Raw genomic sequence first — 57,671 nt, forward strand, 5'->3', positions numbered from 1 at the left:
GACATCACCAACATCAACGGCAAGCTCGCCGATGCGGTGGTCTACGACTCGTCGGCGCACGATACGCTGACGCTCGGCGGCGCAGGCGCCAGCGCACCGGTCGCACTGCATAACGTCGCCAACGGCGAGCTTTCTGCAGCCAGCACCGACGCCGTCAACGGTGCGCAGCTCTATGACGCCCTCCAGACGGTCGGCGGGTCGGCGCACTACGTCGGCATCAACAGCGCACCGGGCGATGCCAACTACAACGGCGAAGGCGCAACGGGCACTGCGGCGATCGCCGTCGGCGCCAAGGCACTCGCAAGCGGCGACAACGCACTCGCGATCGGCACCGGCGCCACGGCATCGCAAAGCGGCGCGGTCGCACTCGGCGCGGGTTCCACGACGGCTGCCGCGGTCGCTACGGCGGGCGCAACGATCGGTGGCGACAGCTACACGTTCGCGGGCAGCAATCCGACGAGCACGGTCAGCATCGGCAGCGCAGGCAATGAACGCACGCTCACGAACCTCGCCGCAGGCCGCCTGAGCGCGTCGTCGACGGATGCAGTCAACGGCTCGCAGCTCTATGCGACCAATACTGCGGTCTCCAACCTCGTACTGAAAACCGCCGACGCGGTGATGTACGACGACTCGGGCAAGAGCAGCATCACGTTTGGCGGTGCGAGGGGCACGAAGCTGACCAACGTGGCGCAGGGTGACGTGTCGCAGGCGAGCACGGACGCGGTCACCGGCTCGCAGCTGTACGGCGTGAGCCAGACGTTCAATACCGCCGTTACTCAGATCAACAACACGCTGACCACGGCCGGCTGGGGCGCGCAGGCTACGTCGACGGACCCGACGCACTACCAGTATGGCGGCTTCAACATGGACGCCAACGGCAAGGTAAGCAATCCTGCCGTCCTCTACGTCCCGAACACGATCGGAACCGCAAACGCGCAAATCGTCCTCGATCCGGGCCTGGGCAATAGCCAATATCCCTCGAGCCTCGACCGCAACCAATTCCTGCCCAAGGGCACCATCATCAGCAACGTGGCTGACGGTCTCCAGTTGACGGACGCCGCCAACCTCGGCCAGGTCTATGACATCGTCAGTGCGGCCACTGGTGGCGGAAACCAGGGCATCCGGGAGCAGGTAACGGCGGCAAACGGCACCTCTGGTGTCAACTCGAGCGGTCTCACGCGCAGCTATACGACAGCGTCGTATTACTCGCAAGTCGCTGGCCTCGCCAATAACTCCGGCTCCTTCGGCCCCAGCGACGCCGCGCGCGCGACCGGTGCCGGCGCCATCGCGATCGGCTCGAACGCCTATACGCCGGTCGCGAACGGCGTCGCGCTCGGCGTGCAGGCCTACGCGGGCGCACGGGACTCAGTGGCAATCGGCGCGGGCTCGGTGGCTAACCAGTCGAATACCGTCTCCGTGGGTAATGACGGCACGAGCTCGTACGTCGCCTATGACGCAAACGGACAGGCCTATACGGTTCAGAACGCCGTCAACACCCGCCGCATCGTCAACCTGGCCGCAGGCCAGGGCGACACCGACGCGGTCAACGTGGGCCAACTGCGCAGTGCGGCAGCTGCCCTGGGCGGCGGCGCCGGCATCAATTCGGTCGGTGCCTTCATCGCCCCCACCTACTCCGTGGGTGGCACGACCGTGAATACGGTTGGCGATGCAATCGCCAATCTCGACAACCGCGTGCAGAAGAACACGGCTGACATTGCCTCGCTGGCTGCGGACGCGAATGCGAACGCGAATACCAACGCATCGCAAGCTGTCGAAAGCGCATCGAGCCCGGCGTCGTCCACGACGCGCATGGTCGCGGCATCTCGTACGCTGCTCGGCGCCAACGCCGACACCGGCAGCACCAACGGTGCCGCAGTGGCAAACTACGCGGCAACGGCCGTTGGCGACGCCGCAACCGGCTCGACGGACACCGAAGCGGTGCATTACGATACTGCCGACCATTCGAGCGTGACGCTGAGCAGCACAAGCGGCGGCACTGTCAGCTTGAGCGGTCTGTCGAACGGCGCTCTCTCGCTGGACAGCACGGACGCGGTGACCGGCCAGCAGCTCTACGCCACGAACCAGCAAGTCGCGAGCATCAACCAGGCCCTGCAGAACATCAGCACGACGGGTTCGACGGCCACCTCGGTCAATTCGACGAGCGGTGTCGCGGCGGCTTCGGGCACGCAATCGCTTGCGGTCGGTGGCGGCGCAGTTGCAACGGGCGCGAATTCGACGGCGATCGGCGACAAGGCCAACGCGTCGGCGAGCAACTCGGTGGCGATCGGCGCCAACTCGATCGCGAATCGCGACAACGCCGTGTCGGTTGGTGCTGAAGGTTCCGAGCGCCAGATCGTCAACGTTGCTGCCGGTACTTCGGGCACGGATGCGGTCAACCTGAATCAGTTGAACAACGCGATGTCGCAGCAACAAAACGCGTTCGGTCAACAGATCGGCAATCTGCAAAACTCGATCAACACCGTTTCGAAGAACGCCTATGCCGGCGTGGCTGCAGCAATGGCCATGCCGAACCTTACGCCTTCGGGTCCGGGGCGCACGGTGGTCGCAGCAGGTGGCGGCTACTACATGGGCGGCAGTGCTGCGGCGATCGGCGTGACGTATCGTTCGCAGAACATGCACTGGCTCGTCAACGGTGGCGTTTCCGTCACGAGCACCGGTAACACGGCTGCTCGCGCTCAGGTCGGCTACGAGTTCTGATCGCCTTCAACCAGGCAAGATAGAGGCACTGCGCTCACGCGCGTGCCTCGTTACATGAAAAAAAGCCACGAACTTGCTCGTGGCTTTTTTCGTTCGCGTGCCTCGAGGCGTCAGCGCATCAGCGCGTCGCCGCCGCCATCGCCTCTTCGGTCAGCCAGAACGACTCCGGCAAATCCTGCTCGTTGAGGTTCAAGCCCTCGCCGCCCCGATCGACAACGATAAAGTCGCTCACGTCGCCCAGTGCGATCAACGGATGATGCCAGACGCCCTTGGCGTAGTTCACGCCTTGCCAGCCGTGCGAGACGAACGCGCGAATCTTCGTGACGTCCAGCTCGCCCACCGGCGCCACGACGACGAGATACGGCTTGTCGTTCAGCGGCACGAAAGCCTGGCTGCCCAGCGGATGCCGCTCGAGCATCTTGATCTCGAACGGCAGCACGCGCGGCTGCCCACGAAAGAGATTGACGAGCGTACGGCCGCTCTCGTCCGTGACGTCCACGTTCGCGAGATCGTGATAGCGGATCGTCGTGCCGAGGTTGATCGGAATTTGCTTCGCGCCCGCAAGCTCGATCACGTCGCCGAACGGCGCGAACGCTTCGCTGGTCAGCGGCTCGATGGTGAGTGTCGTGCCAAGGGCTTGTGTCGTATCGCTCATGCTTTCTCCTTCACCGCGCTCAGGCGAGCGTGCCCCACAGACGCACGCGCGAAACGCCGCCGTCCGGGATGATGTTCAAACGAACGTGCGTAACCGGGCCCAGCGCCGCGAGCTCGCTCTCGAAATAGTGTTGCTTGTCCATTTGCAGCTTCTGCTCGCCGAGCAGTTCCGGCCAGAACATCGCCTGTGTCACGAGCGAGCTGTCCGTGCCGCCCACCACGCGCGCCGCCTGAAACGAGCAGCGGTCGGGATAGTTGCCCTTGAAGTGCGCCGTGTCGACTTCGATCTTCTTGATGATGCCCGGCTGCGCGAGCGCGATGATCGCCCAGTCGTTGCCCGGCTCGCGGCGGCGGCGCGTTTCCCAGCCGTCGCCCATGTTCACGCCGCGACCCGGCATCAGGATGTTGGAGGCGAGTCCAAAGTGCTGGTTGTTGGCCGCCACCAGGTACGCGCCGTTTTCCATGGCCGCGAGGTCGAAGAGCTCCGTGCGGCTCGCGCCCTGCCAATCCATCTGCGGCTGGCCGTAGACGCGCAGACGCGCGATGCCGCCATCCGGATAGATGTTCACGCGCAGGTGCGTGTAAGGCTTGTCGTTCGACACTTCCACGTAGTGGTGGCTGTTGCCGTTCAGCGAGGTCGACGGGACGATCTCCGTCCACTCGGTCGTGGCTCCCGGAGCGCCTTCTGCGACGTACGCGCCTTCAATCGACGCCGCCGGCGGATAGTTGCCGGTGAAGTGGCTCGTGTCGATGTCGAAGCCCTTGATGACGCCAGGGCGTGCGAGCTTGACGATGCACCAGTCGTAGCCGGTCGTGCGCTTGCGGCGCGTTTCCCAGCCGTCCATCCACTTGCCGTGGTCGTCGTACTTGCCCGGGATGAAGACAGCCGGCTCCGGATTGAGCATGCGCTCCTTCGGGGCGAAGAAGTCGTCGCTCGTCTCGAGCGCCTGCGCGCCCAGGCGCGGGTCCGCGAGATTCACGAAGCGCCGCGTGAAATCCGGTGCGTTGGGGTCGAGAGTCGGGAGTGCCATCGTTGTCTTCCTTCGTGTCTTTTCTATAGATCGAAATGAGCGCCGCGCCACACGCAAAACGCGGGGCGCGGCGTCAAGCTCATGCGTCGATCAGCTCGTCGAGCCTGAAGCGCGCGATGCGATAGATCTGGTCGAGGCTCGCGCGCATTTCGTCGGCGCGGGTGTTGTTCACGCGCGACTCGAAATTCGCGATGATGCCGTGGCGGTCGTAGCCGCGCACCGCGAGAATGAACGGAAAGCCGAACTTCTCGCGGTACGCGCTGTTGAGCGCCTGCAGCTTGTCGAATTCTTCCTGCGTGCACAGGTTCAGACCTGCGCCGCTTTGCTCGCGTGTGGACTCGTCAGTCAGCTCGCCACGTACCGCGGCCTTGCCTGCGAGTTCCGGGTGAGCGTTGATGAGCGCAAGCTGCTTCGTTTCGCCTGCGGTTTCCACGGCGCCCGACATCGTGCTGTGCAGCGCGTCGATGCTCGTATAGGGACGCTGCAGCGCCGCCGCTTCCGCCACCCAGGGCGAGTGCTCGAAAATGCCCGAGAGCGCGGCCACGAAAGCATCGGTCGAGGCGTTGTTCAACTGGTCGAGGGTGTAGTGCATTGCCTTCATGCGGCGGCCCCGCGGTGGTCGTTTTGCTGCGGTTGATAGGGATGGTGCTCGCGCCAGTGGCGCGCGATGTCGACACGGCGCGTAACCCACACGCGGTCGTGCTTTTCGATGTGATCGAGAAAGCGCTGCAGTGCACGGATGCGCCCAGGGCGGCCGAGCAGGCGGCAGTGCATGCCGATCGAAAGCATTTTCGGCGCTTCGTCGCCTTCCGCGTAGAGCACGTCGAATGCGTCACGCAGATAGGTGAAGAAGTGATCCGCCGTGTTGAAGCCCTGCGGCGTCGCAAAGCGCATGTCGTTCGTGTCGAGCGTATAAGGCACGATCAGCTGCGGCGTGGTCTTGCCGCCGGACACCTCGACATCCATCCAGAACGGCAGGTCGTCGCCGTAATAGTCGGAGTCGTAGAGGAAACCGCCATGCTCCGCCACGAGGCGGTGCGTATTGGGGCTGTCGCGGCCCGTGTACCAGCCTAGCGGGCGCACGCCCGCCACACGCTCGATCGCTTCCATGCCGAGCTTCATGTGCTCGGCTTCGAGCTCCGGCGTTGCATCCTGATAGTGGATCCAGCGATAGCCGTGGCAAGCAATCTCGTGGCCGAGTTCGACGAACGCGCGCGCCACTTCGGGGCTGCGCTCGATTGCCATGCCAACACCGAACACGGTGAGCGGCAAGCCGCGCTTTTCGAATTCGCGCAAGATGCGCCACACGCCCACGCGCGAGCCGTATTCGTAGATCGACTCCATGCTCATGTGACGCGCCGGATAGGCGGCAGCGCCGACGATCTCGGAGAGGAACTGCTCGGAGGCCGGGTCGCCATGTAGCACGCAGTTCTCGCCGCCCTCTTCGTAATTGAGCACGAACTGCACCGCGATGCGCGCCTGACCGGGCCAGTTAGCCTGCACGGGGTGCCGGCCATAACCGATCAGATCGCGGGGATATTGGGGATCGAGTGGCATGCTAATCGAATCTTTCGAATGAATAACGAAATGTGAAAACCGCGCGGGTGGCCCGCACCTGCCGAAACCGGCTGCACCGGCCGAAATCCTTGCGCCACAAGGCTTTGCATTGCGCCGAAAATGCCGTTTTCAGGATCGGCCCAGTGTAGCTAAATCGTCTTGGCGCGCCCATACGCACCGACAGATAGTGCGGGTCAAGCGATGTGTATGTGCCGGGCGCGCCCCGCCTGGACGAGCGGAGCGCGCGCTGCGCGTTTACCCGTACCGCAACGGCCGCGCCGGCGGAGGCGTTTCGGTGGCGCCCGCCGCATCGGTCGGACTAAAGCGTGCGAAGTCGCCATCGTAGCGCTTCGTCAGGGGGCGCGCGAAGTCGCCCCGCTTGGCCGTCGCGAGGCGCAGCGCGACCAGCGCCTCCACCCATTTCACCGCCGCCGTCACGCCGTCCACCACCGGCACGCCGAGCGCGTCTTCCACCTGCGCGCACAGGCTCGTCATGCCCGCGCAGCCGAGCACGATCGCGTCTGCCCCGTCTTCGTCGAGGGCCCGGCGGCATTCCTCGACGATCGCCCGGCGCGCGGCCGAGCCCGGCTCGTCGAGCTCGAGCACCGCCACGTCGATCGCCCGCACGTTGCGGCAGAAGCGGCTCATGCCGTAACGCTCGGCGAGATGCCACGCCATCGCCTTGGTGCGCGAGAGCGTGGTCACGACCGAGAAGCCCGGCGCGAGCACGCTGGCCGCGTGCATGGCCGCTTCCGCGATGCCCACCACCGGCCCGCGCGCCAGCTCGCGCGCCGCGTACAGCCCCGGATCGCCGAAGCAGGCGATCACGTAGCCGTCGAAGCCCTCGCGCTCGCCCGCCTCCACTTCCGCGAGCAGGCCCGGCGTTGCGAGCGCCTCGTCGTAGTAGCCCTCGATCGAGGGCGGCCCCATCGTCGGGCTCACGGCGACGACTTCCGTGCCGGCCGCAACCACGGCGCGCGCGCACTGTCCCATCGCGGCCGTCATGCGCTGCGTGGTGTTCGGATTGATCAGCTTGATACGCATGTCAGTTCTCTGCTCGTTTCTTCGTCGTTTCGTGGTGGTTGCCGGTTACGCCCGTGCCCGCGCACGTTCGCCCATCGTCAAAGCGCGGTAGAACAGCGCGCCCAACCCCGCGCCGATGAACCACGAGAAGTTCGCCGCGCCGCCAAGCGAGGGCAGCATCACGCAGAGGACCGCAATGACCGCGGCCGGCAGCAGCGCCGACACTGCGCGCCAGTTCACGCCATTCGTGTACCAGTACGCACCCTTCGGCGAGACGGTGTAGAGGTCGTCGACGGCGAGACGCCCACGCTTGACGAGATAGAAGTCTATGATCAGGACACCATACAATGGACCGATGAAGGCACCGAGCACGTCGAGCGTGTAGTGAATCACGGCGGGATTGTTGAAGAGATTCCACGGCGTGATGAAGATCGACGCCACCGCCGCGAGCATGCCGCCCGCGCGCCAGCTGATGAGGCGCGGCGCAACGTTGGAGAAGTCGAACGCCGGGGAAACGAAGTTCGCGACGATATTGATGCCGATGGTCGCAATCGTGAACGTCAGCGCGCCGAGAATGACGGCCGTGGGATGATCGATGCGGCTCACCGTTTCCACGGGATCAGTAATCAGTTGTCCGAACACGGGCAGCGTGGCCGAGGTCGTGATCACCGTGACGATCGAGAACGCGAGGAAGTTGACGGGCAAGCCCCAGAAGTTGCCGCGATGCACGCTCCTGAGCGATTTTCCATAGCGCGAGAAGTCGCCGAAATTGAGCATCGGTCCCGAAAAATACGACACCACGAGCGAAACCGCGGTAATCATCACCGGTATCACCTCCGTGCCGTGATACTTCACGCCGCCGAGATTCAGGCCGATGTTGTGCCAGCCCGCGCGGTACACCATGTAGCCGGCCAGGATGAACATCACGGCATAAACGGCCGGACCCGCGAAGTCGATGAACTTCTTGATGGTCTCCATGCCGTTCCAGAACACCAGCGCCTGCAGCACCCACAGCGTCATGAAACCGGCCCAGCCCATGGTCGAGAGGCCCAGCATGCCGTGCTTGTGCACGTCGGCGTAAGGCATCAGTTGCGGCACGAACTTGAGCACGACGATCACGAGCGCGCTCGACGCGAGATAAGTTTGGATTCCATACCATGCCACTGCGATCAAGCCGCGAATGACGGCAGGAATGTTCGCACCGAGCACGCCGAAGGTGCCCCGGCACGCCACCGGATACGGCACGCCGTGGCGCTGGCTGGGCCGGGCAATGAGGTTGCAGAGCACGTTGACGAGCGAGATGCCGACGATCAGCACCAGCAGCACCTGCCAGCTTGTGAGGCCGAGCGCGAAGAGGCTGCCCGCGAACACATAGCCGCCGACGCTGTGCACGTCGGACATCCAGAACGCGAAGATGTTATAAGCACCCCACGTCTGCTCCTTGAGCGGGGCGAGGTCGTGGTTATAAAGGCGCTCGCTGTAGCCGGCCGGCAGCCGCATGCTGTCTGCCGTCTCGCTGCTTTCGGATGAATCGAAGGTGGGCACTGCCGGACTGCCTGGTGACGCGCTGAACTGAGCCATGATCCGCTCCTTGGGATGGATACGCCGACGGAAAAAAGACGCCTGAAACGCCTCGAAACTCGCGCTGCGCCGCATGCTGCGGCCGCCGCGATGTCTGCGGATGGCTCGGGCTCGAGGTGCGAGCGGCTTGCCCCCACCTGGCGTCCGGCTCGACGCCCCAGGCACCGCGCCGGTCGCGCCTCGCGCGCGCCCTGCTCGCCGTGCTGCCTGCCCTGCGCTCGCCGTCGCGGCGAGCGCTGCCAACATCATTTTTCCCTGCGCGCGGCGGCCTGCATTGCGCCCCGCCGCGCGTGTCTCCAGTTCCATTCAGCCCGACGCGTCCGCCCTTCGCGCAAACGCCGCCGTCATGCTTCAGTATTCGTTTCCGCCCGGCACCATGCCCCTCAGCGCTGGCGGAAAACTGCTTGCCCCTTCCTCAACGTCCTGCCGTGGCAGCGGCGCGCGTGCCAAACACGTCCTGCAAATCCACCGCTGCGCCCGCCGGACGGTCGAGCATCTTCAGCTCGACGCCCTGCAGGTGCCGCGTCATCAGCGCAGCGGCTTCCTGTGCCTGTCCGGCTTCCAGCGCCTCGATGATCGCCTCGTGGTCGTCGAACGAGCACGGGCTGCGCCCCGGCGACTCGTAAAGCGCGGAAATCAGCGTCGAGCGCGCCACGAGGCCATTCAGGCAATCGCACAGCACCGTATTGGCGGTCAGTGCGGCCAGCTCGGTATGGAACTCGCCCGACAGGCGGATCCAGGCCGGATAGTCGCGCCCCTCGAACGCCCTGCGCTCGCGCCGGATGGTCTCGCCAATGCTCTTCAGCCTTCGGTTGCCATGCTGCGCGCTACAAATGCGTTGCACCACTGCGAGCTCGATGATGCGCCGCATCTCGAACACCTCGTGCACCTCCTGGAGCGACGGGCTTGCGACGAACGCGCCACGGTTCGGCTCCAGATCGACAAGGTGGTCGCTCGCGAGCAGCGAAAGCGCCTGGCGGATCGGCCCGCGCTTGACAGTGAACACTTCGCACAACTGCGCTTCCGTGAGCTTCGCGCCAGGCGGCAAACGATGCTCGAGGATCGCGGCGCGGATGCGCGCGGCGATGGTCTCGGGTTTCGTGCCGGTCGCGTTGGCTTCGGTATCGGCGTTTCGCATGTCTCTCACCTTGATGTTGGGTATCCTAGTTTGGACATAAAGATTGTCAACAATTTTCTCGACAAACCTGGGGAAGATACTCAGGCTCGCGCCGTATTCGCGCGCCCAATTTCCGTGAAACCCTCGTCGTTACAGGATATTGCGCACCATTCCTGTGAAGAGATGACCAATTTTGGCTCATTTTTGTCAACAATTTTGGGCGGCATGGTATCCAGAGCATTCGACCAGGTCCCGTTTTGGTGGCTGTTAGTTGCATATTTAGCCCTGGAAAAAAGCGCCCGGAGGCGCTCGTGCAGAATCAGGATCTTCGCTGTCAGCCCAGATACGGGTAGTCGCTCATGGCGAGCTCGAAGCCGTGAGCGTCGGCGCTCAGCTGCGCCTGCGCGCCGAACGGCAACGTGACCATGTTCTCGATGTGGCCGAACGGCAGGCCCGTGATGACGGGAATCCCCACCACCGAGCGCACTTGCTCGACCATCGCGTTAAGGTCGTAGCCGTTGTCGTAATCGAACGGCTTGCCGCCGGAAAAGTCGCCGAGCACCAGCGCCTGCTGACGCGCGAGAATGCCCGACAGGTGGAGCTGATACAGCATCCGCTCCACCCGGAACGGCTGCTCGTTGACGTCCTCGACAAACAGGATCCCGCCCTCCACCGGCGGCATATAAGGCGTGCCGACGAGCGACGTGAGCACGGCAAGATTGCCGCCCCACAACATGCCAGAGACGTTCGCGTGCTGCGCCTGCGGCGCCTTCACCTTGACCGTGAATTCGGGCTTCGTGAGCGCATCCCAGAAGTGATGCATCGTGAAGCCGTTCAATTCGGGCGCACCGAAATCGCTCACGAGCATCGGGCCGCCGAATGTCTTGAGCCCCGCGCGCGCGTAGAGCGCCAGTTGAATCGCGGTGAAGTCGCTATGTCCGACGAATGCGATGGGCTCTCCGGCGAGGCGCTTTTGCAAGCCGTCGTAGTCGAGTCCGTGCAGGATGCGCACGGCGCCGTAGCCGCCGCGCACGGCGAGCACGATATCGGGCAAGTCGCGCCCGGGGTCGGCAAGGCGGTTCAGTTCGGCGGCGCGCTGGCCGTCGGTGCCGGCAAAGCGCTGAAAGCGCCGCTCGGTCGCCTCGACGCCCTCCACGCGGTGGCCCTCGGCGCGAAGCCGCGCAATCGCGCGGTGCACGGCGTCCGGGTCATGTGGATAGCCTGACGGCGCAATGAGTTCGATGGTGCGATGCAAGGTCATGGTCAACGAATTCTGTGGTCTGTGGCCGCGCCATGCGCCTGTCACGACGCGGGCTCGCGGCCGCCAGCAGCTATTATCCGTTGTTATCGATCGTTACCGCTCGTCATCGGCAACGCCCGGCCCCATCCCGGCGGCGCGGCGCGCTTCGCGGCTCGCACGGCGGCGCTCCGCGAAGAAAGAGCGCAGCGCGTCGCCGCACTCGGTCTCGAGCACGCCGCCCACCACGCTCGTGTGGTGGTTGAGCTGGCCATTCGAAAATGCATCGACGACACTGCCGCACGCCCCGGTCTTCGGGTCGCGCGCGCCGTACACGACGCGCGCGATACGCGCGTGCATGATTGCGCCGGCGCACATGAGGCAAGGCTCCAGGGTCACATAGAGCTCGCAGCCGGGCAAGCGGTAGTTGCTCAATGCCGTACCCGCGGCGCGCAATGCGGCCATTTCGGCGTGCGCCGATGGATCGTGCGCGCCAATCGGATGATTGAAGCCTGTCGCGATCACCTCGTCTGCGCGCACCAGCACGGCGCCGACGGGCACTTCGCCCGCCGCGCGCGCCGCTTCGGCGGCCGCCAGCGCGAGGTGCATGAAATGGCGGTCACGCTCGGTGACGGGCTCCGCCTGAGGTTCGGTGGATTCGGGTTGTGGCGCGGCATCGCCCCGCAATGGCTCAGGGCGCTCGTCGATGCTTTTGTCGACCTCGCCCGCAGGCGTGCCGGCCTGCACGCTCACGCGGCCCCCGCCGCGACGCCCTGCTCGAGCGTCGCACGTTCAGACAGGCGCTCGGCGATGCGGCGACGGTACTCGTGCGGCACCACCAGCGGGCCGCCGCGCAAGGACTCGAGCGCCATGTCGAGCGCCAGCATGCGGGCACGTAGCCGGCACTGCTCGGCCTTGTCGCTCACCTTGGCGAGTTCTTCCTCGAGATCGCGCAATGCGCGCAGCTGTTCGACCGCAGGCGGCACGAAGCCGGCATTCTTCAGAATGCGGTTCGCCACGCGCACCTCTTCGGGCACGAAGGGGTCGTCGTCGAGCGCCTGGGGCGCTCCAACGCCCGGCAAGTCGTCGAACTCGCCGCGCGCGGCGGCGGCGGCAATCCGTTGTTCGACGAGGGCATCAAGCAATTTCATCTGCAGTCCACTACGTTGCGGCTCACGCATTCTATCAGGGTAACACCTGGAAGACCCCCCGCGTCTGACATGGTCGACGTCAGACTCCGACAGATTGACAACGATGAAATTTGATGCGTAGCGCATGCCGCGACTCGGCGCTGGAAAGCCGGAATCGTCTGATTGGAGTGCGTGCCGCAGCTAGCTTATCGTGGAGCCCGCTCCGCTCTGGCCGCGTTCGAACGGCGACCCGGCAGATCCCATCCGCTTTCAGGCTCGACTCAAGCTCAAACCACGATGAAACATGTTTCGACTCTCGGCGCGTCGCCGGCTTTCGGTGCACATGCCGGCACGCTTCGCCGTCTTTCGCGCCGGTGTCTCGCCGCGCGGCGGTTGCGGCTTGGGGCCGCCTGTGTCCTGCTGGCCGCCAGCCTTTCCGGTTGCGGCGTGTTCTGCTCCGCAGGGGGCGGCAGCGGCGGCGGTTTCGCGGGCGCTTGCGGAGTGGGAACGGGAATGAGATTCTGAGGCGCCATTGATGGCAGCCGCGCCGGCACCGGGTGGTCCATCCGGTACCGGCCTGAAACGGCCAGCGCCGCTTATCCCTTGACTATCCGTCCCATCGCGTCGACCACGATGCTCACGTTCTTCTCGTTGAGCCCCGCGACGCACATGCGGCCCGAGCGCAGGATGTACACCCCGAACTCCTCCTTCAGACGCTCGACCTGATCCGCGCTCAAGCCCGTGTACGTGAACATGCCGCGTTGCTTCACATAGCGCGACAGCGCCTCGCCGCTGATGTGCGCGGCAAGCCCGTCGTGAATCGCCTGACGCATGCGCGCGATGCGCTCGCACATGGCCGCCAGCTCCGTCTCCCACGATGCCTTGAGTTCGGGGTTCGTGAGCACACGCGCGACGATCTTCGCGCCGTGCGTCGGCGGATTGCTGTAGTTCGAGCGTACTGAGCCCGTGAGCTGCCCGAGCACGCGCTCGGCGGCCGCGGCATCTTCGCAGATCACGTGCAGGCCGCCGCAGCGCTCGCCGTACAGCGAGAAGTTCTTCGAGAACGAGTTCGCCACCAGCGCCGGCACGCCGCGCCGGCCGAGCTCGCGCACCGCGAAGGCGTCGGCGTCGAGGCCCGCGCCGAAGCCCTGATACGCCATGTCGACGAACGGCAGCAGATCGCGCTTTTGCAGCACGTCGATCAGCTGGGTCCATTGCGCCTCGTCCAGATCCACGCCGGTCGGGTTATGGCAGCAGGCGTGCAGGAGCACCACACTCTTCGCCGGCAGCGCGTCGATGGCCGAGAGCATCGCCTCGAACTTCAGGCCGCCCGTGGCTTCGTCGTAGTACGGGTACGTGTTCACCACGAAGCCCGCACGCTCGAAGATGAAGCGATGGTTCTCCCACGTGGGGTCGCTCACCCAGACCTGGCTCTGCGGAAAATAGCGCTTGATGAAATCGGCGCCCACCTTGAGCGCGCCCGAACCGCCGAGCGTCTGCACCGTGGCGATCCGGTTCGCCGCGCGCGACGGACACTGCGCACCGAACACGAGTGCCTGCACGGCGTCGCGGTATTGGGCGAAACCGGCCATCGGCAGATACGGCTTCGGACCGGGCTCGGCCAGGATCGCCGCTTCGGCGGCATGGACCGCCTGCATCACCGGCAAACGGCCATCGTCGTCGAAATAGATGCCAATGCTCAGATTGACCTTGTTCTGCCGCGGATCTTTCTGGAAGTTCTCGTTGAGCGAGAGGATCGGGTCGCCGGGATAGGCATCGATATGTTCGAACATGGCGTTTGCTTGACGGTTGCTTGCGGGTTATGGGCGGTTACGAAGTGCTGGCCGGAACCATGGGATTCATCGTGCGGCGATGCTCAGCGCGTCTGGACGCTGCCCTGCAGCGCCGGCACCGCGCCGCGGCGCCAGAAACGATACGCGAGCGCGAGCACCACCAGCCAGACCGGAATCAGGTAGACGGAAATCCGCAGATCCGGAATCAGATACATTACAACGAGAATACCCGCGAGGAACACCAGGCACAGGTAATTCGTGAGCGGATAGCCGAGGCTCTGAAAACGCGTCGTCTGGCCCGCGCGAGCCTTCTCGCTGCGGAACTTCAGGTGAATCAGGCTGATCATCGCCCAGTTGATGATGAGCGCGGACACCACGAGCCCCATCAGCAGCTCGAACGCCTTGCCCGGCATGAAGTAGTTGATGATCACGCAAGCAGCCGTCGCAACCGCCGTCACGGCAAGCGCCGCCAGCGGAATGCCGCGCCGGTTCACCTTGAGCAGCGCGCGGGGCGCGTTACCCTGCTGCGCGAGGCCGTAGAGCATGCGGCTGTTGCAATAGACGCCGCTGTTGTAGACGGAGAGCGCCGCCGTGAGCACCACGACGTTGAGCACGTTCGCGACCAGATTGCTGTTCATCGCGTGGAAGATCAGCACGAAGGGGCTACCGCCCGAGACGACCTTTTCCCACGGATAGAGCGAGAGCAGCACGCCCAGCGCGCCCACGTAGAAAATCAGGATGCGATAGATCACCTGATTGGTTGCGCGCGGGATCGTGTGCGAGGGATCGTCGGCTTCCGCGGCGGTGATGCCGACGAGTTCGAGGCCGCCGAACGAGAACATGACGACGGCCATCGACATCACGAGACCCGACATGCCGTGGGGGAAGAAGCCGCCGTGGCGCCAGAGGTTCGAGACGCCCGCCTCCGGCCCGGCCGAGCCCGAGAGCAGCAGCCAGCCGCCGAACGCGATCATGCCGACGATCGCCAGCACCTTGACGATCGCGAACCAGAATTCGAGCTCGCCGTATGACTTGACGCTCGCGAGGTTGACGCCGTTGATCACGACGAAGAAGACGAGCGCCGAAATCCAGGTCGGCAGGGTCGGCCACCAGTAATGCATGTAGATGCCGACGGCCGAGAGCTCGGCCATGCTCACGAGCACGTAGAGCACCCAGTAGTTCCAGCCCGAAATGAAGCCGGCGAACGGACCGAAGTATTTGTCGGCGAAATGGCTGAACGAACCGGCGACGGGCTCGTCGACGACCATCTCGCCCAGTTGCCGCATGATGAAGAACGCGACGATGCCCGCGATGGCGTAGCCGAGCAGCACCGAGGGGCCGGCGGTCTGGATCGTCTGCGCGATGCCGAGAAACAGTCCGGTGCCGATCGCACCGCCCAGCGCGATCAGTTGGATATGGCGATTCTTGAGGCCGCGCTTCAGATGACCATTCTGGTCGCCGCTCAGGTCACCGCCCGGTGCACTTCGGCCATGTGTATTGTTTGAAACCATGTCTCTTCCTGTCTCTTCTTTATCGATGCGCCCGCTGGGAGTCCGGATGGAACTCCTGCGCGGCCACGCGAAATAAAATTGCGCGCGCAATCTTCTGCGCTGGCGCGCTCCCAAGGCCGTCAGCATTGACCGACAGCCCCGTCAGGTCCGGCAAGTGTATAGGCGGAGCGGAAAAATATGATTTCATCTGATACGCAGGCAAACCCTGATTGGTACAATTTCATTTCGCATTGGCCACATCCAGGGCAAGAAAAGTGCAAAACCTCACCCTAGACCCCATCGATCTGCGGCTCCTCGCCGCGCTTCAAGAGCACGGACGCGCCTCGAATCTCGAATTGGCCGCCGCCGTCAAGCTCTCGCCCGCGCAGACGCTCAGGCGCCATCGCCGGCTCGAGGAACTGGGCATCATCAAGCGCTACGAGACGCGGCTCGACGCCCAGGCGCTAGGCTTCGGCGTAGTCGCTTTCATTCAGGTGACGATGGAGCGCGGGCACATGCGCGAGCTCGTCAAGTTCAAGGAGCTCGTCGCGAAGCTGCCGCAGGTGCAGGAGTGCTATTCCGTGACCGGCGATATCGACTACGTACTGAAGGTGGTGGCGCGCGATCTCAAGGCGCTGTCCGAATTCCTGCTCGACACGCTCATGCGCGCACCCGGCGTGAGCAGCGTGCATTCGATCGTTTGCCTCGATGAGCTCAAGGGCACGAGCGCCATGCCGTTGCAGGAGTGAGCAGAGCGTGAGACGGACTCGCTGGGGATAAGTCCCGTGCGGACGTGCAATTTTATCTCATTTGCATGGCTCGTATGAGGGATGATTGTGCTTTCGGGGCTGAAAAGGGCCATGGAAGGTCTGTCTCCACCGGCGCGAGCCCATGGGGCATCGGCCGGCCGCCGACAAGATCCAGAGCCGCAAATTCGTGATTGTCTCGGCCGATACGCCAGGGGCGGTAGATGGCCGCGGCCCGCGCCCGTCGTCGACCCGCAATGAGCATTGTGGAGTAGCATACCCAGCTTTCGGGCACCGCCCTCCGACACGCTCGCGCCCTGCCGCCACGCCCTTTTCGTCGCACCATGTCCCTCGATTACGCCACGGTCGAAGCGTTGCGTTCGCGCCACCCCGCATGGCGCCTGTTGCGATCCGATCATGCGCCCCTCGCCATTAGTTTCCTCTATCGCGTTTTCGTCGCGCCGAACGTGCGCGTCATCCCTGCCCCGATGCTCGCCGAAGCGCTCGAGGACGAACTTTATGCAGTGCGCGAGCAGCTCGGCAGCGCAACCTACCCGAAGTCCGGGCTCGACTATCTGAACGACTGGGCCAGCTCGGAGAAAGGATGGTTACGCAAGTTCTACAGGCAGGGTTCGGACGAGCCGCAGTTCGACCTGACGCCTCCGGCGGAGAAAGCGATCGCCTGGCTCGGCACCTTGACCGAGCGCAACTTCGTCGGCACCGAATCTCGCCTGCTGACGCTCATGGAGCTGCTTCGCCAGATGAGCGAGGGCAGCGAGGTGGACCCAGCGAAACGCCTCGTCGAGCTGTACGCGCGGCGCAGCCAGCTCGATGGCGAAATCGCCCGCGTTGAAGCCGGAGAAGTGCGGCTGCTCGACGACGCCGCGCTCAAGGACCGCTTCCAGCAGTTCATGCAGATGGCACGCGACCTTCTGACCGACTTCCGCGAGGTCGAGCAGAACTTCCGCCAGCTCGACCGGCGCGTGCGCGAGCGCATTGCACTCTGGGACGGTTCGAAGGGCGCGCTCATCGACGAAATCATGGGCGAGCGCGACGCGATCGCGGATTCCGACCAGGGCAGCAGCTTCCGGGCGTTCTGGGAATTCCTGATGTCGAGCCGCCGTCAGGACGAGCTTTCCGAACAGCTCGAGCGCGTGCTTACGTTGCCGGCGCTGGCGGAAATGAAGCCCGATGCGCGCACGCGGCGCGTCCACTACGACTGGCTCGAAGCGGGTGAGCACACCCAACGCACCGTCGCGCAGCTTTCGCAGCAGCTTCGACGCTTTCTCGACGACCAGGCCTGGCTCGAAAATCGCCGCATCATGGATATCCTGCGCGGCATCGAAGCGAAAGCGCTCGCACTGCGTGAGACACCGCCTGCAGGCGAGATCATGCAGATCGAGACGGCGTCGTCCGCGATCGACCTGCCGTTGGAGCGGCCGCTCTTCACGCCGGCGTTTCATCCAGTGATCGCCAACGTCGCGCTCGAGGCAGGCGATGCAGATCTCGACGCTTCGGCGCTCTACGCGCAAATCGTCGTCGACCGCGCCCGGCTCGCGCAGAACATCCGCCGATGCCTGCAGGATCGGTCGCAAATCACGCTCGCCGAACTCGCCGCATTGCAGCCTTTCGAGCACGGACTGGCCGAGCTCGTTGCCTATCTGCAGCTCGGCACCGCCGGCGAATCGTTTCGCTCGAGCGTCGACGAGAGCGTTACAGACACGATCGAGTGGGACGCGAACGGCGAAGAAGGATCGGCGGTGCGCAAACGCGCAAGGATGCCACGCGTGATTTTCGTGAGGTAACGATGAAGGAAGAACGGCAAGAGGCCACACTCGGCGATGCGGGCTTGTCCATCCTGTCGATCACACTCCTCAAAGGGGTGATCTATCGCGAAGACGACGAGCGAACCTGGGCGGCGCTGCTCGAATTGCAGGCGCGCGTGCGCGACTACGTCACCATTCTCGGCCTCGAGCTCGTACTCGACGAAGCAGAAGGCTATGCGTTCGTCAAAAGCCGCCCCGAGGCCGACAAGAACGATTCGGATAACGATGCGCCAAGGCTGCCGCGCCTCGTCGCGCGGCGCCCGCTCTCGTTCCCCGTCAGCCTGCTGCTCGCACTCCTGCGAAAAAAGCTCGCCGAATCCGATGCCGGCGGCGGCGACACGCGGCTCGTCCTCACGCGCGAGGAAATTGTCGAGCTCGTTCGCGTATTTCTGCCAGATAGCAGCAACGAGGCACGGCTCGTCGACCAGATCGACACGCAGATCAACAAAATCGTCGAACTCGGATTCCTGCGCCGCATGAAGACGACGGGCGGGCCGCCCGCGTTCGAAGTACGCCGCATCCTGAAGGCGTTCGTCGACGCCCAATGGCTGCTCGACTTCGATGCGCGGCTTGTCGGCTACCGTACTCACATCGACGCCACGGCAACGCCGGCGGCCAACGCGGAGGCCCGCGATGAATGAGCCGCGCACGCTCGGCCTCGACTTCGCCACCGACGACACGCTCACGGGCTTTCGCCTGGAACGGCTAGAGGTCTTCAACTGGGGCACCTTCGATGAGCGCGTCTGGACGCTGCGGGTGGACGGTCGCAACGCGCTGCTCACGGGCGACATCGGCTCGGGCAAATCGACGCTCGTCGACGCGATCACGACGCTCATCGTGCCTGCGCAGCGCATTGCGTACAACAAGGCGGCTGGCGCCGACAGCAAAGAACGCACGCTGCGCTCCTACGTGCTCGGCTACTACAAGTCCGAGCGAAACGAAGTGACCGGCACAGCGAAACCTGTGAGCCTGCGCGACCAGAACAGCTACTCGGTAATCCTGGGCGTATTTCGCAACACTGGCTACGATGCGACCGTCACGCTCGCGCAGGTGTTCTGGATGAAGGACATGCAGAGCCAGCCCGCGCGTTATTTCGTCTGCGCCGAACGCGATCTGTCGATTGCTGCAGACTTCTCGCACTTCGGCAGCGACATCGCACAATTGCGCAAGAAGCTGCGCGGACTCGGCGCCGAAATCGAGGATACGTTTCCGAAGTACAGCGCCTGGTTCCGGCGACGCTTCGGCATCGAGAACGAGCAGGCTCTCGAGCTCTTCCACCAGACGGTATCGATGAAATCGGTCGGCAACCTGACCGACTTCGTGCGCAGCCACATGCTCGAGCCGTTCGACGTGGCAGCGCGCATTGGCGCCCTCGTCACGCACTTCGAAGATTTGAGCCGCGCGCACGAGGCCGTGCTCAAAGCCAAGCGCCAGGTCGAACTGCTCGCGCCGCTCGTAGCCGACTGCGACCGTCATAGCGAAGACGCGCACGTGCTCGAAGGTTGGCGCGCATGCCGCGACGCATTGAAGCCCTGGTTCGCGGGAATCAAGCTCGCCCTGCTGGAGCGACGCCTTCGACTACTCGACGAAGAGCGCACGCGCGGGACGGCGCGCAAGGCACGGCACGAGGAAGCACGCGACATCGCGCGGCAACAGGTAGACGACCTTCGACGCGCCGTCGCGGCTCACGGCGGTGAGCGCATCGAACTGCTCGAGACCGAGATCCGCGAGTTCGAACGCGAGAGTACTCGCCGCCGCGAGCGCGCAAAACGTTACGCGGATATCGTCGCGACGCTCGGTGAGGTGGCTGCCTCCGACGAGGTGGCTTTCGCCTCGCAGCACCGGCGCATTGCTGAACTGCGCGCCACGCTCGTCGAGCAAGAGGCCGAAACGCAGAACGCGATCACCGAACAGAGTGTGGCATTTCGCGAAGGCAGAATCCGGCGCAACGCGCTCGACGAGGAGATCGCAAGCCTCAAGGCTCGGCGCAATAACATTCCGAAAGAGCAGGTGACACTGCGCGCGGGCCTGTGTGCTGCGCTCGGCCACGACGAGGACGCGCTGCCGTTCGCGGGCGAGCTCATCCAGGTCCGCGACGACGCGCGTGACTGGGAGGGTGCAGCCGAACGCGTATTGCGCGGCTTCGGTCTGTCGCTGCTCGTGCCCGACGAACACTACGCCGAGGTGGCCGCCTGGGTCGACCGCACCCACCTGGGAAAGCGCCTTGTCTACTACCGTGTGCGCCCCCCGCGCGCGGCCGACGAAGGCGAACTGCACCGCGATTCGCTCGTGCGCAAACTTGCCATCAAACCCGATTCGCCGGTCTATGCATGGCTCGAACGCGAGATCGGACGCCGCTTCGATTACGCATGCTGCGCAACGCCGGAGCAGTTCCGCCGCGAGACGCGCGCGCTCACGCGCGCCGGCCAGACCAAAGCACCGGGTGAGCGCCACGAGAAGGACGACCGTCACGCGCTCGACGATCGCAGCCGCTACGTGCTCGGCTGGAGCAATACGGCCAAGATCGCGGCGCTCGAAGCGCAACGGCGCGCGCTCGATGCGCATCTGGGTGAGATCGGGCAGAAGCTCTCAGATGCGCAGCACGAGCAATCGCAGCTGCGCATGCGGCTCGAAGCGCTCGCGCGCGCCGGCGAGTTCGTCGATTTTCGCGACATCGACTGGGGAAGTTGCGCCGCCGCCATCGCGCGCCTCAAGGACGAAAAAGCCCAGCTCGAAGCGGCCAGCGACATGCTGGCCGTGCTGACGGCACAGCTCGAATCTGCCCAAGTCGCATTGAAGACAAGCGAAGACACGATCTCGGCAACAGACGCCGAACTCGGCGCTATCGACGCCAGGCGCGAGTCGGCCGAGACGTTGCGCGACGAGACGCGCATGCTGGCAGCCGAGGTGGAAGCCGCGCTTGCCGCCCGCATCGATGCGCTGCGCGTGGAAATCCTCGGCGACCATCAGCTTTCGGTCGAATCGTGCGATAACCGCGAGCGTGACGTACGCGAGGCGCTGACGACGCGCATCGACAACGAAACCAAAGCACTCGGCCGGCTCGCCGAGAAAATAGTCAAGGCCATGTCCACCTTCAAGGACGCCTACCAGCTCGAGACGGCCGATTTCGACGCGAGCCTCGAAGCGGCGTTCGAATACCGCGAGATACTCGCGCGCATCGAGGCCGATGACCTGCCCCGCTTCGAAGCACGCTTCAAGGAATTGCTGAACGTCAACACCATCAATGAGATCGCCAACTTCCATGCGCAGCTCGCGCGCGAGCGGGAGACGATCAAGGAAAGAATTACGCGCATCAACGAATCGCTGACGCAGATCGACTACAGTGCGGGCCGGTATATCGTGCTCGAGACGCAGCCAAGCCCCGACGCCGAGATTCGCGACTTCCAGAGCGACCTTCGCGCGTGCACCGAAGGCGAATTGACGGGCTCAGACGACGCACAGTACTCGGAGACGAAGTTCCTGCAGGTCAAGCGCATCATCGATCGCTTCCGCGGCCGTGAAGGTCTGACGGACCAGGATCGCCGCTGGAGCGCGAAGGTCACCGACGTGCGCAACTGGTTCCTGTTCGCGGCAAGCGAGCGCTGGCGCGAGGACGACAGCGAATACGAACATTACTCGGACTCCGGCGGCAAATCAGGTGGCCAGAAGGAAAAACTCGCCTATACGATCCTGGCGGCCAGCCTGGCCTACCAGTTCGGCCTCGAATGGGGCGCGGTGCGTTCGCGTTCGTTCCGTTTCGTCGTCATCGACGAGGCCTTCGGCCGCGGCTCCGATGAATCGGCGCAGTACGGCCTGAAGCTGTTTCAGAAGCTCAACCTGCAACTGCTGATCGTCACACCATTGCAGAAAATCCACATCATCGAGCCGTTCGTGTCGAGCGTTGGCTTCGTCCACAACGACGGCGGACGCGAATCGAAGTTGCGTAACCTGTCGATCGACGAATACCGCGCAGGCAAAGCGCAGGCGGATCGATGAGCTGGACGACTCCGGCCGATCTGCGGGCCCGGCTCGAACGCCGCTGGGCACGCGGCGAATGGCTACGCAGCCTCGTCGATCCTGGCGATGACCTGTTTCCCCTGCGCCTATCGCTAACGGCTCCAAGCTCCGTCGAACTAGCCTCGCAATTCGAGTCCGTGCGCGCATGGATAGCGGAACTCGCGGAGATGCCGCACGTGCGCATCGAATGGCGCGAGCTCAATCACCGGATTCTGGGCGCGCAGCGCGTGCCGCAGGTGGCCTGGGTGGATAGCCTCGACGACGCGCTCGCGCTCATCGGCAAACGCCGCGACGCAGCGCGGTTCGAACGGCTGATCGAGATAACGCGCATCCGGCAACCGATGCTCGTCGCATGGCTCGCGAAGTCCCCCATGCAGGCGCTCGAGCTCGCAGACGACTGGGAAAGGCTCCTCGCCATCGTCGACTGGGTGGGAGCGCACCCGCGCCCCGGCATCTTTCTGCGCCAAATGGACGTCGCCGGCGTCGACACCAAGTTCGTCGAAACGCGGCGCGGCGTGCTCGCGCAATGGCTCGACCTGGTGCTGTCGCCGGATGCAATCGACCGAGATCGAACCGGCGTCGGACAATTCGCCACCCGGTACGGCTTCCGCGACAAACCATTGCGCATCCGGTTTCGCGTGCTCGACGAGCGGCTTGGCGTGGTGGCGGGCGCTCCGCTTGCGGACATCGCGCTGGACGCCGAAAGCTTCGCGCGCGTTGCGCTGCCCTGCAAGCACGTATTCATCACCGAGAACGAGACCAATTTTTTGGCCTTCCCGAATGTCGCTCAATCGATTGTGTTGTTTGGCGCGGGCTACGGCTGGGAGGCACTCGAACCGGCACGATGGCTCACCGGGTGTGCGCTTCATTACTGGGGGGACATCGACACGCACGGCTTCGCAATCCTGGATCAATTGCGCAGCCGCTTTGCCCATGTCGAATCGTTCCTGATGGACCGTGCGGCGCTGCTGGCACACGAAGCGTTCTGGGGAGAGGAAGACGACCAGGTCACACGCGACCTGCTGCGACTCAAGGCCGACGAAAAAGCGCTGTTCGATGACCTGCGTGACAACCGGATACGCCGTGGCCTGCGGCTCGAGCAGGAACGAGTCGGATTCGGGTGGGTTACGGCGGCCCTCAGGGCGCTGGATGCCACGTAGTACTGCTGCCAAAGAGCACGGCAAGCACAGCACAACCTGTAAACTTGCGGCTAACTATTCTCGTCTCGCGGCGGGCTAACCCATTCTCTCAATCTCAACTCAAGACTGCGCTATAAGCGACGAAATATGCAAACCGTTGCGGTATTGGACTTCGAAACTACCGGGCTTTCACCCAATCTGGGCGATCGAGCTACTGAAATTGCTGTCATCCTTTTGCGTGACGGGCAAATCGTCGACCGCTACCAGAGTTTGATGAATGCAGGCAGACGCATACCGTCCGATGTCGTCGCACTCACTGGCATCACGAACGACATGATCGCGTCGGCTCCCACTGCGTCGAAAGTCATGATGGAAGCTGCAGCATTTGTTGGAAGTCATCCCGTCGTCGCGCACAATGCCGGCTTCGACAAGCGGTTTTGGCAAGCAGAGCTCGGGCATCTCGGTGTGGCAGCGGAGCATGCCTTTGCTTGCACGATGCTAGTGGCCAGGCGGATCTACCCAGACGCTCAAAGTCACCGCCTATCGACGCTGGCGCAGATGCTGCGATTGCCAAAAACCGGGCGTGCCCACAGAGCGATGGTTGACGCCGACATGGCCTGTCATCTCTGGTGCCGCTTGCAACACGACATCGCAGAAACTTACGGTCTGGATCGAGTTGATCACGGACTTATGACTCGCTTGCAAAAAACCAGTAAGTCTAAGGTAGCGACGTTTCTGGGTTCATTCGCCGCCGACAGGCGTTGAATCGGCAACCACCTTCCTGATGTTTGCGTACTCCCGGATGTAGTCCGGACCGTCGCTAGAATCCGAGGCAGGAAAGTGCTGGGCTACTTCTTGCGCTCGAGCGAGCTGTGGTGCGACGTTCGCGAATTGATACCGTCACCCGCGGTGACGGTACTCCCCTTGAAAAGCCGGGAAGCCCGGCAGCGGCACGCCAGAGCATTGGGTAAGATTCGCTGCACCGCAAAATGACCGGATCATTCACTCGCCGACTTCGCCCCGAAAAGTTCTGCTGATCGTCATGCGCCCGCGATTCATTGGCTAGTCTTTTATTGACAAATGGATAAAAAACACAACAAAATCCGGGTACGATGCCTTCCACCGACAATACGCTCGAACAAGCCGTCCTGGCGCTCGCCGAGCGCCAGCCGTTGCTGCGCGCCCGCGATCTAGTCAAACAAGGGCTGCCGAGCATGGTACTCAGCCGGCTCGTTGCGGCGGGCAAGCTCGAACGTGTCGCCCGCGGAGTCTATAGCCTACAAGGGCGCGCACCCAGCGAGCATCGATCACTGGCCGAATCCGCACTGCGCGTACCGCGTGGCGTGGTGTGCCTGCTGTCGGCGCTGCGCGTCCACGGCATCGGCACACAGGCCCCCTTCGAGGTCTGGATCGCCATTCCCCCACATACGCCCACGCCGCGCCTGGACCAGCCGGCCCTGCGCGTTGTGCGCATGTCAGGCGCAGCCCTGACAGAGGGTATCGACCACCTGGAGATCGATGGCGTACAGGTGCCCGTGTTCAACTTGGCCAAGACGGTGGCAGACTGCTTCAAGTACCGCAACAAGATCGGCCTTGACGTAGCTCTAGAAGCGCTGCGCGATGGCTGGTCGCAGCGCAGGCTCACGATGGACGCGCTCTGGCACTATGCGACAGTGAACCGCGTGAGCAATGTCATGCGCCCCTATCTGGAGAGTGTGACCACATGAGCCGCAACCTCGCAGCCTCCATTCGGGCCCGGTTGAAGCAGCACGCGGATGCCTCGAAGCAAGACTTCAATCTGACGCTCACCCAGTATGGGCTAGAGCGGCTGCTGTACCGGCTGTCGGTCTCTCAGCATGCCGACAACTACCTTCTCAAAGGCGCTCTGCTGTTTTCCTTGTGGTACGACCAGCCACACCGGCCAACGCGGGACGCGGATCTGCTGGGTCATGGCCCAGACGACATTCACACCGCCGTCTCGACTTTCCGCGAGATCGGCCAGATCGAAGTCGAGGACGGCATCGCGTTCGAACCGGAATCAGTCAAGGGCTCCGAAATCCGCAAGGAGGCGGGCTATGGCGGCGTGCGGATCGACCTGCAAGCGAAGCTGGATGGCGCTCGCATTGCGCTGCAGGTGGATATCGGTTTCGGGGATGCCGTCACGCCGGCACCTGAATCCGTGAACTATCCCGTGCTGCTCGACGATCTGCCAGCCCCACAGCTGCGGGCCTATCCGAAATACACCGTGGTGGCCGAGAAATTTCACGCAGTGTGCCTGCTGGGCATGGTCAACACCCGCATGAAGGATTATTTCGATCTCTGGGTGTTGCTAACCGAGGAGACATTGGATCCTGCCGAACTGCACCGCGCAGTCCAAGCCACGTTCGCCCGGCGAAGGCTGGCCATCCCCGAAGCGATCCCCGCGGGCCTGAGCGACGCCTTTGCGCAGGATGCCACGAAGCAGAAGCAATGGACGGCCTTCCTGAAAAAGAACCGTCTGCAGCCCTTAGACCTAGCCCAGGTCGTGGGGCTGCTGCACCATGAATTCCAACGACTTCAAGCCCGCTGAAAGCAAACCGACAAGCCAAGCGTTTGCGGTACCGCCCGGATACCGTCAACGCCGCTGACGGTATTAAGCGAGCATCCGCACATACTGGCGACATAGACCGTCAAATTGCGGTTGCCCGGGCTCTCCGCAGGCGCGGACGCAGGTTAAGGATTTCCATACTAATCAAGGGCTTATGAACCTGCGTCCGGCAATTTAGAATCGGGTATGTGTGATTTATCGACCACCCCAACCCATGGATTCAAAAAAAGGGATTTTTAAAATCTCTACTCCCACTCGATTGTCGCCGGTGGCTTCCCCGAAATGTCGTACACCACCCGATTGATGCCGCGCACCTCATTGATGATGCGATTCGACACATGCCCAAGCAGCTCATGCGGCAGATGTGCCCAATGCGCGGTCATGAAGTCGAGCGTCTGCACCGCGCGCAGCGCGACCACATACTCATACGTGCGGCCATCACCCATCACGCCCACACTCTTCACCGGCAGGAACACGGCAAACGCCTGGCTCGTCAGCTCATACCACGACTTGCCAGTTTCCTTATCGATGGTATTGCGCAGCGTCTCGATAAAGATCGCATCGGCGCGACGCAGCAGATCAGCGAACTCCCGCTTCACCTCACCCAAAATACGCACGCCAAGACCCGGGCCCGGGAACGGATGGCGATACACCATATCGTGCGGCAGGCCGAGCTTCACGCCCAATTCGCGCACTTCGTCCTTGAACAGCTCGCGCAGCGGCTCGAGCAGCTTCAGATTGAGCGTCTCCGGCAAGCCGCCCACGTTGTGGTGGCTCTTGATCGTGTGCGCGCCCTTCTTGCCCTTGCCCGCCGACTCGATCACGTCCGGATAAATCGTGCCCTGCGCGAGCCACTTCGCGTCCTTGAGCTTGCCCGCTTCGGCCTGGAACACCTCGACGAACTCCGCGCCGATGATCTTGCGCTTCGCTTCCGGATCGGTCACGCCAGCCAGCTTCGACATGAACGCTGCACTCGCATCGACGTGAACCACTTTCACGCCGAGGTTGTCCGCAAACATCGACATCACCTGCTCGGCTTCGTTCAGGCGCAAGAGGCCGTGATCGACGAACACGCAGGTCAGCTGGTCGCCAATCGCACGGTGCAGCAGCGCCGCCGCCACCGACGAATCCACGCCGCCCGAGAGGCCGAGAATGACGTGCTCGCTGCCCACCTGCTTGCGAATCGCTTCGACGGCTTCGTCGATGTAGTGGCCCATTTCCCAGTCGGCCTTCGCGCCGCAGATGCCCAGCACGAAACGCTCGAGCATCGCGCGGCCCTGCACCGTGTGCGTGACTTCCGGGTGCCATTGCAGGCCGTAGAAGTGGCGCGCCTCGTCGGCCATCGCCGCGATCGGGCACGATTCGGTCGATGCCATCAGCTTGAAGCCCGGCGGCATGTCGGTGACCTTGTCGCCGTGGCTCATCCAGACCTTGAGCATGCCGTGGCCTTCGCTCGTGCTGAAATCTTCGATGCCTTCGAGGAAGCTCGTGTGGTTGCGCGCGCGCACTTCGGCGTAGCCGAATTCGCGCAGGTGGCCACCGTCCACCTTGCCGCCGAGCTGCTCGGCCATCGTCTGCATACCGTAGCAAATGCCGAGCACCGGCACGCCGAGTTCGAACACGGCTTGCGGGGCGCGCGGGGTATCGGTTTCGGTGACCGAGTTGGGGCCGCCCGAGAGGATGACGCCCTTCGGCGCGAACTCGCGAATGAATGCGTCGTCGACATCGTACGGATGGATTTCCGAGTAGACGTTGGCTTCGCGCACGCGGCGCGCGATCAGTTGGGTGACTTGCGAACCGAAGTCGAGAATCAGGATTTTGTCGTGCATGGCAGCGGACGAGACCTAAAAAAGAACGGATACAGAAAGCCGCGCGCAGGATAAATCTGGCACGCGGCGTGAATTCATCGGAACTGTGGCGCCTGGCGGCAATGGCACCCGACAGCGAAATAAACAGCGAAATCGTGGCGCAATGCGGCTGACGTTGCCTGTGCCGCGGCGACTCGCGCGGTCAGCCACGCAGCGGCGGCCGCGGCGCGTCGGCTGCTTCGTCTCGCGCGGCAAGGCGCGCATCTTCCGCTTGCGCCGTCGCGCGCGGCGCATTCGCCGTCACCGCAGGCTGCACCGGGGCCGGCGTCACGGCCGGCGGCCGCACCACTGGCTCGGCACCCATTGCGCCCGTCTCAGCCGGTCCGCCAGCAAAAGCCGGCTTCGCGTACACCACCGGCTCTTCACGCTTGCTCCTGGCCACGGCGCGCGCTTCGCGCTCCTGCACGGCGGCCTCGGCCGCCTGCGCCTTCTCGCGCCGCTTCACCGCACCGGCAAGCCGTGTACCGCCCAGCCCGACGATGATGAGCCAGGCGCCCACCGCACCGGCCACCAACTGGCCAAAACCCGTGAGCTGCGGCGTATGCAAGCCGATCAGCCAGACCAGCATCAGCACGCCGGCAATCCAGTTGACGTGCCCGGCAGTGCGCCCAACCACGGCGGTGAGGCCACCGTCGAACGCCGCACGCACCGCGATCCAGGCGAAACCGAGCAGCACCACACCGAACACCTGTCCGATGAGCGCCGGCTGCGGCTGCACCAGTTGCAACGCGTTGTAGAGCGAGCTCCAGGGCGTGAGCAGGAACAGCACGCCGAAACCCAGCAACATCAACGCATCGACAATCAGCACTATGCGCAGCAGCGGCTTCATCGAGGTTTAGTCCACGTGGTAGTTGGGCGCTTCCTTCGTGATCTGCACGTCGTGGACGTGCGACTCGTGCAGGCCGGCACCCGTGATCTGGACGAATTCCGCCTTGTCGTGCAGTTCGTCGATCGTGCGGCAGCCGCAGTAGCCCATCGAGGCGCGCACGCCGCCGATCAGCTGGAACAGGATCGCGTTGACCGAACCCTTGTAGGAGACGCGGCCTTCGATACCTTCCGGCACCAGCTTGTCGATGTTGGCCGAGTTGTCCTGGAAGTAGCGGTCCGCGGCGCCGTCCTTCATCGCGCCGACCGAGCCCATGCCGCGGTACGACTTGTACTGGCGGCCCTGGTACAGGAACACGTCGCCAGGCGATTCTTCCGTGCCCGCGAACATGCTGCCCATCATCACGGCGTTCGCGCCCGCGGCCAGCGCCTTGGAGACGTCGCCCGAGTAACGCACGCCGCCGTCGGATATGAGGGGAACGCCCGTGCCCTTGAGCGCCTCCGCCACGTTCGAGACCGCCGTGATCTGCGGCACGCCCACACCGGCGACGACGCGAGTCGTGCAGATCGAACCCGGGCCGATACCGACCTTCACGCCGTCGGCGCCGTATTCGACGAGCGCGCGCGCGGCGGCGGCCGTCGCGATGTTGCCGCCGATCACTTCGACATGCGGGAAATTCTTCTTGACCCACCGGACGCGCTCGAGCACGCCCTGGCTATGGCCGTGTGCCGTGTCGACCACGATCACGTCCACGCCGGCCTGCACCAGCAGCTCGACGCGCTCTTCGTTGTCCGGGCCCACGCCGACGGCCGCGCCCGCACGCAGCTTGCCATGCTCGTCCTTACAGGCGGCCGGGTGTTCGGTTTGCTTGGTGATGTCCTTGACGGTCATGAGGCCGCGCAGTTCGAACGCGTCGTTCACGACCAGCACGCGCTCGAGGCGGTGGCTGTGCATGAGCGCCTTGGCTTCGGTGAGCGGCGTGCCTTCCTTGACGGTGACGAGGCGCTCGCGCGGCGTCATGATCGAGCGCACCGGCTCCTCCAGACGCGTTTCGAAGCGCAGGTCGCGGTTCGTGACGATGCCGACGAGCTGTGCGCCTTCCACGACCGGGAAGCCCGAGATGCCATGCTGCTGCGAAAGCGCGATCACGTCCGCGACCTTCATCTGCGGCGGAATCGTAATCGGATCGCGCACGACACCCGACTCGAAACGCTTCACCTTCGCGACCTCGCGCGCCTGTTCGGCCGGCGTGAGATTCTTGTGGATGATGCCGACGCCGCCCTGCTGCGCCATCGCGATGGCGAGACGCCCTTCCGTGACGGTGTCCATCGCGGCCGAAACGAGCGGAATGTTCAGGGAGATATTGCGGGTCAGCCGGGTCTTCAGGCTGGTGTCGCGCGGGAGAACGTCGGAAAAAGCGGGGACGAGGAGCACGTCATCGAACGTGAGTGCTTTCTGGATCAGACGCATGGCAAATCCTATAGGCGCAAAAGCAGATTATACGGGATAGCGCCCCGGAAATCATCAGTGTGTACAGTAGCTTAGCGCCGATTTCGGGATTTTTTGAGGTTCGGGACGGGGTGTGCAGCAGCACAGGAACGACGCGTCAGACCCGATTTTCGGGCCGCCTGCCGCGCACCGCGAATCGCCGCGTGCAGGATTGAACAAGACGCCCGTGCAGCGCACGGTTAAGCTGCCTCCCATCCTGTGCGGCCAGAACGGCCAGGTCGAAATTGCGGAGGCAAGGCAAATGCAGCGTGGTGTGTTGTACGGCGTGCTCGCCGGTGCGTTATGGGGAACCGTATTTCTGGTGCCTCGCCAGTTGCCGGAGTTCTCGCCGCTGCTCCTCAGTGCCGGGCGCTACCTGATGTATGGCCTCGTCTCGTTCGCCGCACTCCTGCCCATGCTGCGGCGCGTCTGGCCGCGTCTCACGCGCGCCGACCTCATCGCGCTCGTGAAGCTGGCTCTGATCGGCAACCTCCTTTACTACCTCTTTCTCGCGAGCGCGATCCATCTCGTGGGCATCGCGCCCGCCTCGCTGATCGTCGGTGTTCTGCCGGTCACGGTCACCCTGCTCGGACGCAGCGACCACGGCGCCGTGGCGCTCTCGAAGCTCGTCTGGCCGCTCGCGATGATCGCCGCCGGCATCGTATGCATCAATGTCGATGTCTTCACGGCGGCCGCCGGCGAGCACGCGAGCACGCTCACGAAGATTGCCGGCCTCGGCTGCGCCGTCGGTGCACTCGCATGCTGGACCTGGTATGCCGTCGAAAATGCGCGCTACCTGCAGCGCAACGCACATTTCGGCGGCAACGAGTGGTCGGTGTTGTGGGGCGTCGTCACGGGCGCGCTCGGTGGCCTGCTCTGGCTCGCGGTGCTCGTCATGCCCGCCGCAACGGTGCAGGAGAGCGTGAGCGGCGGGCGCTGGACCGCGTTCTGGCAACTTAACCTCGTGCTGGCCATTGGCGCGTCGTGGCTCGGCAACGGTCTCTGGAACGCGGCTTCCAAACGCCTCCCCCTGACGCTCTCAGGCCAGATGATCGTCTTCGAGACGCTATTCGCCCTCCTCTACGGCTTCATCTACGACCACCGCCTGCCGCGCATGCTGGAAGTCGCGGCAATCGTGCTGCTGGTAGCGGGCGTGAGCTGGTCGGTCCGCCAGCATTCGGGCGGACCGGAGGACACCGCGCACGGCGACGGCATCGTGCCGGATGGCGATTTGCCCGGCATTGCGGGGGACGGCGGGGCGGATGCCTCGGGCAAGAACGGCACGGAACGGCGCCGCGCGGCGAACTAACGGAGCTTGGCGGGGGAACTGGGGACGCAGCGCGGCCCATTGGACGGCCGTCACCGCGAGTTCAGGCGATCGTCAATGCCGGCTCAGCGCCGGTTCAGCGCGAATCCTTGTTCTGCCACTTACGGCCCTCGATCGAGCCTTCCTTGCGGGTTTTGTCGACGCGGCGCTGGCGTGCAAGCTTGGGATCGACCACCAGCGGGCGGTAGATCTCCACGCGGTCATGATCGGTGAGCACGGTGTCGAGCGGCTTGAGCTTGCCGTAAATGCCCACCTTCAGTTTCGTCAGATCGATTTCTGGATGGCGCGCGAGGATGCCGCTCGCCTCGATGGCCTGGCCGAGCGTCGCGCCCGGCGCCAGTTCCACGCCGATCAAGGTCTGCGCGACAGGCAGCGCGTAGCAGACGTCGATGGAAAGTGTCGCGCTCATAGCTTGTTCTTGCCGTAACGCTGGTCGGCGCGCTTCACGAACGTGTCGACGAAGGTGTTCGCGATGTGGTGGAACACCGGACCGATGATCTTCTCGAGAATGATGTTAGAAAACTCGTAGTGCAGCGAGAATTCGATCTTGCAGGCATCCGCGCGCAGCGGCGTGAAACGCCAGGCGCCCGTGAACTTCTTGAAGGGGCCGTCGGCGAACTCCATGTCGATACGCTCGGGCCGCTTGTGCCGGTTACGCGTGGCGAAGTGCTGCTTGATGCCTTTGAAGTTGATATCGATTTTCGCCTCCATTCCGTCCTCGTCCTTGCGGCGAACCTCGACGCCGCCGCACCACGGCAGGAAATTGGGATAATCGTCGACGTCGGTGACGAGGTCGAACATCTGCTCCGCCGAATGGCGAATCAACACGGTTTTCTGGACATCCGCCATAAATTGCGCAATGCGAGGCAAGGGTGAAGGCGCGACGGGCTTTCGGCTGCCCGCTTTGCTAAAATCGTGATTTTAAACGAGTTGGGCGTTTCCCATTTTCCTATGAGCATCATCGACAACAGAAAAGCCTTCTTCGATTACTTCATCGAAGAGCGCCACGAGGCGGGGCTCGTGCTCGAAGGATGGGAGGTCAAGGCGATGCGCGCCGGGCGAGCCAACATCAAGGAAAGCTACGTCGTGATCAAGGACGGCGAGCTCTACCTGATCGGCACGCACATCAGCCCGCTGCCCGAAGCCTCGACGCACATCCACCCCGATCCCACGCGCACGCGCAAGCTGCTGCTGCACCGCGAGGAAATCGACAAGCTGATCGGCAAGGTCGAGCAGCGCGGCTTCACGCTCGTGCCGCTGAACTTCCACTACAAGGGCGGCCGCGTGAAGTGCGAGATCGGCCTCGCCAAGGGCAAGAAGCTGCACGACAAGCGCGAAACCGAGAAGCAGCGCGACTGGCAGCGCGAAAAGGCGCGCCTGATGCGCACGCCTACCTGAGCGCAGCCCGTCGATCCGTCAAGTCTTCGAGCCGCGCGCTTCAGACGCAACAAACGTGGCAAAAAGGAAAAAGGGCGGCCCGAGCCGCCCTTTTTTGCTGCATTTTCGTTGCAAATACCGCCCCCTCGCCCCGCTCAAGCGCCCTTCGCCGTATCCCGGCTCAATTGCGTCTCCTTCATGCCCGTGCGGTTCACGATGGTGAGCGCCGAGGCGATCATCGAGCTCAGGTCGCTCATGTTGCCGGGCACGATCAGCGTGTTGCCCTGCTTCGCGAGGTTACCGAACGCCGTGACGTACTGTTCCGCCACCTTGAGGTTGACGGCGTCCATGCCGCCCTGGGCCTGGATCGAGTTGCCGATCTTCTGGATGGCCTGCGCATTCGCCTCGGCCACCGCCAGGATGGCCGCCGCCTGGCCTTGCGCCTGGTTGATGGCCGCCTGCCGCTCGCCCTCCGACTTCTGGATCGCGGCCTCCCGCGCGCCCGCTGCGAGGTTGATCTGCTCCTGTTTGCGCCCTTCCGAGGCCGCGATCAGTGCACGCTTTTCGCGCTCCGCGGTGATCTGCGCCTGCATGGCGTGCAGGATTTCCTTCGGCGGCGTGAGGTCCTTGATCTCGTAGCGCAGGACCTTCACTCCCCAGTTGGAGGCGGCCTCATCGAGCGCCGAAACGACGCTGTGATTGATGAAATCGCGCTCCTCGAAGGTCTTGTCGAGCTCGAGCTTGCCGATCACCGAGCGCAGCGTGGTCTGCGAGAGCTGCGTGATGGCGAACACGAAGTTGCTCGAACCATACGAGGCCTTCATCGGATCGGTCACCTGGAAGTACAGCACGCCGTCCACCTGGAGCTGCGTGTTGTCGCGCGTAATACAGATCTGGCTCGGCACCTCGAGCGGGATTTCCTTGAGCACGTGCTTGTAGGCCACGCGGTCGATGAACGGCAGCACCATCGAGAGGCCCGGCGTGAGCGTGGCGTGGTAGCGGCCCAGCCGCTCGAGCACCCAGGCGTGCTGCTGCGGCACGATCTTCATGATCTTCGAGATCAGCACGATGACGATCACGAGCAGGATCAACCCGACGACAGGCACTTGCATACGCTTCCCCCTTTGCTTCGATTTGACTTCGGTTTCGCTTCTTCGATGCATGCCTGCGCTGCCGGCCAGGCAGCCGTCTGCAGGCCTCGTCAGGCCTGGCGCGTGCCTTCGCGCGCCCCATGCGCACCCGCTGCCGCGCCGTCGGCGCGCCTCGCCGCCACGACGAGGCAACTGCCGCGCACCGCCTTGATTTCGTAAAGATGGGCGTCCTCGGGCTCCCCTGGCACGAGCTCAATGTCCCATTCGGCGCCCCGATACATCGCGCGCGCGCGCCCGTCGCGCCATGCGGCCACCGAGACGGTCGAGCCGATGTCGAGATTCACGCCCGGATCGGTTGACGCGTCGACCATGCGCCGGCGCCGCCCGAACCGCGAGCGCCGCAGCACGATCACGGCCACCAGCGCCACCAGCGCCGCAGCCACGAGTTGCAAGTCGAGCGGCGCACCCAGCTCATACGCGAGCACGCCCGCGAGGAATCCGAGCGCGATCATCAGCAGATAGAACGTGCCGGTCATCAGCTCGGCCACGATCAGCACGCCCGCGCCGATCCACCAGAACAAACCATGCGGACCCACGTCGACCTCCCAAAGTAAAACACCCCGGCTTGACCGGGGTGTTATAGCACGAAGCTGACACTGTTTTCCGCAGCGTGCGAAGGCGAGGTGTAAGCCACCTCAACTTTCGCGCGCGGCGCTCAGTGTGATTTCAGCGGGCGCTCATGACTTCGCCTGTGATTTCGCGAGCGCCTGCCACGTCTCGACGACCGTGTCGGGGTTCAGCGAGATCGACGCGATGCCCTCTTCGGCCAGCCACTGGGCGAAGTCCGGATGATCGGACGGGCCCTGGCCGCAAATGCCGACGTACTTGTTCAGGCGACGGCAGGTTTCGATCGCGCGCTTGAGCAGGAACTTGACAGCCGGGTCGCGTTCGTCGAAGTCGGCGGCCAGCAGTTCCATGCCCGAATCCCGGTCGAGGCCGAGCGTGAGCTGCGTGAGGTCGTTCGAGCCGATCGAGAAACCGTCGAAGTACTGCAGGAACTCTTCGGCCAGAATCGCGTTGGTCGGCACTTCGCACATCATGATGAGGCGCAGGCCGTTTTCGCCGCGCTTCAGGCCGTACTTCGCGAGCAGGCCAACCACGCGCTCCGCCTGCTTGAGCGTGCGCACGAACGGCACCATGATCTCGACGTTCGACAGGCCCATCTCTTCACGCACGCGCTTGAGCGCGAGGCATTCCATCTCGAACGCCTGAGCGAAGTCGTCGGCGATGTAGCGCGAGGCGCCGCGGAAGCCCAGCATCGGGTTTTCCTCGTCCGGCTCGTAACGCGAACCGCCGATCAGCTTCTTGTACTCGTTCGACTTGAAGTCCGACATACGCACGATGACGGGCTTCGGATAGAACGCCGCCGCGATCGTGGCGATGCCTTCCGTGAGCTTGTCGACGTAGAACGCACGCGGCGACGCATGGCCGCGCGCCACGCTCTCGACCGCCTTCTTCAGGTCCGCATCGACGTTCGGGTACTCGAGGATCGCCTTCGGGTGCACGCCGATGTTGTTGTTGATGATGAACTCGAGACGCGCGAGGCCCACACCGGCGTTCGGCAGCTGCGAGAAGTCGAACGCGAGCTGCGGGTTGCCGACGTTCATCATGATCTTGACCGGAATCGCCGGCAGCTCGCCACGCTGGACTTCGCTGACTTCGGTTTCGAGCAGACCATCGTAGATGCGGCCCTCGTCGCCTTCCGCGCACGACACGGTCACGAGCGCGCCGTCCTTGAGCACATCGGTCGCGTCGCCGCAGCCCACGACTGCCGGCACGCCCAGCTCACGCGCGATGATCGCCGCGTGGCAGGTACGGCCGCCACGATTCGTGACGATTGCGGCAGCGCGCTTCATCACCGGCTCCCAGTTCGGGTCGGTCATGTCGGCGACGAGCACGTCGCCCGGCTGCACGCGTTCCATTTCGGACGGATCGTGAATCACCTTCACGCGGCCCGCGCCAATCTTCTGGCCGATCGCGCGGCCCGTTGCGAGCACCTGCGACTGGCCCTTGAGCTTGAAGCGCTGCTCGGCCTTGCCCGCGGCCTGGCTCTTCACCGTCTCAGGACGCGCCTGGAGAATGAAGATCTTGCCGTCGAGGCCGTCCTTGCCCCACTCGATGTCCATCGGACGCTGGTAGTGCTTCTCGATGATGACGGCGTACTTCGCGAGCTCGATCACGTCTTCGTCGGTGATCGAGAAGCGGTTGCGCTGCTCGTGCGAAACGTCGACCGTCTTCACGCGGCCCGGCTCGCCCGGCTGCGTGAATTCCATCTTGATCAGCTTCGAGCCGATCGAGCGGCGGATGATCGGCGCCTTGCCCTGCGCGAGCGTGGTCTTGAAGACGTAGAACTCGTCCGGATTCACGGCGCCCTGCACGACGGTCTCACCGAGGCCGTAGCTCGACGTGATGAAGACGGCGTCCTTGAAGCCCGATTCCGTGTCCAGCGTGAACATCACGCCCGCGGCGCCGCGGTCCGAACGGACCATGCGCTGCACGCCCGCCGACAGTGCGACTTCGGCGTGGGTGAAGCCCTTGTGGACGCGATAGGAGATGGCGCGGTCGTTGTAGAGCGACGCGAACACGTGCTTGAGACGGTCGAGCACGTCTTCGATGCCGACCACGTTCAGGTAGCTTTCCTGCTGACCGGCGAACGAAGCGTCGGGCAGATCTTCCGCCGTCGCCGACGAGCGCACGGCGAAAGACAGCTCGGAAGGCGAGCTTGCCTTCAGCGTCTCGAAACCCGCGCGGATGTCAGCTTCCAACTTCGACTGCAGCGGCGCATCGATGATCCATTGACGGATTTCCTTGCCCGCTTCGGCCAGCGCCTTGACGTCGTCGACGTCGAGCGTCTCCAGACGCGCGGCGATCCGTTCGGTCAGGTTGTTATGTTTCAGGAAGTCGCGGAAGGCGAGCGCGGTCGTCGCGAAGCCCGTGGGCACACGCACGCCTGCTTCAGCCAATTGGCTGATCATTTCGCCGAGCGAGGCGTTCTTGCCGCCCACGATCTCGACATCAGTCATCCGCAACTGCTCGAAAGGCACTACATACGCCTGATCCTTGGCAACGGTGTTAGTCATACAAGCCCCTAAGTGTGAAAAAAATTCACGATTGCGCAAGTGGGCTCGAACGCAGGCCGCCCATTGGAAGCGGATCTGCGCCTTGCGCAACCTGTTGGAGAAGCAATCGCCACCACCTTGGGGCCTGCATCCGGCGCGAGGAAAAGCACGAAGATGCGCGCGATTACGCGAAATTATGCGAAACCGCTGCAAGTTGACACCCGATTGAGCCACAATGGGCCGCGATTGGGCGCGGTTGCACTGCAATTGCTTATCCAACAGGTTGCCGCTATTCTACCGTGCCGACTCTCGAAAATGTGTCTGTCGGTGAGAATCGCGCCTCGAAATCGTTCCACAACGCTCTCTGGGCGCCTCCCGGGCGCCTCGCCCATCTTTCGAGCCGCCTCGCTCACGTACCCAGCCTCAACCGATGCCGCCTACCGTATTCATCGTCTCCGACGGTACCGGGATCACTGCCGAAACGTTCGCGCATTCGATCCTCTCGCAGTTCGACCAAAAATTCCGCCTCGTGCGCGTGCCGTTCGTCGACTCGACGGACAAGGCCTACTCGACCGCCGAAAAGATCAACGAAGCCGCGGTGCAAGAAGGCCGCCGCCCCATCGTTTTCACGACGCTGGTGGACAGCAATTCGAACGAGATCGTCAAGCGCTCGAACGCGCTCGTGCTCGACATGTTCCAGACCTTCGTGGAGCCGCTCGAGCAGGAGCTGGAGCTCAAGTCGAGCCATGCGATGGGCCGCGGCCACCAGAACGCCGACACCGACGAATACAAGAACCGGATCGAAGCGATCAACTTCTCGCTCGCGCACGACGACGGCCAGTCCAACCGCAACCTCAACGACGCCGACGTGATCCTCGTGGGCGTGTCGCGCAGCGGCAAGACGCCGACCAGCCTCTATCTGGCGATGCAATACGGCGTGAAAGCAGCCAACTATCCGCTGATCCCGGACGACTTCGAGCGCGGCAAGCTGCCCACTTCGCTGCTTGCGCATCGCGCGAAGATCTTCGGGCTCTCGATCGATCCGCAGCGCCTCACGGAAATCCGCAACGAACGGCGGCCAGGCAGCAAGTACGCGGCGCTGGAAAACTGCCGCTACGAAGTGAACGAAGCCGAAGCCATGATGCGCCGCGAAGGCATCAAGTGGCTCTCGTCCACGCACAAGTCCATCGAGGAAATCGCCACGACGATCTTGCAGGAAATCCGCCTCGATAAGCCGGTGTACTAACGATCGCGACCGGAAGCTACGGAAACGAAAAAGGCCTGCATTTGCAGGCCTTTTTGTTGCAACGACTCGAAGCGATCGAGGCGACGCTCAGCGCGCGTGGCGCTGCTGACGGCATTGCTCGAAGAGGCACACGGCCGCCGCCGCCGCCACGTTCAGGGACTCCATGCCGCCCGGTTGCGGAATCGTCACGCGCCACGCCGCCGCGTCGCGCCACACCTGCGAGACTCCCGCCCCTTCGTTACCGAAAACCCACGCCACCTGCCCCGTGAGGTCGCTCTCGTCGATGGCCTTCGCACCGTGCGAGTCGGTGATCACGACCGGCACGCCGAGCATGTCGATCAGCGCTTCGGGATCGACATTATCGAAGACCTGCAGCAGGAAGTGCGCACCCATTGCCGAGCGCAGCACCTTCGATGACCACACGTAGGCGGTTCCCGGCGTGCAGAAGACCTTGTCGATGCCTGCGGCAGCCGCGCTGCGCAGGATCGAGCCGACGTTGCCCGCGTCCTGCAAACCATCGAGCACGAGACAGGTCGATTCGACGCGCGTGGGCAGATGCGTCTCGGGCATGTCCACGAGCAGCAGCATGCCCACGCCATGCACGACGTTCGAGAGCTGACCGAACAGCGCATCGGGCAGCGTGACCACGCGGCCCTCATCCACGCGCGCGACGATGGCCTGCGCCTCGGCATGCGCGAACGCACCCTCGGTCACGACGCAATATTCGGGCTGCGAGCCGCCGTCGAGCCACGCGCTCGCGAGGTGGAAGCCTTCGAGCAAGGCCTGATGGCTGCGTCGCTGCTGATGCGTCGAGCCGGCCAGCGCCTTCAGGCGCTTGTAGAGCGGGTTGTCGCGCGATGTAATGGCTTTCACGGGCGGGACTCGAGATCTGAAAAAGGATGAATGGAAAGGAAAACGGCGCCGCACGAGGCGGCGCCGGATTGCGCAGGCAGCGGCATCGCGGGGCTCAGGCTCGTGCGAAACCGTCGTCCGGACCGGCGGCGCTGCCGACCTTTACCGCGCCGGGCAGCGCGATGCCATGCAGTGCATAGGCCTCGCGCACGGGCGCGAACGAGCGCCGATGATGCTCGCACGGGCCATGCGCGCGCAAGGCAGCCAGATGCTGCGCGGTGCCGTAGCCCGCGTGCGCGTCGAACCCATAGACGGGGAACGCCGCGTGCAGCTCCAGCAGCATCCGGTCGCGCGTGACCTTCGCGATGATGGACGCCGCCGAAATACTGGGCACCAGCGCATCGCCGCCAATCACGGCCTCGCTGCGCACCGGCAGCACCGGGCAGCGGTTGCCGTCGATCTTGGCGAGCGTGGGCGTCACGCTCAGGCCTTCCACGGCGCGCCGCATCGCCAGCATGGTCGCGTGCAGGATATTGAGCGAGTCGATCTCCTCGACACTCGCCGACGCCACACACCACGCGAGCGAGCGCTCGACGATGAGGTCGTAGAGCGCTTCGCGCGCTTTCGCCGTGAGCGCCTTGGAGTCGTCGAGGCCGGCAATGGGCCGGGCCGGATCGAGGATCACGGCGGCGGCCATCACCGGGCCGGCGAGCGGCCCGCGTCCAGCCTCATCCACGCCGCAGACGATGTCGTCAGGCGACTCGAACAGCAAGCCCGCCTGCTCCGCCCACACCTGCCGCGCGGCGCGCTTTTCTGCCGCTTTCGAGGGCGCCTTGGCCGCGGATTTCCCCGCGGCTTTCGACGCTGGCGCCTTCGCGCGAGCACGCTTGATCGTACCCTCGGTCATGCCTGCCCCCTGCGAGTCTCCACGACCCGCGCGACCACCTCCGCCGCACGCTCCGCCGTGTTCTGGCGCAGCGCATGGTGCATCTGCGTGAACACTTCGGTGAGCGTGCGCCGGTTCGCCTCGTCGTGCAGCTGCGTGAGTGTCGCGTCCGCGAGCGCCTCGGGCGTCGCGAAGTGCTGAAGGATCTCGGGCACCACGAAACGCCCTGCGAGAATATTCGGCAGGCCGACATACGGCAGATAGCCCTGGCGGCGCATGATCTGCCCCGTAAGCCAGGGCACCTTGTACGAGATGACCATCGGCTTCTTGAGCAGCGCCGCCTCGAGCGTGACCGTGCCGCTCTTCACGAGAATCGCATCGGCGGCGGTCATCGCAACTTGCGACTGACCGTCGATGATCGTGAGCGCGAGGCCCTGGTGCAGGTTCGCGAGTTCCTGCAACTGCGCGTGGATCGCCGGCGTCGCCGCTGGCATCACGAAGCGCAGGTCCGGCTCACGCTGCTGCATGATCTGCATCGCGTCGAAGAACGTCGGGCCGATCAGGCTGATCTCGGAACGGCGGCTGCCCGGCAGCACGGCGATCACCGGTCCGCTCTCGGGCAAGCCGAGTGCGCGGCGCGCGCCGGGCACGTCCGGTTCGAGCGGAATGTCGTCGGCGAGCGGATGCCCCACGTAGGTCGCCGCCACGCCGGCTTTCTCGAGGATCGCCGGCTCGAACGGGAACACGCAGAGCATGTGATCCACGGCCTTCTGGATCTTCTTGATGCGGCCGCCGCGCCACGCCCAGATGGACGGGCACACGAAATGAACCGTGGGAATGCCCGCGTCGCGCAACGGGTGTTCGAGACCGAAGTTGAAATCGGGCGCATCCACGCCGATGAAAACGTCGGGCGGGTCCGCGAGCAGCTGATGCTTGAGTTCGCTGCGAATGCGCAGGATCTCGGGAATATGCTTGAGCGCCTCGACGTAGCCGCGCACCGTGAGCTTGTCCATCGGCCAATGCGCGTCGAAACCGGTGGCCTGCATGCGCGGCCCGCCAATTCCATAGTACTGCGCACTATCGGGCAGCCTGCCGACGAGCCCCTTGAGCAGCGACGCCGCGAGCAGGTCGCCGGACGGCTCCCCGGCGACCATGGCGAGGCGCAGCGGACGGGTTTGCAGCGCCATCGGTTAGCGGATGATGCCGCGTTGCGACTGCTCGACGAAATCGAGCAGCGCCTTCACGTGCACGTCCCCGTCGCCACCCGCTTGTGCGAGCTCGGCGAGCTGCACCTTCGCCTCTTCAAGCGACAGGCCGTTCTTGTACAGCGCGCGGTAGGCCGCGCGCAGCGCCGAGATTGCGTCGGGCGAGAAGCCGCGGCGGCGCAGCCCCTCGACGTTGATGCCATGCGGCACCGCCTTGTTGCCCGCGGCGACCACGAACGGCGGCACGTCCTGCACGAGCGCCGATGCGCCGCCCACCATCGAGTGCGCGCCGATGCGCACGAACTGATGCACGCCCGTCATGCCGCCGACGATCGCGTAGTCGTCCACGATCACATGGCCCGCGAGCTGCGCGTTGCTCGACATGATCACGTTGTTGCCGAGCCGGCAATCGTGCCCGACGTGCACGTAGGACATGATCCAGTTGTCGTCGCCGACGATCGTGACGCCGGTGTCCTGCACCGTGCCCGTGTGGATCGACGTGAACTCGCGGATGGTGTTGCGGTTGCCGATCACGAGCCTGGTGGGCTCGCCCTTGTACTTCATGTCCTGCGGACGGCCGCCGACGATCGCATAGTGGCCGATCGCGTTGTCTTCGCCGATCGTCGTGTGGCCTTCCAGCACGCTGTGCGAGCCGACCTTCGTACGCGCGCCGATGGTGACATTGGCACCGATCACCGCATAGGGCCCGATCTCGGCCGATTCATCGACTTGCGCGCCGGACTCGACGACCGCAGTGGGATGGATCCTGCTCATTCGTCCTCGCTCTCCGATTCTGTTGCCGTGCCGCGGTGCCCTGCCAAGGCTGGAGGGCGCAGCGCCACGCGGGGGCGCATCTTATTGCGCCGCGTCCATTTTCTTGACGGTGCACATGAGTTCCGCCTCGCACGCGACGGAACCTTCCACTTCGGCATGTGCCTTGAACTTCCAGATGCCGCGCATGTAGCGCTCGAACGTCACGTTCAGGATGAGCTGATCACCCGGCTCGACCACGCGCTTGAAGCGCGCACCGTCGATGCCGACAAAGTAGTACAGCGTGTTCTCGAAGTCCTGCTCTTCTTCCGAAAACGTGAGCAGCGCCGCCGTCTGCGCGAGCGCTTCGAGGATCATCACGCCGGGCATGACTGGGCGTTGCGGGAAATGGCCCGTGAAAAAGGGCTCATTGACGGTCACGTTCTTCAACGCCTTGATGCTCTTGTGCGGTTCGAGCTCGATGACCCGGTCCACCATCAGGAACGGATAACGGTGCGGGAGCAGCGTGAGGATCTTGTGGATGTCGAAGTTGAGTTTTTCGATGTTCATGGTGTTTCTGCTCACGCAGGAATTGCGTGTGACTGTCGAATGCGATGTCTGAAGTGCCCGGCATGCAAAACCCGGCTCCCGCGGCACCCCTGCGGCCCGCGCTTCAGGCGCAGTATGCGCCACGCGCGGCACTTCGTGCATGCGTAATGCCCCGGGTCACGCAGACCGGGGCGCGTAGCCCGGGTTTCGCTGACCTGCCTTGTTATGCGCCGTCTTGCGGCTTCTGGGCGGCCTCGAGCGCCTTGATACGATCGCGCAGCTTGTCGATATTGCGTAGCAGCGCGGCGCTCTTGTTCCAGTCGGCGTGATCGACCGCGGGAAACGCACTCGTGTAGATCCCGGCCTTGGGCAGCGACTTCGACACGCCGGACTTGGCCGTGACGATCACGTAGTCCCCGAGCGTGACGTGCCCCGCGATGCCGACCGCGCCGCCGATCATGCAATGGCGGCCGATCGTGGTGCTGCCCGCGATGCCTGCGCAGCCCGCTATCACGGTGTATGCGCCGACCTTGCAGTTGTGGCCGATCTGCACGAGGTTGTCGATCTTGACGCACTCCTCGATGATCGTGTCGGCCATGGCGCCACGGTCGATCGTGGTGTTTGCACCAATCTCGACATCCGGCCCGATCGAGACGCCGCCGACCTGCGGGATCTTCACCCAGCTACCCGTGCGCGCGTCGCCCTCGCCCGTGAAGTCGGGTGCGAAACCAAAGCCGTCCGAGCCGATCACGGCGCCCGCGTGCACGATGACGCGCGCACCGATCTTGCAGCCGTGATAAACCGTCACGCCCGGATAGAAGTGCGCGCCCTCGCTCACCTGGGTGCCGCGGCCGATGAACACGTTGGCATCCAGCCGCACGTGCTCGCCGATCGTGGCGCCCGCCTCCACCGTGACGTTCGGGCCGATCACCGCACTCGCGGCAATCTTTGCCGTAGCGTCGACGTGCGCGCTCGGGTGCACGCCCGGCTGCACCTTCGGCGCGGCGAGGTCGATGAACGCCTGCGCAACGCGCGCGAAATAAGCATACGGATTGGGTGTGACGATGAAGTTGCGACCTTCGCGGGAAGCCAGTTTTTCGAGATCGTCCTGGCTGATGAGGACCGCGCCTGCGCGGGTCGTTTCGACCTGCGACAGGTACTTCGGGTTGGCGAGAAACGCCAGTTGCTGCGGACCGGCCTGGTCGAGCGGCGCGAGCGAGCCGACACGTTGCGTCGGGTCGCCGATCACTTCGCCGCCGAACCGCCCGGCGATGTCCTCAAGCGTAAAAGCCATGCGCTTGCTGCTCCTGCCTTAATTGCTGCTGCCAGTGCCGCTCGACGCTGCGAGCGCCTTCAGGACCTGGTCGGTGATGTCGATGCGCGGGCTCACGTACACCGCTTCCTGCACGATCAGATCGTAGTGCTGCTGCTCGGCGATCTGCTTGATCACCTTGTTCGCACGGTCGAGCACCGCCGCGAGCTCTTCGTTGCGGCGCTGGTTCAGGTCTTCGCGAAATTCGCGCTGCTTGCGCTGGAAGTCGCTGTCGAGTTGCGACAGATCGCGCTGCTTCTGCGCGCGGTCGCCCGGCGCCATGCCCGGCCCATTCTTGTCGAGGGCATCCGACAGGGCCTTCAGGCGTTGCGCCATGTCCTGCAGGTCCTTGTCGCGCTTGGCGAACTCGGCTTCGAGCTTGGTTTGCGCGGCCTTCGCAGGGGCAGATTCGCGCAGGATGCGGTCGGAGTTGACCGCCGCGATTTTCGCTTCCTGCGCATGGGCCACGCCCGTGCCGAAAGCGAGCATCGCCAGCGACAGCGTCAAGGCCCCGATCGTCCGTCTGGAAAACAGTCCCGTTAGCAAAGTTATCCTCTCGTTTCTGTAAATACCGGTTCCCGCATGCCTCGTCAGAAGGCCGTACCGATCTGGAACTGGAACTTCTGGTACTGGTCGCCTTCGTGCTTCTGGATCGGGAAGCCAAGGCTCAACTTGAGCGGGCCGATCGGCGAAATCCACGCGAGACCCACACCGTAGGCGTAGCGCAGGCCGTTCGCGCCCGTGCTGGTGTTGCCCTCGTCGCCCCAGACGTTACCACCATCGACGAAGGTGAAGACGCGCAGTGTGCGATCGTAGCCCGTGCCCGGCAGCGGGAACGTGAGCTCGATGTTGCCCACCACCATCTTCGAACCGCCGATCGGGTCGTTCGTCTTGGCGTCGCGCGGACCGAGCGAGCTCGGTTCATAGCCACGCACCGAGCCGATACCGCCCGCGTAGTAGTTCTTGAAGATCGGGTACGGCTTGCCGTCGAGGCCCTTGCCGTAGCCCGCCTGGAAGTTCAGGCCCAGCACGAAGCCGCGCGCGAACGAATAGTAGTACTGCGCCTGGACGTCCGTCTTGATGTACGGCGTCGAGCCAATGGGCGTACCCCATTCGACGTTCGCCTGCGTGAAATAGCCACGGCTCGGGATCAGCGCGCTGTCACGCGCGTCGCGCGACCAGGCCATCGTGAGCGGCACGTTGTTCGACACGCGGCCGAACTCGTTCACGTAGTCGATGTAGCTTTGCGGCGTGTACTGGTCGACGTCGAGGCGGTCCTGCTCGAAACCGATGCCGAAATAGACCGTATCGACTTCCGAGAACGGAATGCCGAACTTCAGGTCGCCGCCCGCGGTGATGATCTTGAAGCTCGAATCGGTCGAGTAGTACAGCGGCTGGTACGTGCGGTAGTAGACATCGGTAATGCGCTTGATGCCGTCCACCGTGAAGTACGGGTCCACCTGCGTGACGGCCAGCGTGCGGTACGACTTCGCGGTGTTGACGTTGACCGAGAGGCTCGTGCCCGAGCCGAACACGTTGTCCTGCGAAACGCCCGCCGAGAGCACCACCTTGTCCGTCGACGAAAAGCCCGCGCCCAGCGTGATGGCGCCGGTCGGCTTTTCGGCGACCTTGACGTTGACGTCCACCTGGTCGGGCGTGCCTTCCACGGGCACCGTCGTCACGTCGACGTCGGTGAAGTAGCCCAGACGGTTGATGCGGTCCTTCGAGAGCGCGAGGCGGTTCGAATCGAACCACGAGCTTTCGAGCTGACGCATTTCGCGGCGCACGACTTCGTCGCGCGTGCGGGTGTTGCCGATCACGTTGATGCGGCGCACGTACACGCGGCGGCTGGGGTCGACTTGCAGCGTGAGGTCGACCGTGTGATCGGCCTGATTGATCTGCGGCAGCGCATTGACGGTTGCGAACGCGTAGCCGTATTCGCCGAGCTTGTCGACGATTGCCTTGGTGGTGGCCTGCAGCTTCTCGGCCGAGAACCGATCGCCCGGCTTGATCTTGATCAGCTTGTTGAGCTCGGCCTCGCGGTCGAGCAGATTGCCGGCCAGATGGATGCCCGAGATCTTGTACGGCTCGCCCTCGTGGATCCCGATCGTCAGGAACATCTCCTTCTTGTCGGGCGAGATCGAGACCTGCGTCGAGTCGATGTTGAACTCGAGATAGCCGTGATTCAGGTAGTACGAGCGCACGTTCTCGAGGTCGCCCGTGAGCTTTTCCTTCGAGTACAAGTCGTTCTTCGTGTACCACGAGAACCAGTTCGGCGTGGACAGCTGCATCTCCCCAAGGAGCGTGCTCGTGCTGTACGTCTTGTTGCCGATGAAGTTGATCTGGCGAATCTTCGCGCTCGGGCCTTCGACCACCGAGAACAAGAGGCCTACGCGGTTGCGGTCGATCGGCGTGACCGTGGTCGTGACTTCGGCTGCGTAGAAGCCGCGCGTGAGGTACTGGCGCTTGAGCTCCTGCTCGGCCTTGTCGACGAGCGCCTTGTCGTAGTAGCGGCCTTGCGAGAGGCCGACTGCGCGCAGCGCCTTCGTGAGGTTGTCCTTGTCGAATTCGTGGATGCCCGCGAAGTCGATCGTGCCGATCGCCGGGCGCTCCTGAACCTGCACGACGACGACGCCGCCTTCGGTGGCGATGCGCACATCGTTGAAGAAACCTGTCGCATACAATGCGCGAATGGCTTCGGAGGCCTTGTCGTCGGTGAACGTATCGCCCTGCTTGATCGGCAGGTACGCGAACACCGTGCCGGGCTCGACGCGTTGCAGGCCTTCGATGCGGATGTCCTGTACCACGAAAGGCGTTGTCGCTGCGTGAGCGACGAGGCCGTGTGCGGCGATCGCCGCGGCCGCAACCGTTTTTGGAACCAAGCGATGAGGTCTAAACAACGTGCTTCCCCAGTGTGTATAGCTGCATCAGATCGGGCGGCCCGCCCGAGGACGCCGCCAGACATCTTTAAAAATGGATTAACCGAGCCAGATCGTTGAACAACGCGATCGCCGACAGTGCGACGATGCAGGCAAGTCCCGCGCGCTGCAGCACGAGCTGCCAGCGGTCCGAGACGGCTTTGCCCGTTACGGCTTCAACCGCATAATATAACAGATGCCCCCCGTCCAAAACCGGAATTGGGAGCAGGTTGAGTACCCCGAGGCTAATACTGACAAGGGCGAGGAACGACAGGAACGCGGACGGCCCGAGTCTTGCGCTCTTGCCCGCATAGTCAGCAATCGTCACAGGGCCCGACAGATTCTTCAGCGACGCTTCGCCGGTGAGCATGCGGCCGAACATGCGCAACGAGTAGATGGCGATATCCCACGTGCGCAACGCGCCTAGCTGCACGCTCTCAATCGGCCCGTAGCGCACGTCTACCGTTGGCGCCTGCGCCGCGAGTGCCGCGCCGATTCGCCCCACCTCCTCACCCGTTTCGCCGTCGCGCTGCGCGGCCGGCGTGACTGTGAGCGTCATCGTCTGCGCCTGGCCAGCCTGCGCGCCTTGCGCAACGTTCTGCGCGTTGGTGTCGCGCACGATCTGCAAATGCACGGGCTTGCCCGCATGGGCCTTCACGTACGCGATGAAAGTGCTTGCGCTGTCAACGGGACGGCCATCGATCGCAACCAGCCGATCGCCCTTTGCCAGCCCCGCTTGCTGCGCCGCGCTATCCGCCTCCACGCCCGCGATCGTCAGCTTGCTGCCGCCGGCCTCGAGGCCGAGCTTCGACATGAAGTCGTCGTCGAGATCCTTGCTGGTGAGGCGCGAGAGATCGAGCGGGAAGTCGTAGGTGCCGCCGCCGTCACGCGCGGCGAGCACCACGCGGTGTTGATCGAAGGCAGCCGACAGCAGCTTCCAGCGCAGGTCCGCCCACGAGCGCACGCGCTCGGTGTCGCTGCCGCTGGCGTTGCTCACGGAGACAATGGTTTCGCCGCCCTGGAACCCCGCCTGCGCGGCGACCGTTTGCGCCGGCGGCGCGGCCACGATCGCGCTCGGCTCGGTTACGCCGCTTGCGTACACCGCCGCGAAGAGCACGATGGCAAGAATGAAGTTGGCTACCGGCCCGGCAGCGACGATGGCAATGCGTTTTCCCACCGACTGCCGATTGAAGGCATGCGGCAAATCATCCGTGGGGATAGTGTCCTGCGACTCGCGCTCGTCGAGCATCTTGACGTAGCCGCCGAGCGGCAGCGCCGAGATCGTCCACTCGGTGCCGCTCTTTTTGTTGACCCATTGCACGAGCGGCTTGCCAAAGCCGATCGAGAACCGCAAAACCTTGACGCCGCACAATCGCGCGACGCTGTAGTGCCCATATTCGTGCACGACGACGAGTACGCCGATCGCCACGACAAAAGCCACCAATTCAGTGAGCAGATTCATATGCACCTCCTCTGCTGGAAGCAGCGCGCCAGTGCGGGGCCGGCCGCATGGGCGGGCGGACGGGCCTGCGAGCAAGCCCTCATGACCTTTCGGGCAGCCTGAACGCAGTCCAGGCGCGGCCCGAGCGGGCCATCAAGCCGGCACCGGCAGGCTGTCGATGATCTTGAGCGCCGCGCGGCGCGCGGCTGCGTCGGCTTCGAGCACGACCTCGAGGCTCGCGGCGCTGCGATTGTCCAGCGCATTGAGCACGGCATCGACCGTCTGCGCGATCGCCATGAAACCGATGCGGCGATTGAGAAACGCCTCCACCGCAATTTCGTTGGCCGCGTTGAGCGTGGCGCTCGCCACGCCGCCTTCGGCCAGCGCCTTCATTGCCAGCGCAAGACACGGGAAACGTGCGTAGTCCGGCTTTTCGAAATTGAGCGTCGCCACCTGCGCGAGATCGAGTTGCGCGACGCCAGAATCCACGCGGTCCGGGAACGCCAGCGCATGCGCGATCGGCGTACGCATGTCCGGGTTGCCCAGTTGCGCGAGCACCGATCCGTCCGCGTACGAGACCATCGAATGGATCACGCTCTGCGGGTGGATCAGCACGTCGATGCGCTCGCCCGGCAGACCGAACAGGTAATGCGCCTCGATGACCTCGAGGCCCTTGTTCATCATCGTGGCCGAGTCGACCGAGATCTTGCGGCCCATCGACCAATTCGGGTGCTTGCAGGCCTCGTCCGGCGTCACGTCGACGAGCGTGGACGGCTCGCGCGTGCGGAACGGGCCGCCCGAAGCGGTCAGGATGATCTTCGTCACGCCGCCATGCTTCGTGCCTTCCGACGGCAGGCACTGGAACACCGCGTTGTGCTCGCTGTCCACCGGCAGCAGCACCGCGCCGTTGTCGCGCGCGGCATCCATGAAGATATCGCCCGACATCACGAGCGCTTCCTTGTTCGCGAGCAGGATGCGCTTGCCGGCCTGCGCCGCCGCTAGCGTGGGCACGAGACCCGCCGCGCCCACGATGGCCGCGACCACGGTGTCGCACGCATCGCTCTTCGCGACTTCGACGAGCGCCTGCGGCCCATACGTCACGACGGTCTTCGAGCCGGCGGCGCGCAGCTTGCGCTCGACCGCCGCGGCCGTGTCGGCGTCGCCGACCACGGCCACTTCAGGCGCGAAACGCAGACATTGCTCGACGAGCTTGTCGCCGTTGCGGTGCGCGGTGAGCGCGTAGACGGAGAAGCGTTGCGGATGACGCGCGACCACGTCGAGCGTGCTGTCTCCGATCGAGCCCGTGGACCCGAGCAAGGTGAGTCGTTTTTGCATTTCCATTGTCTCTAAGCCGAGCGCCTCTAACCAAGGAGCAGCATGGCAAGCGGCAGCACCGGCAGCAGCGCGTCGATGCGGTCGAGCACGCCACCGTGGCCTGGCAGGAGGCCGCTCGAGTCTTTTACGCCAGCCTGGCGCTTGGTCATCGACTCGAACAGATCGCCGATCACGCTGAACGCGACCAGCACGGTAAGCACGAAGAGCGCGCGGACGAGACCCAGACGGGCCGCCAGCGCGGAATACAGGGTCGGCTCGAACGCGTGCAGCGCGAGCGCGGCGGCCGACACCACCATCACGGCCGCCCAGCCGCCCACGGCGCCTTCCCAGGTCTTGCCGGGGCTGATCGCGGGCGCGAGCTTATGCTTTCCGAATGCCTTACCCGCAAAGTATGCGCCGATATCGGCCAGCCAGACGACCAGCAGCAGCGAGAGCACGAACGCCACGCCCACCGTGCGCGCGGCAACGAGCGCGTGCCAGCAGGCACTGAAGATCACGAGCCCGGCTGCGAGCAGAAATGCGCGCCAGACACCCGCTGCGAGCGTCGGCTTGCGTACGAGCACGTAGGGGCCGGCAACGAGCCAGAAGATGCCGGCGGCCTGATACAGGGAGTGCGTCGACTCGAGCCGCGTGCTCGCAGCCACGGCCAATGCCGCAACCGCCGCATAGACGATCGAACCCGCTGGGCCGGCCTTGAGCAAACGCGCCCATTCCCATGCGGCGAACAGCACCACGAGGCCGATCAGCGCGCCAAAGGCGGCCACCGGCGCGAACAGCGTGACCGGCAGGAAGACGGCCAGCAGGACGATCGCCGTGATGACACGGGTCTTTAGCATGAAAGCGAGTCGGCGTTCTGGGATTGGTTTTCGAGCTGGGCGCTCGTGCGGCCAAAGCGGCGCTCACGTTCAGTGTAGGAAGCGATGGCGCGATTGAGCGCATCGGCATTGAAGTCCGGCCAGAACGTGTCGGTGAAATAAAATTCTGCGTATGCGAGCTGCCAGAGCAAGAAATTGCTCACGCGCTGCTCGCCGCCCGTGCGAATGAAGAGATCCGGCTCCGGCGCGTAGTTCATGGCCAGATACTGGCCGATCGTGTCCTCGGTAACCGGCACCGGCTCGCCGGCAGCGGCGGCGGCCTCGACCAGCTTGCGGGTGGCCTGCATGATGTCCCAGCGGCCGCCGTAGTTCGCGGCGATGGTCAGCGTGAGACGGGTGTTGCGCGCGGTCTTGGTTTCCGCGCGGCGGATCAGGTCCTGGATGCGCTCGTTGAACATCGACAGGTCGCCGACCACGCGCAGCCGAATGCCGTTTGCATGCAGACGCGCCACTTCGCGCTCGAGCGCGGTGACGAACAGGCGCATGAGAAACGAGACTTCGTCGGTCGGACGTCGCCAGTTCTCCGAACTGAAGGCGAACAGCGTGAGGTATTCGACGCCACGCTCGACGCAGGCCTCGACGACCGAGCGCACGGCGTCCACGCCGCGCGTATGGCCTGCGACGCGCGGCAAGCGGCGTTGAGTCGCCCAACGGCCATTGCCGTCCATGATGATCGCGATGTGGCGCGGCACGGCCGCCACGTCGGGCACGCGAACGGTTGAGCTGGTATAGGTCATGGCCGTCAGACTAAAACTGCAGATACGGACAATAGGGAAAAAGAAACCCTGGCGGAATTGAGAGCCTGACGGCCTCAGACCGTCATGATCTCTGCTTCCTTGGTCTGGACGAGCTTGTCGATCTCGGTCACGAAGCGGTCCGTCAACTTCTGGACGTCGTCGCCACCGCGGCGCTCGTCGTCTTCCGAGATTTCCTTGTCCTTCACGAGCTTCTTGAGTTGCTCATTGGCGTCGCGACGCAGGTTGCGCACGGCCACCTTGGCCGTTTCGCCTTCGTTCTTGACGACCTTGGTGAGCTCCTTGCGGCGCTCTTCGGTCAGCGCAGGCATCGGCACGCGGACCAGATCGCCGTGCGTAGCCGGGTTCAGGCCGAGATCCGACTCGCGGATCGCCTTTTCGATGACCGGCACCATCTTCTTTTCCCACGCCTGGACGCCAATCGTGCGGGCATCCACGAGCGTGAGGTTCGCGACCTGCGAGATGGGCACGGGCGAGCCGTAGTAGTCGACCTGGATGTGATCGAGCAGACCGGTATGGGCGCGGCCCGTGCGGATCTTCGCCAGGTCGCTCTTGAACGCGTCGATCGAGCGCTGCATTTTCTGCTCAACGCCCTTCTTGATGTCAGCCACAGCCATTTTGATACCTCCGAATCTTCATTACGGTACGGGCCCGCCAGCGCGCTCAAGGGGCGGCGCGGCCCGCGTTCGTGTCTCGCGTGAGACGAGAGTTTACACGTGGACGAGCGTGCCTTCGTCTTCGCCTTGAATGATGCGCTTGAGTGCACCCGGCTTGACGATGGAAAAAACCCGGATGGGCAGCTTCTGGTCGCGGCACAGCGCGAACGCCGTTGCGTCCATCACCTGCAGGTTGCGGCCAATTGCCTCGTCGAAGCTGATGGTCGAGTAGCGCGTGGCCGAAGCGTCCTTCTTCGGGTCCGCCGAGTAGACGCCGTCGACCTTGGTGGCCTTGAGCACGACTTCCGCGCCGACTTCCGCGCCGCGCAGCGCGGCGGCGGTGTCGGTGGTGAAGAACGGGTTGCCCGTGCCTGCCGCGAAGATCACGACCTTGCCCTCTTCGAGCTGGCGAATCGCACGCGGGCGAATGTACGGCTCGACCACCTGGTCCATGCGCAGCGCCGACTGCACGCGCGCCTCGATACCCGCGTGACGCATGGCGTCCTGCAGTGCGAGCGCGTTCATCATGGTGGCGAGCATGCCCATGTAGTCAGCGGTCGCGCGGTCCATGCCGGCCGCGCCGCCCGCGACGCCGCGGAAAATGTTGCCGCCGCCGATCACGACTGCGAGCTGAGTGCCCAGGCGCACCACCTCAGCCACGTCTGCCACCATTCGTTCGATCGTGGCGCGGTTGATGCCGAAGGCATCATCGCCCATGAGGGCTTCGCCGGAAAGTTTGAGGAGGACGCGTTTATAGGCGGGTGTGGGCATGGAGGTATCCAGGATCGCGCGCAAAGGGCAATAACTTGAAACTGTAGGGGTGAAATACGGCTTGGGGCAAGCGCCGCCAGAATAGCGAAGATTTGCGCCACGGGGCGCGGCGGGAGTCCGCCGCGCAAGGCGCCGCTACATCGGGCGTCGCTACGCTGCCCACCGCGGCGGATCACTCCGCCGCGGCTTGCTACGGTACTGCAGTGAGGCTTTTACTGCGGTAAGGCGTGCTTGAAGGCTTGCGCGGCCTTTATTGCTGCTTTGCAGCAGCGACTTGCGCGGCCACTTCGGCTGCGAAGTCGTCCTGACGCTTCTCGATGCCTTCGCCGACCACGAAGAGGGCGAACTTCTGCACCGATGCGCCAGCAGCCTTGAGCATCTGCTCGATCGTCTGCTTGTCGTTCTTCACGAACGGCTGGTTCAGCAGCGAGACTTCCTTCAGGTACTTCTGGACCGAGCCGTCGACCATCTTCGCGACGATCTCAGCCGGCTTGCCCGATTCGGCAGCCTTCTGCTCGGCGATGCTGCGCTCCTTGGCGATCAGCTCGGCCGGCACGTCGTCCGACGACAGCGAGACCGGCTTCATCGCGGCGATGTGCATCGCGACGTCCTTGCCCACTTGCTCCTCTGCGCCCGTGTACTCGACCAGCACGCCGATGCGCGTGCCGTGCAGGTACGCAGCCAGCTTGTTGGCGGTTTCGAAGCGCGCGAAACGGCGGATCGAGAGATTTTCGCCGATCTTGCCGACGAGGGCGAGGCGCACTGCGTCGACCGTCGAGCCTTCCAGCGGCAGTGCCGACAGGGCAGCGACGTCAGCCGGGTTTTGCGTGGCGACCAGCTCGGCCACCTTGTTCGCGAACGCGAGGAAGTCGTCGTTCTTCGCGACGAAGTCGGTTTCGCAGTTCAGTTCGACCACAGCGCCAGCGTTGCCGCCGATGAACGACGAGATCACGCCTTCAGCCGTCACGCGCGATGCTGCCTTGCTCGCCTTGTTGCCGAGCTTGACGCGCAGGAGTTCTTCAGCGCGTGCCAGGTCGCCGTCGGCTTCCGTCAGCGCCTTCTTGCATTCCATCATCGGCGCGTCGGTCTTCGCGCGCAGTTCTGCCACCATGCTTGCGGTAATTGCCGCCATCATTCGCTCCTTGAATCTGACTGGTACGCGCCAACCGCATGATTCGATGCGGCCAGCAGGAATTCGTTTCCGTAAATGCCGTGCTGAAACGCTTTTTTACAGCTGCTTCTACAGGACTACGGTGCCGCCCATATGACGCGGCTTCGAACGCCACGGCTTAAAAAAAAGGGGCCTATGGAAAGCCCCCTTTTCTTGCCGGACACGGGGCGGCTTACGCCTCCGGATTGACCTCGACGAACTCGTCGTCGCCTTCGTTGCCGCGCACGGCCGCGACCACTTCGTTGACCGCGCTCGCACGGCCTTCCAGGATCGCGTCAGCCACGCCTTGCGTGTAGAGCGCGACAGCCTTGCTGGCGTCGTCGTTGCCCGGGATCACGTAGTCGATGCCTTCCGGCGAGTGGTTCGTGTCGACCACGGCGATGACGGGGATGCCCAGCTTGTTGGCTTCCGTCACGGCAATCTTGTGGTAACCGACGTCGACCACGAAGATTGCGTCAGGAATGCCGCCCATGTCCTTCACGCCGCCGATCGACTTTTGCAGCTTGGCGATTTCGCGTTCGAACAGGAGCGCTTCCTTCTTGCTCATCTTCTCGAGCTCGCCTGCCTCGACAGCTGCTTCCATGTCCTTCAGGCGCTTGATCGAAACCTTCAGCGTCTTGAAGTTGGTCAGCATGCCGCCGAGCCAGCGTGCGTTCACGAACGGCATACCAGCGCGGTTTGCCTCTTCAGCGATCGTGTCGCGCGATTGACGCTTCGTGCCCACGAACAGGATCGTGCCACGGTTCGATGCCAGCTGACGCACGTACTTCAGTGCGTCGTTGTACATCGGCAGCGTCTTTTCGAGGTTGATGATGTGAATCTTGTTGCGATGACCGAAAATGAAGGGGGCCATCTTCGGGTTCCAGAAGCGCGTCTGGTGACCGAAGTGGACACCTGCTTCCAGCATTTGGCGCATGGTAACTGCCATGTTTCAATTCTCCGCTAGGGTTGGGTCTTAAGCCGGCTGCCGTATCGGTGCGCCGCCCTCTTTCAGGACTGGCGCGCCCGACACCCTGGGTGCGCCGGCTTGCGATTTCAACAATTTCTACTAACTCGACGCCGGTATTTTTTGCCCGCGGCGACAGCAGGCATAATCGACTCCCGAACCCCTCCGCACTAGTCTCATCGGAAAGATACAGCGAGCGACTTAGCCGAAGATTATAGCACGTAAAACTGACCGCACTCAAGCCAGCTATTACCCTCGGAGGGAGTGCGCCGGCGCGCCTCACGGCGCCCGCCACACTTCTCAAAAGCCTGCGACCGTGTGGATAAGGTGCGATAATTTCATATTCGACTGCATTTTCGGGCGCACACCATGGCCATTTCGATCAAGAACGAACACGACATCGCGCAGATGCGCGTCGCCTGCCGGCTGGCGAGCGAGGTGCTCGACTACATTACGCCGTTCGTCGTAGCGGGCGTCACGACGGGCGAGCTCGACCGGCTTTGTCACGAATACATGACCAACGTGCAAGGCACGGTGCCCGCGCCGCTGAACTATCAGCCGCCCGGCTACCCGCCCTACCCGAAGGCCATCTGCACCTCGGTGAACGACGTGATCTGTCACGGCATTCCGGGCGACAAGGCGCTGAAGAACGGCGACACGCTCAATATCGACATCACCGTCATCAAGGAAGGCTATTTCGGCGACACGAGCCGCATGTTCATCGTCGGCGAAGGATCGATTCTCGCGAAGCGCCTCGTGCAGACCACTTATGAATGCATGTGGCTCGGCATCGACCAGGTGCGCCCGGGCGGCCATTTGGGCGATATCGGCCATGCCATCCAGCGTTACGCGGAATCGCAGGGCTACAGCGTCGTGCGCGAATATTGCGGCCACGGCATCGGCACGGTGTTCCACGACGAGCCGCAGGTGCTCCATTACGGCCGCCCCGGCACGGGCGTCGAACTGCTGCCCGGCATGATCTTCACCATCGAGCCGATGATCAACGCCGGCCGCCGCGAGATCCGCACCATGCCGGACCAGTGGACGGTCAAGACCAAGGACCGCAGCCTCTCGGCGCAATGGGAGCACACCGTGCTCGTGACCGAGACGGGCTATGAAGTGCTGACGGTTTCGGCCGGCACGCCGGCCAAGCCGGCTATCGTCGCGCAGATGGCGGGCACCGCGGCCTGATCAGGCGTGGGTGTGCGGCCGCCGGTGCAAACCGGGCCTGGCGCCGCACTCAGCACCACGCCCTGAAAACGAGCGGCAAGGAAACGACGCGGCAAGGCAGCAACCCAAGGCACCAAACCGGGTCCCAATAAGGTATCAACTGGCATTGCCAGGGCCGACTGGCACCTACCAGGTAGCCACCAGGCACAATCAGGCACGACCAGGCACAAACCGGCATCACCCCGCGCCCGCACGGTCCGCCGCCCGGCCGGGCCTCCTCCCAACCGCGCCAAGCGCATCGAAGCCCATGAGCGTTCCCGCCGTCGCCGCACCCGATACGTCGTCGCTGAAGTCCGACTACAAGGCCGCCAAGGCCGTGTTGCTCGAACGCTTCAAGAGCGCGGCCAACGTCGACTCGCTGATGCGGGCGCTCGCCCGCACCACCGACGACACCCTGCGCCGCGCCTGGAGCCTGTGCGAGCTGCCGGCCTCGCTCGCGCTCGTCGCCGTGGGCGGTTTCGGGCGCGGCGAGCTCGCGCCGTACTCCGACGTCGATATTCTCGTGCTGCTCCCCGACGACGAAGCGCTTGCGCCGCTCGAAGCGCGCATCGAGCGCTTCATCGGCCTTGCGTGGGACCTTGGACTCGAAATCGGCAGTAGCGTGCGCAGCGTCTCGCAATGCCTCGAAGAGGCCGCCAACGACGTGACTGTGCGCACGTCGCTGCTCGAGGCGCGCCGCCTCACGGGCAGCCCGACTCTGTTCGGCGACTTCGCGCAGCGCTACCGCGACGCCATGGACCCGCGCGCGTTCTTCCAGGCGAAAGTGCTGGAGATGCGCCAGCGCCATGCGCGTTTCCAGGACACACCTTACGCGCTGGAACCCAACGTCAAGGAAAGCCCCGGCGGCCTGCGCGACCTTCAATTGATCCTCTGGGTCACGGAGGCCGCGGCATTTGGCAGCAGCTGGAAAGAGCTCGATCAGCGCGGACTCATTACGGAGCGCGAAGCGCGCGAGCTGCGCCGCAACGAGGCGTTCCTGAAAACGCTGCGCGCGCGCCTGCACGTCCTCGCCGGCCGCCGCCAGGACATCCTCGTATTCGACCTGCAGACAAGCGTGGCCGAAAGCTTCGGTTACTCGGCAAGTGCGGCGCGGCGCGCGAGCGAGCATCTCATGCGCCGCTATTATTGGGCCGCCAAGGCGGTCACGCAGCTTTCGACCATCCTCATCCAGAACATCGAGGCGCAGCTCTTCCCAAGCACGAGCGGCGTCACGCGCACCCTCTCGGACCATTTCGTCGAAAAACAGGGCATGATCGAAATCGTGACCGACGACGTGTTCGAGCGCGAACCGCACGCCATCCTCGAAGCCTTTCTGCTTTACGAGCAAGTGCCCGGCGTGAAGGGGCTTTCGGCGCGCACCATGCGCGCGCTGTACAACGCGCGCGAGAAGATGGACCAGCACTGGCGCCGCGATCCGGAAAACCGCCGGCTCTTCATGGCGATCATCAAGGAGCCCGCGGGCATCACGCATGCCATGCGGCTCATGAACCAGACGAGCGTGCTGGGCCGCTATCTGTTGAACTTCCGGCGCATCGTCGGGCAGATGCAGCACGACCTCTATCACGTCTACACGGTCGATCAGCACATCCTGATGGTGCTGCGCAACATCCGCCGTTTCGCCGTTGCCGAGCACGCGCATGAGTACCCGTTCTGCAGCCAGATCATCGCCAATTTCGAGCGGCCCTGGGTGCTCTACGTGGCGGCGCTCTTTCACGACATCGCCAAGGGGCGCGGCGGCGACCATTCGCAGCTCGGCATGGCCGACGCGCGGCGTTTTTGCCGCGAGCATGACATCGTCGGCGAAGACGCCGACCTGATCGTCTGGCTCGTGCAGCAGCACCTGACGATGAGCCAGGTCGCCCAAAAGCAGGACACGAGCGACCCCGAAGTGGTGAAGCGCTTTGCCGATCTGGTGGGCACGGAGCGGCGGCTTTCGGCGCTCTATCTGCTGACCGTCGCCGATATCCGCGGCACGAGCCCCAAGGTCTGGAACAACTGGAAAGGCAAGCTGCTCGAGGACCTCTACCGTTC

Annotated in this window: 50 protein-coding genes (1 of these 50 running past the window's edge); 14 read left to right on the forward strand and 36 right to left on the reverse strand. The window is 64.1% G+C overall.

The annotated features are described in order from the left end of the window. Positions 1-2,718: YadA family autotransporter adhesin (locus EYW47_RS12315; protein ID WP_133195136.1), on the forward strand; the 2,718-nt coding region annotated here is incomplete at its 5' end. Positions 2,719-2,836: 118 nt separating this feature from the next. Here the strand turns inward: EYW47_RS12315 and EYW47_RS12320 are convergent. From EYW47_RS12320 to EYW47_RS12375, 12 genes are all read right to left on the reverse strand, one after another. Continuing rightward, positions 2,837-3,373, reverse strand: a complete 537-nt coding sequence (locus EYW47_RS12320; protein WP_133195137.1) for an ureidoglycolate lyase — start codon at positions 3,371-3,373, stop codon at positions 2,837-2,839. Positions 3,374-3,392: 19 nt separating this feature from the next. Next, positions 3,393-4,403: an allantoicase gene (alc, locus tag EYW47_RS12325; protein ID WP_133195138.1), complete on the reverse strand. Its 1,011-nt coding sequence runs from the start codon at positions 4,401-4,403 to the stop codon at positions 3,393-3,395. A 79-nt stretch (positions 4,404-4,482) separates the two neighbouring features. Then, a complete protein-coding gene (uraD, locus tag EYW47_RS12330; protein WP_133195139.1) occupies positions 4,483-5,004 on the reverse strand; it encodes a 2-oxo-4-hydroxy-4-carboxy-5-ureidoimidazoline decarboxylase in 522 nt (173 codons plus the stop codon). Further along, positions 5,001-5,960: an allantoinase PuuE gene (gene puuE / locus EYW47_RS12335; protein WP_133195140.1), complete on the reverse strand. Its 960-nt coding sequence runs from the start codon at positions 5,958-5,960 to the stop codon at positions 5,001-5,003. Before puuE ends, uraD begins: the two co-directional genes overlap by 4 nt. 255 nt (positions 5,961-6,215) lie before the next feature. Then, a complete protein-coding gene (locus EYW47_RS12340) occupies positions 6,216-7,004 on the reverse strand; it encodes an aspartate/glutamate racemase family protein (RefSeq protein ID WP_133195141.1) in 789 nt (262 codons plus the stop codon). Positions 7,005-7,049: 45 nt separating this feature from the next. Further along, complete coding sequence (locus EYW47_RS12345; RefSeq protein ID WP_133195142.1) at positions 7,050-8,564, reverse strand: NCS1 family nucleobase:cation symporter-1; 1,515 nt, start codon at positions 8,562-8,564, stop codon at positions 7,050-7,052. A gap of 415 nt (positions 8,565-8,979) precedes the next feature. Then, positions 8,980-9,702 carry a GntR family transcriptional regulator gene (locus EYW47_RS12350; protein WP_133195143.1) on the reverse strand — a complete coding sequence of 241 codons (723 nt, stop codon included), beginning with the start codon at positions 9,700-9,702 and terminating at the stop codon, positions 8,980-8,982. 313 nt (positions 9,703-10,015) lie between these two features. Then, positions 10,016-10,942 carry a muramoyltetrapeptide carboxypeptidase gene (gene ldcA, locus EYW47_RS12355; protein WP_133195144.1) on the reverse strand — a complete coding sequence of 309 codons (927 nt, stop codon included), beginning with the start codon at positions 10,940-10,942 and terminating at the stop codon, positions 10,016-10,018. Positions 10,943-11,035: 93 nt separating this feature from the next. Then, positions 11,036-11,605 (reverse strand): tRNA adenosine(34) deaminase TadA, encoded by a 570-nt coding sequence (gene tadA / locus EYW47_RS12360; RefSeq protein ID WP_240763678.1) that lies wholly within the window; start codon positions 11,603-11,605, stop codon positions 11,036-11,038. A 62-nt stretch (positions 11,606-11,667) separates the two neighbouring features. Next, positions 11,668-12,069 carry a DnaJ family domain-containing protein gene (locus EYW47_RS12365; RefSeq protein ID WP_133195146.1) on the reverse strand — a complete coding sequence of 134 codons (402 nt, stop codon included), beginning with the start codon at positions 12,067-12,069 and terminating at the stop codon, positions 11,668-11,670. A 575-nt stretch (positions 12,070-12,644) separates the two neighbouring features. Then, a complete protein-coding gene (locus EYW47_RS12370; RefSeq protein ID WP_133195147.1) occupies positions 12,645-13,841 on the reverse strand; it encodes an amino acid aminotransferase in 1,197 nt (398 codons plus the stop codon). A gap of 83 nt (positions 13,842-13,924) precedes the next feature. Continuing rightward, complete coding sequence (locus tag EYW47_RS12375; RefSeq protein WP_165976544.1) at positions 13,925-15,352, reverse strand: amino acid permease; 1,428 nt, start codon at positions 15,350-15,352, stop codon at positions 13,925-13,927. A gap of 254 nt (positions 15,353-15,606) precedes the next feature. Here EYW47_RS12375 and EYW47_RS12380 point away from each other — a divergent pair, with 254 nt between their 5' ends. From EYW47_RS12380 to EYW47_RS12415, 8 genes are all read left to right on the forward strand, one after another. After that, a complete protein-coding gene (locus EYW47_RS12380; protein ID WP_028221626.1) occupies positions 15,607-16,080 on the forward strand; it encodes an Lrp/AsnC family transcriptional regulator in 474 nt (157 codons plus the stop codon). A gap of 341 nt (positions 16,081-16,421) precedes the next feature. After that, complete coding sequence (locus EYW47_RS12385) at positions 16,422-17,882, forward strand: DUF3375 domain-containing protein (protein ID WP_133195148.1); 1,461 nt, start codon at positions 16,422-16,424, stop codon at positions 17,880-17,882. Positions 17,883-17,884: 2 nt separating this feature from the next. Further along, positions 17,885-18,544, forward strand: coding sequence for a DUF4194 domain-containing protein (locus EYW47_RS12390; RefSeq protein ID WP_133195149.1), 660 nt, complete (start codon positions 17,885-17,887; stop codon positions 18,542-18,544). Further along, positions 18,537-21,899, forward strand: coding sequence for an ATP-binding protein (locus EYW47_RS12395; protein ID WP_133195150.1), 3,363 nt, complete (start codon positions 18,537-18,539; stop codon positions 21,897-21,899). Before EYW47_RS12390 ends, EYW47_RS12395 begins: the two co-directional genes overlap by 8 nt. After that, complete coding sequence (locus EYW47_RS12400; RefSeq protein WP_133195151.1) at positions 21,896-23,080, forward strand: DUF3322 domain-containing protein; 1,185 nt, start codon at positions 21,896-21,898, stop codon at positions 23,078-23,080. Before EYW47_RS12395 ends, EYW47_RS12400 begins: the two co-directional genes overlap by 4 nt. 126 nt (positions 23,081-23,206) lie before the next feature. Continuing rightward, positions 23,207-23,824 (forward strand): 3'-5' exonuclease, encoded by a 618-nt coding sequence (locus tag EYW47_RS12405; protein WP_133195152.1) that lies wholly within the window; start codon positions 23,207-23,209, stop codon positions 23,822-23,824. Between the two features lie 347 nt (positions 23,825-24,171). After that, entirely contained in the window at positions 24,172-24,786 is a 615-nt protein-coding gene (locus EYW47_RS12410; RefSeq protein ID WP_133195153.1) for a type IV toxin-antitoxin system AbiEi family antitoxin domain-containing protein, read from the forward strand. Next, positions 24,783-25,628, forward strand: a complete 846-nt coding sequence (locus EYW47_RS12415; protein ID WP_133195154.1) for a nucleotidyl transferase AbiEii/AbiGii toxin family protein — start codon at positions 24,783-24,785, stop codon at positions 25,626-25,628. Before EYW47_RS12410 ends, EYW47_RS12415 begins: the two co-directional genes overlap by 4 nt. Positions 25,629-25,891: 263 nt before the next feature. Here the strand turns inward: EYW47_RS12415 and guaA are convergent, their stop codons facing one another. From guaA to guaB, 3 genes are all read right to left on the reverse strand, one after another. After that, a complete protein-coding gene (gene guaA / locus EYW47_RS12420; RefSeq protein WP_133195155.1) occupies positions 25,892-27,475 on the reverse strand; it encodes a glutamine-hydrolyzing GMP synthase in 1,584 nt (527 codons plus the stop codon). Between the two features lie 181 nt (positions 27,476-27,656). After that, complete coding sequence (locus EYW47_RS12425; RefSeq protein ID WP_133195156.1) at positions 27,657-28,343, reverse strand: hypothetical protein; 687 nt, start codon at positions 28,341-28,343, stop codon at positions 27,657-27,659. Between the two features lie 6 nt (positions 28,344-28,349). Beyond that, complete coding sequence (gene guaB / locus EYW47_RS12430) at positions 28,350-29,810, reverse strand: IMP dehydrogenase (RefSeq protein ID WP_133195157.1); 1,461 nt, start codon at positions 29,808-29,810, stop codon at positions 28,350-28,352. Between the two features lie 280 nt (positions 29,811-30,090). Between guaB and EYW47_RS12435 the strand changes: the two genes are divergently transcribed. Next, positions 30,091-31,137 carry a DMT family transporter gene (locus tag EYW47_RS12435; protein WP_133195435.1) on the forward strand — a complete coding sequence of 349 codons (1,047 nt, stop codon included), beginning with the start codon at positions 30,091-30,093 and terminating at the stop codon, positions 31,135-31,137. Positions 31,138-31,231: 94 nt separating this feature from the next. Here EYW47_RS12435 and EYW47_RS12440 read toward each other — a convergent pair whose 3' ends face one another. Beyond that, a complete protein-coding gene (locus EYW47_RS12440; protein WP_133195158.1) occupies positions 31,232-31,564 on the reverse strand; it encodes an RnfH family protein in 333 nt (110 codons plus the stop codon). Then, positions 31,561-32,004: a type II toxin-antitoxin system RatA family toxin gene (locus EYW47_RS12445; protein WP_133195159.1), complete on the reverse strand. Its 444-nt coding sequence runs from the start codon at positions 32,002-32,004 to the stop codon at positions 31,561-31,563. The genes EYW47_RS12440 and EYW47_RS12445 overlap by 4 nt, the downstream gene beginning before the upstream one ends. A 102-nt stretch (positions 32,005-32,106) precedes the next feature. On the opposite strand from EYW47_RS12445, the gene smpB reads away from it, so the two are divergent. Next, complete coding sequence (smpB, locus tag EYW47_RS12450; RefSeq protein WP_028219508.1) at positions 32,107-32,553, forward strand: SsrA-binding protein SmpB; 447 nt, start codon at positions 32,107-32,109, stop codon at positions 32,551-32,553. Positions 32,554-32,687: 134 nt separating this feature from the next. Here the strand turns inward: smpB and EYW47_RS12455 are convergent, their stop codons facing one another. The 3 genes from EYW47_RS12455 to ppsA form a co-directional block, all read right to left on the reverse strand. Continuing rightward, positions 32,688-33,644 carry an SPFH domain-containing protein gene (locus EYW47_RS12455; protein ID WP_133195160.1) on the reverse strand — a complete coding sequence of 319 codons (957 nt, stop codon included), beginning with the start codon at positions 33,642-33,644 and terminating at the stop codon, positions 32,688-32,690. An 89-nt stretch (positions 33,645-33,733) separates the two neighbouring features. Beyond that, positions 33,734-34,159, reverse strand: coding sequence for an NfeD family protein (locus EYW47_RS12460; RefSeq protein WP_165976555.1), 426 nt, complete (start codon positions 34,157-34,159; stop codon positions 33,734-33,736). A 201-nt stretch (positions 34,160-34,360) separates the two neighbouring features. Continuing rightward, entirely contained in the window at positions 34,361-36,763 is a 2,403-nt protein-coding gene (gene ppsA, locus EYW47_RS12465) for a phosphoenolpyruvate synthase (RefSeq protein ID WP_133195162.1), read from the reverse strand. Positions 36,764-37,172: 409 nt separating this feature from the next. Between ppsA and ppsR the strand changes: the two genes are divergently transcribed. Further along, on the forward strand, positions 37,173-37,988 hold the full coding sequence (gene ppsR, locus EYW47_RS12470) for a posphoenolpyruvate synthetase regulatory kinase/phosphorylase PpsR (RefSeq protein ID WP_133195163.1): 816 nt from the start codon (positions 37,173-37,175) through the stop codon (positions 37,986-37,988). An 87-nt stretch (positions 37,989-38,075) separates the two neighbouring features. Here the strand turns inward: ppsR and EYW47_RS12475 are convergent, their stop codons facing one another. From EYW47_RS12475 to rpsB, 16 genes are all read right to left on the reverse strand, one after another. Beyond that, positions 38,076-38,861: a TrmH family RNA methyltransferase gene (locus EYW47_RS12475; protein WP_133195164.1), complete on the reverse strand. Its 786-nt coding sequence runs from the start codon at positions 38,859-38,861 to the stop codon at positions 38,076-38,078. 94 nt (positions 38,862-38,955) lie between these two features. Beyond that, the gene (gene rnhB, locus EYW47_RS12480; protein ID WP_133195165.1) at positions 38,956-39,747 is read right to left on the reverse strand and encodes a ribonuclease HII; all 792 of its coding nucleotides are present in this window, start codon (positions 39,745-39,747) and stop codon (positions 38,956-38,958) included. Continuing rightward, entirely contained in the window at positions 39,744-40,913 is a 1,170-nt protein-coding gene (gene lpxB, locus EYW47_RS12485; protein WP_133195166.1) for a lipid-A-disaccharide synthase, read from the reverse strand. The genes rnhB and lpxB overlap by 4 nt, the downstream gene beginning before the upstream one ends. Before the next feature lie 3 nt (positions 40,914-40,916). Continuing rightward, a complete protein-coding gene (lpxA, locus tag EYW47_RS12490) occupies positions 40,917-41,705 on the reverse strand; it encodes an acyl-ACP--UDP-N-acetylglucosamine O-acyltransferase (protein ID WP_133195167.1) in 789 nt (262 codons plus the stop codon). Positions 41,706-41,786: 81 nt separating this feature from the next. Further along, on the reverse strand, positions 41,787-42,251 hold the full coding sequence (gene fabZ, locus EYW47_RS12495; protein ID WP_028219501.1) for a 3-hydroxyacyl-ACP dehydratase FabZ: 465 nt from the start codon (positions 42,249-42,251) through the stop codon (positions 41,787-41,789). Positions 42,252-42,453: 202 nt separating this feature from the next. Further along, on the reverse strand, positions 42,454-43,524 hold the full coding sequence (gene lpxD, locus EYW47_RS12500) for a UDP-3-O-(3-hydroxymyristoyl)glucosamine N-acyltransferase (RefSeq protein ID WP_133195168.1): 1,071 nt from the start codon (positions 43,522-43,524) through the stop codon (positions 42,454-42,456). Positions 43,525-43,542: 18 nt separating this feature from the next. Next, positions 43,543-44,088 carry an OmpH/Skp family outer membrane protein gene (locus EYW47_RS12505; protein ID WP_133195169.1) on the reverse strand — a complete coding sequence of 182 codons (546 nt, stop codon included), beginning with the start codon at positions 44,086-44,088 and terminating at the stop codon, positions 43,543-43,545. Positions 44,089-44,132: 44 nt separating this feature from the next. Next, positions 44,133-46,442: an outer membrane protein assembly factor BamA gene (gene bamA / locus EYW47_RS12510; protein WP_133195170.1), complete on the reverse strand. Its 2,310-nt coding sequence runs from the start codon at positions 46,440-46,442 to the stop codon at positions 44,133-44,135. A 67-nt stretch (positions 46,443-46,509) separates the two neighbouring features. After that, complete coding sequence (rseP, locus tag EYW47_RS12515; RefSeq protein WP_133195171.1) at positions 46,510-47,922, reverse strand: RIP metalloprotease RseP; 1,413 nt, start codon at positions 47,920-47,922, stop codon at positions 46,510-46,512. 132 nt (positions 47,923-48,054) lie between these two features. Then, positions 48,055-49,236 carry a 1-deoxy-D-xylulose-5-phosphate reductoisomerase gene (locus EYW47_RS12520; RefSeq protein WP_133195172.1) on the reverse strand — a complete coding sequence of 394 codons (1,182 nt, stop codon included), beginning with the start codon at positions 49,234-49,236 and terminating at the stop codon, positions 48,055-48,057. 26 nt (positions 49,237-49,262) lie between these two features. Further along, positions 49,263-50,072 carry a phosphatidate cytidylyltransferase gene (locus EYW47_RS12525; RefSeq protein ID WP_133195173.1) on the reverse strand — a complete coding sequence of 270 codons (810 nt, stop codon included), beginning with the start codon at positions 50,070-50,072 and terminating at the stop codon, positions 49,263-49,265. Next, positions 50,066-50,848, reverse strand: coding sequence for an isoprenyl transferase (locus tag EYW47_RS12530; protein WP_133195174.1), 783 nt, complete (start codon positions 50,846-50,848; stop codon positions 50,066-50,068). The genes EYW47_RS12525 and EYW47_RS12530 overlap by 7 nt, the downstream gene beginning before the upstream one ends. A 74-nt stretch (positions 50,849-50,922) precedes the next feature. Beyond that, complete coding sequence (gene frr / locus EYW47_RS12535; protein ID WP_133195175.1) at positions 50,923-51,483, reverse strand: ribosome recycling factor; 561 nt, start codon at positions 51,481-51,483, stop codon at positions 50,923-50,925. Between the two features lie 93 nt (positions 51,484-51,576). Next, a complete protein-coding gene (gene pyrH, locus EYW47_RS12540) occupies positions 51,577-52,293 on the reverse strand; it encodes a UMP kinase (RefSeq protein WP_028219492.1) in 717 nt (238 codons plus the stop codon). A 250-nt stretch (positions 52,294-52,543) separates the two neighbouring features. Further along, positions 52,544-53,425, reverse strand: coding sequence for a translation elongation factor Ts (tsf, locus tag EYW47_RS12545; RefSeq protein WP_133195176.1), 882 nt, complete (start codon positions 53,423-53,425; stop codon positions 52,544-52,546). A 211-nt stretch (positions 53,426-53,636) separates the two neighbouring features. Further along, positions 53,637-54,392: a 30S ribosomal protein S2 gene (gene rpsB / locus EYW47_RS12550; RefSeq protein WP_133195177.1), complete on the reverse strand. Its 756-nt coding sequence runs from the start codon at positions 54,390-54,392 to the stop codon at positions 53,637-53,639. Between the two features lie 387 nt (positions 54,393-54,779). Between rpsB and map the strand changes: the two genes are divergently transcribed. Continuing rightward, on the forward strand, positions 54,780-55,601 hold the full coding sequence (map, locus tag EYW47_RS12555) for a type I methionyl aminopeptidase (protein ID WP_133195178.1): 822 nt from the start codon (positions 54,780-54,782) through the stop codon (positions 55,599-55,601). Between the two features lie 286 nt (positions 55,602-55,887). Continuing rightward, positions 55,888-57,671, forward strand: the 5' portion of a protein-coding gene (locus tag EYW47_RS12560; RefSeq protein ID WP_133195179.1) for a [protein-PII] uridylyltransferase. Its footprint extends 796 nt past the window's final position; the window shows 1,784 of its 2,580 coding nt (coding positions 1-1,784); its start codon is at positions 55,888-55,890; the stop codon falls past the right edge of the window.

Origin of the sequence: Paraburkholderia silviterrae (assembly GCF_004353915.1) — a bacterium.
Taxonomy (GTDB): domain Bacteria; phylum Pseudomonadota; class Gammaproteobacteria; order Burkholderiales; family Burkholderiaceae; genus Paraburkholderia; species Paraburkholderia silviterrae.

What these genes read in the sequence shown, in the direction of transcription:
- EYW47_RS12390 (WP_133195149.1), top strand. Translation starts at nt 17,885, where the DNA reads ATGAAGGAAGAACGGCAAGAGGCCACACTCGGCGATGCGGGCTTGTCC.
- lpxD (WP_133195168.1), bottom strand. Translation starts at nt 43,524, where the DNA reads ATGGCTTTTACGCTTGAGGACATCGCCGGGCGGTTCGGCGGCGAAGTG.
- EYW47_RS12445 (WP_133195159.1), bottom strand. Translation starts at nt 32,004, where the DNA reads ATGGCGGATGTCCAGAAAACCGTGTTGATTCGCCATTCGGCGGAGCAG.
- tsf (WP_133195176.1), bottom strand. Translation starts at nt 53,425, where the DNA reads ATGGCGGCAATTACCGCAAGCATGGTGGCAGAACTGCGCGCGAAGACC.
- EYW47_RS12415 (WP_133195154.1), top strand. Translation starts at nt 24,783, where the DNA reads ATGAGCCGCAACCTCGCAGCCTCCATTCGGGCCCGGTTGAAGCAGCAC.
- EYW47_RS12435 (WP_133195435.1), top strand. Translation starts at nt 30,091, where the DNA reads ATGCAGCGTGGTGTGTTGTACGGCGTGCTCGCCGGTGCGTTATGGGGA.
- EYW47_RS12410 (WP_133195153.1), top strand. Translation starts at nt 24,172, where the DNA reads ATGCCTTCCACCGACAATACGCTCGAACAAGCCGTCCTGGCGCTCGCC.
- frr (WP_133195175.1), bottom strand. Translation starts at nt 51,483, where the DNA reads ATGGCTGTGGCTGACATCAAGAAGGGCGTTGAGCAGAAAATGCAGCGC.
- rseP (WP_133195171.1), bottom strand. Translation starts at nt 47,922, where the DNA reads ATGAATCTGCTCACTGAATTGGTGGCTTTTGTCGTGGCGATCGGCGTA.
- EYW47_RS12350 (WP_133195143.1), bottom strand. Translation starts at nt 9,702, where the DNA reads ATGCGAAACGCCGATACCGAAGCCAACGCGACCGGCACGAAACCCGAG.
- EYW47_RS12425 (WP_133195156.1), bottom strand. Translation starts at nt 28,343, where the DNA reads ATGAAGCCGCTGCTGCGCATAGTGCTGATTGTCGATGCGTTGATGTTG.
- EYW47_RS12440 (WP_133195158.1), bottom strand. Translation starts at nt 31,564, where the DNA reads ATGAGCGCGACACTTTCCATCGACGTCTGCTACGCGCTGCCTGTCGCG.
- EYW47_RS12345 (WP_133195142.1), bottom strand. Translation starts at nt 8,564, where the DNA reads ATGGCTCAGTTCAGCGCGTCACCAGGCAGTCCGGCAGTGCCCACCTTC.
- rpsB (WP_133195177.1), bottom strand. Translation starts at nt 54,392, where the DNA reads ATGGCAGTTACCATGCGCCAAATGCTGGAAGCAGGTGTCCACTTCGGT.
- alc (WP_133195138.1), bottom strand. Translation starts at nt 4,403, where the DNA reads ATGGCACTCCCGACTCTCGACCCCAACGCACCGGATTTCACGCGGCGC.
- rnhB (WP_133195165.1), bottom strand. Translation starts at nt 39,747, where the DNA reads ATGACCGAGGGTACGATCAAGCGTGCTCGCGCGAAGGCGCCAGCGTCG.
- EYW47_RS12520 (WP_133195172.1), bottom strand. Translation starts at nt 49,236, where the DNA reads ATGCAAAAACGACTCACCTTGCTCGGGTCCACGGGCTCGATCGGAGAC.
- ldcA (WP_133195144.1), bottom strand. Translation starts at nt 10,942, where the DNA reads ATGACCTTGCATCGCACCATCGAACTCATTGCGCCGTCAGGCTATCCA.
- EYW47_RS12370 (WP_133195147.1), bottom strand. Translation starts at nt 13,841, where the DNA reads ATGTTCGAACATATCGATGCCTATCCCGGCGACCCGATCCTCTCGCTC.
- uraD (WP_133195139.1), bottom strand. Translation starts at nt 5,004, where the DNA reads ATGAAGGCAATGCACTACACCCTCGACCAGTTGAACAACGCCTCGACC.
- EYW47_RS12320 (WP_133195137.1), bottom strand. Translation starts at nt 3,373, where the DNA reads ATGAGCGATACGACACAAGCCCTTGGCACGACACTCACCATCGAGCCG.
- smpB (WP_028219508.1), top strand. Translation starts at nt 32,107, where the DNA reads ATGAGCATCATCGACAACAGAAAAGCCTTCTTCGATTACTTCATCGAA.
- EYW47_RS12455 (WP_133195160.1), bottom strand. Translation starts at nt 33,644, where the DNA reads ATGCAAGTGCCTGTCGTCGGGTTGATCCTGCTCGTGATCGTCATCGTG.
- ppsR (WP_133195163.1), top strand. Translation starts at nt 37,173, where the DNA reads ATGCCGCCTACCGTATTCATCGTCTCCGACGGTACCGGGATCACTGCC.
- EYW47_RS12395 (WP_133195150.1), top strand. Translation starts at nt 18,537, where the DNA reads ATGAATGAGCCGCGCACGCTCGGCCTCGACTTCGCCACCGACGACACG.
- EYW47_RS12340 (WP_133195141.1), bottom strand. Translation starts at nt 7,004, where the DNA reads ATGCGTATCAAGCTGATCAATCCGAACACCACGCAGCGCATGACGGCC.
- EYW47_RS12525 (WP_133195173.1), bottom strand. Translation starts at nt 50,072, where the DNA reads ATGCTAAAGACCCGTGTCATCACGGCGATCGTCCTGCTGGCCGTCTTC.
- EYW47_RS12375 (WP_165976544.1), bottom strand. Translation starts at nt 15,352, where the DNA reads ATGGTTTCAAACAATACACATGGCCGAAGTGCACCGGGCGGTGACCTG.
- puuE (WP_133195140.1), bottom strand. Translation starts at nt 5,960, where the DNA reads ATGCCACTCGATCCCCAATATCCCCGCGATCTGATCGGTTATGGCCGG.
- fabZ (WP_028219501.1), bottom strand. Translation starts at nt 42,251, where the DNA reads ATGAACATCGAAAAACTCAACTTCGACATCCACAAGATCCTCACGCTG.
- guaA (WP_133195155.1), bottom strand. Translation starts at nt 27,475, where the DNA reads ATGCACGACAAAATCCTGATTCTCGACTTCGGTTCGCAAGTCACCCAA.
- lpxB (WP_133195166.1), bottom strand. Translation starts at nt 40,913, where the DNA reads ATGGCGCTGCAAACCCGTCCGCTGCGCCTCGCCATGGTCGCCGGGGAG.
- ppsA (WP_133195162.1), bottom strand. Translation starts at nt 36,763, where the DNA reads ATGACTAACACCGTTGCCAAGGATCAGGCGTATGTAGTGCCTTTCGAG.
- EYW47_RS12460 (WP_165976555.1), bottom strand. Translation starts at nt 34,159, where the DNA reads ATGACCGGCACGTTCTATCTGCTGATGATCGCGCTCGGATTCCTCGCG.
- EYW47_RS12400 (WP_133195151.1), top strand. Translation starts at nt 21,896, where the DNA reads ATGAGCTGGACGACTCCGGCCGATCTGCGGGCCCGGCTCGAACGCCGC.
- EYW47_RS12385 (WP_133195148.1), top strand. Translation starts at nt 16,422, where the DNA reads ATGTCCCTCGATTACGCCACGGTCGAAGCGTTGCGTTCGCGCCACCCC.
- EYW47_RS12530 (WP_133195174.1), bottom strand. Translation starts at nt 50,848, where the DNA reads ATGACCTATACCAGCTCAACCGTTCGCGTGCCCGACGTGGCGGCCGTG.
- lpxA (WP_133195167.1), bottom strand. Translation starts at nt 41,705, where the DNA reads ATGAGCAGGATCCATCCCACTGCGGTCGTCGAGTCCGGCGCGCAAGTC.
- map (WP_133195178.1), top strand. Translation starts at nt 54,780, where the DNA reads ATGGCCATTTCGATCAAGAACGAACACGACATCGCGCAGATGCGCGTC.
- EYW47_RS12365 (WP_133195146.1), bottom strand. Translation starts at nt 12,069, where the DNA reads ATGAAATTGCTTGATGCCCTCGTCGAACAACGGATTGCCGCCGCCGCC.
- guaB (WP_133195157.1), bottom strand. Translation starts at nt 29,810, where the DNA reads ATGCGTCTGATCCAGAAAGCACTCACGTTCGATGACGTGCTCCTCGTC.
- EYW47_RS12405 (WP_133195152.1), top strand. Translation starts at nt 23,207, where the DNA reads ATGCAAACCGTTGCGGTATTGGACTTCGAAACTACCGGGCTTTCACCC.
- pyrH (WP_028219492.1), bottom strand. Translation starts at nt 52,293, where the DNA reads ATGCCCACACCCGCCTATAAACGCGTCCTCCTCAAACTTTCCGGCGAA.